We start from the raw sequence: 57671 nt of genomic DNA, 5'->3' as shown, positions 1-57671 counted from the left end.
ATTTTCCGCAGCGGCAGCACGCCTGTCGGTCCGCCCGGACCGACATCTGCGATAGCTGTGTTTTAGGATGTCTTTATTAACAAACCTTCGTCAGGCCGGCACATGCGGCGGAAAACGGGCGCTGGCTTGTAGAGGGCACGGGCCGAAACATTTCTTAAAAAAGCCGCGGCGGTTCAGCCGCCTTGCCATTGCTTGATCGCGTCTATCGGCCAGACCAGCATCAGAACGTTCAATGTGAGATTGTCCCGGATGAGCAGGCCGGTCAGAATTTCAAAAAACAGGGCTATGGTTATGGTGAGCCAGACCGGCGCCCGGGCGGCGAAGAAAAAGCCGGCAACCATGGAAACCGTGTCCATGCTGGAATTCAGAATGCTGTCGCCCGCATAGCCGACGGCCATGGTGGTGGCGCGGTAGCGGTTGATGATGAGGGGCGAGTTCTCGAGAAGCTCCCAGGCCGCCTCGATCAAGACGGCGAGTGTCAGGCGCGGGGCGAGGCGCGCCCGTCTGAGAACAGCCCAGCCCAGCGCATAGAACAGGAAGCCGTGAATGATGTGAGACGGCGTGTACCAATCCGCGATGTGCTGCGAATTTCCGGCGCTGTTAACGGCGGGCTCGAAGAGTTTCACCGTGCCACAGGTGCAGATCCACACCCGGCCCATCATGGCTTCACCGGCAATCTGCGCCAGCAGCAACAGGGCAGCGATTGTCAGCCAGAATCGGGTACTATTGCGGGCCTCGGCGCTCATGGTCAGTGGAAGTCCGGGCCAGGTTTTGGCTGCTCGCCGACCTGATGCCTCATCACCAGCGGCATCTGCGCCAGCGTGAAGAGGATCGTGATGGGCATGGTGCCCCAGACCTTGAAATTCACCCAGACCGCATCGGAAAAATTGCGCCAGACCGCTTCGTTCAGAACGGCCAGAAACAGGAAGAACAGGCCCCAGCGCAGGGTGAGCTTGCGCCAGCCTTCGTCATCCAGATGGAAGGCGCTGTTAAACACATAGCCGAGCAGCGATTTGCCGAAGAGGAGCCCTCCCAGCAGCACAACGCCGAACAGCGTGTTGACGATGGTCGGCTTCATCTTGATGAAGGTATCGTCATGCAGCCAGAGCGAGAGCGAACCGAACACCAGCACCACGACGCCGGACACGAAGGGCATCAGTGGCAGGTGCTTGAAGACGATGCGGGAGATGATCAGCGCCACGACGGTGGCGATCATGAACAGGGCCGTGGCAATCAGGATCGGGCTGCCGATGCGCGCCAGCACTGGAAAGGTCTGCGCCAGCCATTCGCCGCGCAGATTGCCGAAGAAGAACACCAGGAGCGGGCCAAGCTCCAGCGCCAGTTTCAGCAAGGGATGGTGCTGTTCTGCGGTGTTCGGGGCAGGAGCCTGATGATGATCGTTCATGCCGTTCTTCTCTTTTTACGTCCTGGCAATAGGGTTCGCTTATACCAAGGGGCATTGAAAATGGCAGTTGGTATTGCCTTTTCGAATATCTCAAGCCACTGACGCAATTGAGATATTCGAAATCTTCTCAAGGCGAGGATGCGTTAGCATCTTCGAGCCTTGGTATTATGTGGTTTTACGAGCCTATCCCGGCAATGGCGCGGGCAAAATCTTCCGCCTCGAAGGGCTCGAGATCCTCCACCCCTTCGCCGACGCCGATGAAATAGACCGGCAATTTGTGCTTGGCGGCAATCGCCACCAGAATGCCGCCGCGCGCGGTGCCGTCGAGCTTGGTCATCACCAGCCCGTTCACACCTGCGACATTGCGGAAAATCTCCACCTGCTGCAGGGCGTTCTGGCCTGTCGTGGCATCCAGCGTCTGCAACACGGTATGCGGCGCATCGGGATCGAGCTTGCCGAGTACGCGGACGATCTTTTCCAGTTCGGCCATCAGCTCGGTCTTGTTCTGCAAACGGCCTGCGGTGTCGATGATCAGCACATCGGATTTTTCCGCCTTGGCCTTTTCGAATGCATCATAGGCAAGTCCCGCCGCATCGGCGCCCAGCTTGGTGCCGATAAAGGTGGAGCCGGTGCGGTCCGCCCAGATCTTCAACTGCTCGATGGCTGCGGCGCGGAAGGTATCGCCCGCCGCCAGCATGACCTTGAGGCCCGCGCCGGACAGTTTGGCGGCCAGCTTGCCGATGGTCGTGGTCTTGCCGGTGCCGTTGACGCCGACCACCAGAATGACATGCGGCTTGTGATTGAGATCGAGCGCCAGCGGCTTGGCGACAGGTGCCAGCACCTTGGTGATTTCCGCCGCCATGATGCGGGTGACATCCTCGCCCGTCACATCCTTGCCGTAGCGTTCGGAAGACAGGGCGCCCGTGACGCGCATGGCGGTTTCCACGCCGAGATCGGCCTGGATCAGCAGGTCTTCCAGCTCTTCCAGCGTCTCCTCGTCCAGCTTGCGCTTGGTGAAAAGCGCTGCAATCTGGCCGGAAAGCTGCGAGGAGGTCCGCAGCAGACCCGCCTTGAGGCGCTGGAACCAGCTGAGCTTCGGGGCGGGCGCGGCCTCTTCCTCCACCGGCGCGAATTGGGCGGACGTGGCGAAGCCCTTGGGCAGGGCAATCTCGCCGGAAAGCGGGGCCAGCGGGTTGGGTTCTGCGGGTTCGACGGTGGTGTCTTCCGCCGCCGCCTCTTCCTCTGCTTCCGCCTCCTCCCCTTCCGCTTCCTCGGCTTCTGCCTCCAAAAGCGCCAGCGGCACCATGCTCAGGTCTTCCGCCGTCAGCTCTTCGGCGCTTTCCTCTTGCTGCTCCAGATCATCGGCGGGGCCGCCTGCGGTGTCCATTTCCTCGGCTAAAACCGGGTCTTCAACGAGGGGCAGGTCTTCCACACGCTCATGCGGCTCGCTTTCGGCGGCAATTGCGGCCTGTTCTTCAGGCGTCAACGCGGTCTCAGCCGGTTGAGGATCCCCGGCGGGCTTGTCCTTGCCGAAGGTGAAGACTTTCTTGATGAAACCGAGCGCCATGCTTGTTCTTCTCTTGCTTCTATTTTGTCGCATGCACGTTATCGTTTAATTGAGACCAGTTAAACGCGACATGCTTTATACCAAGGCTCGAAGATGCGTCAGCCTCCTCGCCTTGAAGAGATTTCGAATATCTCAAATGCATCGGGGGCTTGAGATATTCGAAAAGGGAATACGATGAGTCATCTTCAATGACTCTTCGTATTAGACGGCCTGAACTGCCGGCTCAAAGGTCAGATGCCTGCCATTGTGACCGGCAATCTCCACCTCGACAAGCGTGCCAGGGGAAAGGCCGGGGGCGGCAACCAGCGTAAAGTCTTCCGTATGGGCCATTTCATTGCGCTCCACCAGCAGCTTTTGCCGTGTGCCGATCAGGCGGGCGAGATGGGCGGCATGAAGGCGTTCCGCCACGGCGCGAAGCTTGGCGGCACGGGCCTTGATGGTGGTGCGGTCCAGTTGCGGCATGCGGGCGGCGGGCGTGCCGGAGCGCGGGCTGTAAGGAAAGACATGCAGATGCGCAATGCCGATGGCCTCTGCCAGCCGGGCGGAATTCTCGGCCATCTCCTCGGTTTCCGTCGGAAAACCGGCGATCATGTCCGCGCCGAAGCTGATTTCGGGCCGCAGCCGCCGCACCTGTTCGGCAAAGGCCAGCGCATCGGCATGGGAATGGCGGCGTTTCATCCGCTTCAGGATCATGTCATCGCCATGCTGGAGCGACAGATGCAGATGCGGCATGAAGCGCGGCTCATCGCCGATCAGGTCGAAGAGGTGGTGATCCGCCTCGATGCTGTCGATGGAGGAAAGCCTGAGCCGCAGGATCTCCGGCACCTGTTTCAGCAGCGTCTTGGCCAGCAGCCCGAGGGTGGGCTGGCCGGGAAGATCGGCGCCGTAGCTGGTGGCGTCCACACCGGTCAGCACCACTTCGCGGTAGCCGTTTTCCGTGAGCCTGCGGGCCTGCTCCACCACCGCGCCCATGGGCACGGAACGGGAATTGCCACGCCCAAAGGGGATGATGCAGAAGGTGCAACGATGGTCGCAGCCGTTTTGCACCTGCAAAAAGCCGCGCACATGGCCATCGATATGGGAGACCATTTGCGGCGCGGTTTCCGTCACGCTCATGATGTCGTTGACGGCGATCTTCTCTTCCGCAGACACGCCGAAATCCGGCAGGGCGCGGTAATGTTCGGCCTTCAGCTTTTCCTCATTGCCCAGCACGGCATCCACTTCCGGCATGGTGGCAAAGCTTGCGGCATCGGTCTGGGCGGCGCAGCCGGTCACGATGATGCGGGCTTCAGGATTTTCCCGCCGGGCGCGGCGAATGGCCTGGCGCGCCTGCCGCACGGCTTCACCCGTCACGGCGCAGGTATTCACCAGAATGGCGCGTTCAAGCCCCGCCTTGGCGGCTTCGGCCTTCATCACTTCCGATTCATAGGTGTTGAGACGACAGCCGAAGGTGATGACGTCGATGGCGCTCACGGCAGGGCCGCTCCGCTTTCCGTTTCCGCGATCCGTTCCCATGCGCCGGTCATAGGATCGAGACGTCCGGCCCATTCCCACTCGGCGGGGCCGGTCATCACCACCTTGTTGTCGCGTTCGCGCCAGTCGATGGTCAGTGCGCCGCGATTGGGGCTGGAGGCGACCGTGATTTTAACCTTGCGGCCCGTGCGGCCGGTGCGTGCACCGGACACGGCAGCCGCGCAGGCGGCGGAGCCGCAGGCCAGCGTCAGCCCCGCGCCGCGTTCCCAGGTGCGGGTGGTCATGGCGCTGTCCGATGTCACATGCGCCAGCGTGATATTGGCCTTTTGCGGAAACATCGGATGGTTTTCCAGAAGCGGGCCGAAGCGTTCGAGGTCGAACGCCATCGGATCGCGGTCCACCCAGAAGACCGCATGCGGATTGCCCATGGACATGGCGGCGGGCGAATGCAGCACCGGCTGGTCGATCGGGCCGATCTGCAATTCGATGCGACTGGTATCGTGGAATTCTTCCGAAAGAGGAATGCGGTTCCACTCAAAGACCGGTTCACCCATATCGACGGAAATTGTGCCGTCGTCATGCTCCACGGCGTTCAGTATGCCGGCCAGCGTATGGAAGGTAAAAGCCTTGCGGCCCGTTTCGCTGGAAAGCGCCTGCACGACGCAGCGCGTGCCATTGCCGCAGGCCTGCGCCAGCGTGCCGTCGCAATTGATGATGTCGATATAGGCGTCTGTGGCCGAATGTTTCGGATCATGGATCGCCATGATCTGGTCGAAATGCGTGGCCGGATCGGCGGCCAGCGCAATGGCAGCCTCAGGCGTTACGCGGTCGGTGCGGCCACGCATGTCGACAACGAGGATCTTGTTGCCAAGCCCGTTCATCTTCGCGAAATCGACCATTGCACCCATGACGCTTACCTTATCCTTGTCATAGGCGGTATATGGCGGAACTTCGCGATAATTACCAGTGTGTCAGCGTGACTGCGTCATCAGGATCTTGACGGCGAAGATCGAAAACACGCCCGCGAAGGTCAGGTCGATGCCGCGCAGCACTTTCGGATTGGCCTGTAGCCAGGCCGAAAGCCTGTCTGCCGCCAGCACGATGGCCACCGTCACCGGCAGCGATACGACCATGAACCAGAAGCCGAGAAAAATCAGCTTGCCCGTGACATGCGGGTCGCCAGCGCTGACGAATTGGGGCAGGAAGGTCATGAAGAAGATGATGACCTTGGGATTGAGCAGATTGACCCAGATGCCGTTCAAAAACGCGGATTTGGCGCTGCCCTTTTCGCCGGTCTCAGCCTTGGCCACGAATTTCGAGCCCTTGCGCACCGCCTGAAAGGCAAGCCAGGCCAGATAGGCTGCCCCGCCACTCTTCAACACCATGAAGGCGGTGGGGGAGGCGACGATCAGCGCCGACACCCCGAAGGCCACCAGCAGCGTATGCACGGCAATGCCGAGATTGGTGCCAATGAGCACGGCAAGCCCGGCCAGACGCCCATCCCGCAAGGCGCGGCTGATGGACAGCGTCATATCCGGCCCCGGCGTTGCCGCCAGCAGAAAGGAGGCCGCGGAAAAGGCGAGAAGAGTGGCAAGGCTTGGCAGGAATTCCATCAGGCTCACGCGGGTTTGGCAGGAGAAGGTTGTTCATCCTGTAGGACCAAGGCTCGAAGATGCTGACGCATCCTCGCCTTGAAGGGATTTCGAATATCTCAAATGCGTCGGACGCTTGCGATATTCGAAAAGGGAACAGCAAGAGTCATTTTCAATGACCCTTGCTATAAGACCCGCGCGAGATCGGATCAAGCGGTTACTCCCGGCGCAACTGGGTTTCGCTGACGAAATCGATTCGGGTCTGGGGCGGGAAACCAAAGACTTTCTCGAAATCCTCGGCTCCGAGAACCTCGGCGGCCATTTCCAGCAGGAACTGATTCCGGGCATTGATGAAGGCAGCCGTCGGCGTGCCGCTGCCAGGCAATTCCTGCGCGACGAAGGCCAGAACAGACTCGCGCAGTTCCATCAGTTTTTCGTGTTTTTCCGGCTGGTCCGCGAGGACGAGCCTGGAATGTTCGGCAAAGTCGTCAGGCAGGTCGGGCATGGCTTCATCCTCCGCAAGGGGCAAGGCACCGCAAGCCTTGATCTTCGCTTTCCAGGCTGTGGTCCGCGTACCATAGGTGCCGTAAATAAAGGTGCTCGCCGCATAGCCGCCAGCGCCCTTGACGGTCAGTGGCGCTTTATCTGCTGTCTTGGTCGCATAGAGCACCTGATTGGCGATCTGATGGCAGACGCCGTTGACGCCATAGACCTGGATCGTGCCATTGGGCGGAGTATTGGTCAGCGAGCCCAGCTCGTTCACCTTTACAAGGCATTGTGCGATGGCGAGATCGCCATCCGCTGTCGCCAGAAGGCCGGTCGGGTGATCGTCGGTCGAACCGGTAGCGTGAAAATCACCCCAGCAATACCAGTAGTTCTGCCCGGCCGCGATCACGCTGTCGATGGTCGGCAGGGTCTGGCTGCGGTTATCATAGGTGGTAATCCAGGTATGATCCAGCGGATTGCCGTTGAAGAAGGCGGGATTGACCCAGGCATAGAAAGTGGTCATGAAAATCTCCTTTTGAGTGTGTTTAATAGATACACAATCAAAAGGAGATTCGGAAATGCCCATCTTTGGGATGAACCTGCCGGTTCAGCCCTTCAGATGCGCCCGGAAGGCATCGGCATGGTCGGGATGCCAGCGCGACAGCGGCGGACGGTTTTCGATGATGTCGCCCGCGGCCCAGGCAATGCGCTTTTCATCCGTGGCGCGATCCACGTCATTGTCGGGGCAGAGAATGTAGAAATCGCCGCGTTCGAGGCTTTCCAGCATGAAATCGACCGTCTGTTCCGGCGTCCAGGCGCCTTCCGGCTTTTCCGTGCGGCCATTGGCGGTCAGCCCCGTATAGACGAAGCCCGGAATCAGCAGATGGGCCGAGACATTGCAGTCCGCCGTGTTGCGCAATTCATGCTGGAGCGCCTCGGTGAAGACCTTCACACCGGCCTTGGCGACATTATAGGCCGGATCGCCGGGCGGGGTGGTGATGCCCTGCTTGGAGCCGGTATTGATGATGATGGCCGCCTCCTTGTGGGCAATCATGTCCGGCCCGAACACGCGGGTGCCATGGATGACGCCGAGCAGGTTGACGGCAAGCACATTGTCCCAGTTGACCTGCGGGCCGAAAATGCTGCTGCCCGGCTGAATGCCGGCATTGTTCATCAAAAGATGGACGCGACCGAAGCGCTGCATGACGGTGCGCTCCAGCGCCTGGATCTCGTCCAGCTTGCTGACATCGGTCTCGATGGCGACGATGTCGCTGTCCGGACTTTCGGAAAGGGCGGCGACCGTGCGGGCGGCTTCTGCGAGTTTGTCGCCGCCAAGATCGGCCAGAACCACACACATGCCGCGCTGTGCGAAGGCTTTCGCCGCAGCCAGGCCAATGCCGGAGGCGGCGCCGGTGATGACGGCAACCTTGCCCTTGGCGATCACGGAATGAAAGTCAGCCATGTCGTCTTCCTTCTGCTGTTGCGCGGGCTTCACCCCGCTTTTCCCTGATCTTCAGGCTTTATAGCAAGTCTCGAAGATGCTCACGCATCCTCGCCTTGAAAGAATTTCGAATATCTCAATTGCATCAGTGGCTTGAGATATTCGAAAAAGGAATACGAAGTGTCATCTTCAATGACCCTTCGTATTGCGCCACGATCAGACGATATGGAGCGCAAACGTCCCATGTCAAATTGTAACAATGCGTGAAGGGTGCGACATCAGGATGACGCCCGGCTTCTTTGCCGTAAAAGTGCCCGCAACCCTTGCAAGGCAGGCCATATTGGCTAAAAGCGAAACGGGCTTTGCAGATATTGTCCGGACCGCCTGACGCGGCCTATACGGATCATTTCTGCACAGCCAACCACGAGACCCGGTCGAGCGGTCTCTCAAGAACACGGACATTGAAGCCATGGCACTTCCGAAAGACGTCAAGAAGGTCGTTCTCGCCTATTCCGGCGGCCTTGATACCTCCATCATCCTGAAATGGCTCCAGACCGAGCTTGGCGCGGAAGTCGTGACCTTCACCGCCGATCTCGGCCAGGGCGAAGAGCTGGAGCCGGCCCGCAAGAAGGCCGAGATGCTGGGCATCAAGGAAATCTTCATCGAAGACGTGCGTGAGGAATTCGTGCGCGATTTCGTCTTCCCGATGTTCCGCGCCAATGCCGTCTATGAAGGCGTCTACCTGCTCGGCACCTCCATTGCCCGTCCGCTGATTTCCAAGCACCTGATCGAGATCGCGAAGAAGACCGGCGCCGACGCCATTGCGCATGGCGCGACCGGCAAGGGCAATGACCAGGTTCGTTTCGAAATGTCGGCCTATGCGCTGAACCCCGACATCAAGATCATTGCACCGTGGCGCGACTGGTCGTTCAAGAGCCGTACCGACCTCCTGAACTTCGCCGAACAGCATCAGATCCCGGTGGCGAAGGACAAGAAGGGCGAAGCTCCCTTCTCCGTCGACGCCAACCTGCTGCACTCCTCTTCCGAAGGCAAGGTTCTGGAAGATCCCTCGCAGGAAGCGCCGGAATATGTGCATATGCGCACCATTTCCCCGGAAGCGGCCCCCGACAAGGCAACGGTCATCAAGATCGGCTTTGAAAAGGGTGACGCCGTTTCCATCAATGGCGTGCGCATGAGCCCGGCGACGCTTCTGGCCGCGCTCAACGATTATGGCCGCGACAACGGCATTGGCCGTCTCGACCTCGTCGAAAACCGTTTCGTCGGTATGAAGAGCCGCGGCGTTTACGAAACCCCCGGCGGCACCATCCTGCTTGCCGCGCACCGCGCCATCGAATCGATCACGCTGGACCGGGGTGCAGCCCACCTCAAGGATGAGCTGATGCCGCGCTATGCGGAACTCATCTATTACGGTTTCTGGTTCTCGCCGGAGCGTGAAATGCTGCAGGCCCTGATCGACAAGAGCCAGGAGCATGTGGAAGGCGAAGTGACGCTGAAGCTCTACAAGGGCAATGTCATGGTCATTGGCCGCGAATCGCCGAAGTCGCTCTATTCCGACACGCTGGTCACCTTCGAGGACGACCAGGGCGCTTACGACCAGAAGGATGCCGCAGGCTTCATCAAGCTGAATGCGCTGCGCCTGCGCACGCTGGCCAAGCGCAATCTCGGCAAGTAATTGATTTTAAATGAATAACCGCCGCCGGAAAACCGGCGGCGGTTTTTTAATCTGCTCTTGCCCAGGCGCGGCGGAAGCCGAAAAAGGCGGCGACCGCCATGATCTCCATGGCCGGAATGATGATGCCGAAGGCCGTCAGCGGATCATGCATCAGGGAGGCGGCGACACCGCCGAGAAAGCCGCAACCCATCTGCACGAAACCGAGCAGGGCCGAGGCCGAACCTGCGAGCCTCGGATGCGGGGTCAATCCTGCCGTGGTGATGTCCGGAATGATGAAGGCCATGCCGAAGGAGCAGATGCCGACCGGCAGCATGATGGAGATATAGGTGGGGGTGAGAAGATGGGTGGAGAGAAAGATCATCACGCCGCCGATCCCGGCCAGCACGAGGCCGAATTTCAGGGCATCGCCGGGCATCAGCCGTTTTGAGACCATGCGCAGCGCCACCGAACCGGCGAAATAGGAGCCCGTCTGCATCAGCATGCCGATGCCGAATTGAGCGGGCGTCAATCCTACGGTCTTGATCAGCACGAAGGGCAGCATGGTCGACTGGGCATAGAGTGCCCCGACATTGCCGCCCAGCACAAGCGCCGCGAAGAACACGCGCGGATCGCGGATTAGCGTCGCATAGGCGCCGATGAGCCGGGTGGGCCGGATCAGCGCCCGGTCGGGGAGGGTGGTTTCCCGCATCAGGGCCGCCACGACCAGAAAGCTCAGGATGCCGAAGCCGACCATCAGGAAAAACACCGACTGCCAGCCGAAGGCGACCAGCGCCAGCCCGCCGACGGTCGGCCCCATGGCGGGGCCGACGGCCAGCATGATGCCGATCATGTTGAGAATGCGGGCGGCTTCTCCCCCTGCGAACTGATCGCGCACGATGGCGCGGGAGACGGTTACGCCCACCGAGGCGCCAATGCCCTGGATGAGACGGCCTGCCAGCAGGAGTTCGACACTCGGCGCAAAGGCGGCAATCAGGCTGCCCAGCGTATAGATCAGCAAAAAGCCGAGCGTGGCGCTTCGCCTGCCGAAGGCATCTGAACACGGTCCGGATAGGAGCTGGGCACAGGCAAAACCGGCAAAATAGAGAGAAAGCGACAGCTTGATCGCCGCATCCGTGGTGGCGAAGGCGTGAACCAGCTCCGGCATGGCGGGCGTATAGATCGCCATGGAAAGCGGGCCGATCATGGTCAGCATGGCACCCAGCAGGGAGGTGCGTCCTTCGGTCATACGGGCAGGGGACATGGAAGCGCTGTCTTTATCGTGAATGTCTGGGCCTCTGGTTAAGCCAGACAAGGATCCAAGAAAACAGCAAAGTGATGAACCCTGTGCCTTTGGCCTTGAAAACCGGAGGGTGACAATTCCGGAAATCATCGCCTATATCTTCATCAGACACAGACAAGGAATGGTTGCCATGACATCCAGCAGAAACGCTTTCGCCATCGTCACCGAATGGACCGGGCCGCATGGCCTGCCGAATTTCACCGCGCTGGACGATGCCGATTTCCCGCCCGCGTTTGAGAGGGCGCTGGCCGAGCATGAGGCGGAGATCGAGGCAATCGCCCATAACCCCGACGCCCCGAGCTTCGACAACACCATCACCGCGCTGGAAATTGCCGGTGATGGATTGTCGCGCGTTTCCGCCCTGTTCTGGAACAAGGCTGGTGCCGATACCAATGAGACGATCCAGGCGCTGGAGCGCGAGATGGCGCCGAAAATGTCGCGCCATTACTCGAAGATCAGCATGAATCCGGCGCTCTTCGCCCGGGTCGATGCACTGTGGGAGACGCGCGACACGCTCGGCCTTTCGCTGGAACAGACCCGCGTCCTGGAACGCCATTGGAAGGGCTTCGTGAAGTCCGGTGCCAAGCTCGCTCAGGATCAGCAGCAGCGTCTGGCAGCGATCAACGAGCGGCTGGCGAGCCTCGGCGCCACTTTCGGCCAGAACGTGCTGGCGGATGAAAAGACCTGGGCGCTTTATCTTTCGACGGAAGACGAGCTTGCCGGGCTTCCCGGCTTTCTGCGCGATGCCATGCTGGCGGCTGCCGAAGCGCGGGGCGAAAAGGGCAAATACGCCGTGACGCTCTCCCGCTCGATCATCGAGCCTTTCCTGACCTTCTCCGAACGCCGCGACCTGCGCGAAACTGCCTTCAAGGCCTGGGTGGCGCGGGGTGAAAATGGCGGCGAGACCGACAACCGCGCTATCGTCAAGGAAACGCTGACGCTGCGTACGGAAAAGGCCAGGCTGCTCGGTTACCCCACCTATGCCGCTTATAAGCTGGATGACACCATGGCCAAGACCCCGGAGGCCGTGAACGGCTTGCTGATGCAGGTCTGGGACAAGGCTGTGGTACAGGCGCGGCGCGAGGAGGAGGATCTGGGCAGGTTGATCGCCGCCGAGGGCAAGAACCACGCGGTCGCGCCCTGGGACTGGCGTTTCTACGCGGAGAAAGTTCGCGCCGAGCGCTTCAGCTTCTCCGAAGCCGAGCTCAAGCCCTATCTGCAACTGGAAAAGATCATCGATGCCTGTTTTGCCGTGGCGGGCAAGCTGTTCGGTATTACGGCGGTGCCGCTCACGGATGTGAAGGGCTATCACCCGGATGTGCGCGTGTTCGAAATCCGCGAGGCCAACGGCGCACTGAAAGCGCTGTTCCTCGGCGATTATTTCGCCCGCGCCTCCAAGCGGTCCGGTGCGTGGATGAGTTCTTTCCAGTCGCAGCACAAGCTGCCCTTGAAGAACGGCGCGCATGGCGAATTGCCGATCATCTATAATGTCTGCAATTTCGCCAAGCCCGCCGAAGGCAAACCTGCGCTGTTGTCGCTGGATGACGCCCGCACTCTCTTCCATGAATTCGGCCATGCCCTGCACGGCATGTTGTCGGATGTGACCTATCCTTCGGTGTCCGGCACCGGTGTGTCCCGGGATTTCGTGGAACTGCCCTCGCAGCTTTACGAACATTGGCTGACGGTGCCGGAGATCCTTAAAACCTATGCCGTGCATGTGGAAACCGGCGAGCCCATGCCGCAGGCGCTGCTCGACAAGGTTCTGGCCGCCCAGACCTTCAATGCCGGGTTCAACACGGTGGAATTCACCTCCTCGGCGCTGGTGGATATGGCATTCCACACCCGCGACAGCGTGGAAGACCCGATGGCCGTGCAGGCCGAGGTGCTGGAGAAGATCGGCATGCCGTCTTCCATCGTCATGCGCCACGCCACCCCGCATTTCCAGCATGTGTTTTCCGGTGAAGGCTATTCGGCGGGCTATTACTCCTACATGTGGTCGGAAGTGCTGGACGCCGATGCCTTCGCCGCCTTCGAGGAAACCGGCAATGCTTTCGATGCGGCCACCGCGAAAAAGCTGAAGGACAATGTCTATGCCATCGGCGGTGCTGTGGACCCGGAAGAAACCTACAAGGCCTTCCGTGGACGCCTGCCAAGCCCGGAGGCGATGCTGAAGAAGCGCGGGCTGGCGGCCTGAGGACAAATCGACATTCAGGCTTGAGCGGGCTGCAAACGACAATTTTCTGCGCTTACCTAGGCTCATCTAGCTGAAGAAGTGCGGGCTGGCGGTCTGAGCCCATCATGAAATCTTGATAAAACTGTCATGGCGCGGTGACGCGCCTGACATCTGGCCTTGCTTCTCCTTGAGCGCGCCGGTTTGTGGCGCGTCCTGCCTTTCAAGGAGAACCTCATGTCTCTTTTCACGCGCCGTTCCTTCCTGCTGAGCACCGGGGCTGCCGGTCTGGCCGCAGGCTCGTCCCTGCCACTGCCCTTTTACGCCCGGGCTGCGGATCGTCCGGTCTTTACCCATGGCGTGCAGTCCGGTGATGTCGATACGTCGTCGGGGATGATCTGGACCCGTGTCGATCGTCCCGCGCGGATCATGATGGAATATTCCACCACCGAAAGCTTCGCCAATCCGGTTCGCCTCTCGGCGCTCAACGCATTGCCCGATAGCGACCTGACCGTGAAGCGGCTCTTGACCGATCTTCCGTCCGATCAGGATATTTTCTATCGTTTCACCGCAGCCGATCTGACGAACATCAATTCCGTTTCCGAGCCGATCACCGGCCGCTTTCGCACGGCGCCGTCTTCGCGCCGGACTGTCCGTTTTGCCTGGTCGGGCGATACCTGCGGCCAGGGCTGGGGCATCGATGAAACCGGCATGAAGACCTATGCCACCATTGCCCGTCATCAACCGGATTTCTTCCTGCATTCCGGCGACACCATCTATGCCGATAGCCCGATCACCGAAGAGGTGGACCTGAAGGACGGCACGAAGTGGAAAAATGTCATCATCGTCGATGAAAAGCGAAAAGTGGCCGAAACGCTGGACGAATACCGCGCCCAGTGGAAATACAACATGCTGGATACGCATGTACGGGAGCTTTCCGCGGCCTGTCCCACCTTCTACCAGTGGGACGATCATGAGGTGACGAACAACTGGTCCTCGGGCAAGAATCTGATGGCCGACAAGCGCTATACGGAAAAATCCATTGCGCTGCTTTCGGCCCGCGCCGGACGCGCCTTTCATGAAATGACCCCGATCCGCTACACGCCCGCCGAACCGGGCCGCGTTTACCGCAAGATCGCCTATGGCCCGCTGGTCGATGTGTTCTTCCTCGACATGCGCAGCTATCGCGGCTCCAATCATGACGGGATGGAAACGGTTGAGACGCCGGAATCGCGCATTCTCGGCGAGCAGCAGGTGGCCTGGCTGAAGCGGGAACTGACCAATTCCAGGGCGACCTGGAAGATCATCGCCGCAGACATGCCGCTCAGCCTCGTGGTCTGGGATGATTATATGAACCGCAAGGGCACCGAGGCCGTGGCCCAGAGCGACAATGGCGCCCCCCGGGGCCGCGAGCTGGAAATTGCCGAACTGCTGCGGCACATGAAGACCACCGGCATCCGCAACACCGTGTGGCTGACGGCGGATGTGCATTACACCGCCGCCCATTACTATAATCCCAACAAGGCAGCCTTCCAGGATTTCGAGCCCTTCTGGGAATTCGTCTCCGGCCCGCTGCATGCCGGCACCTATGGCCCGAACGATCTGGACATGACCTTCGGCCCGGAACTGAAGTTCATCAAGGCGCCAAGCGCCGAGCAGGGCCAGAACCTGCCGCCCTCTGCCGGCTTGCAGTTCTTCGGCCTCGTCGATGTCGATGGCCAGAGCGAACAGTTGACGGTGCGGCTGATGGATCGCGACGATAACGAGCTTTACAAGGTCACGCTCGATCCCGTGCGCGCGGCCTGATGTTCGTCTATGCGAAGGGCGCACAGCGGCATCGCTGCTTTGCCCCTTTCGCATTTGCAAAAAACAAGCTATGGAGCGCGCCAAAGAAACAGGCGTGCTCCTTTGTCGTATGATGGCTTGCGCGCCAGAACCTCAGAGATTTTGCTATGAACCTTCGCAACATCGCGATCATCGCGCACGTTGACCATGGAAAAACGACACTCGTCGATGAACTGCTGAAGCAATCCGGTGCGTTTCGCGACAACCAGCGCGTTGCCGAACGCGTGATGGACAGCAACGACATCGAAAAAGAGCGCGGCATCACCATTCTCGCCAAGGCGACCTCCATCGAGTGGAAGGATACCCGCATCAACATCGTCGACACGCCCGGCCACGCCGATTTCGGCGGTGAAGTCGAGCGTATCCTCTCCATGGTGGATGGCGCCATCGTTCTGGTCGATGCCGCCGAAGGCCCGATGCCGCAGACCAAGTTCGTGGTTGGCAAGGCGCTGAAGGTGGGTCTTCGCCCGATCGTTGCCATCAACAAGATCGACCGCCCGGATGCCCGCGCCGATGAAGTGGTCAATGAGGTCTTCGACCTCTTCGCCAATCTCGACGCCACCGACGAGCAGCTTGATTTCCCGATCCTTTACGGTTCCGGCCGCGCCGGCTGGATGAACCACAATCCGGAAGGCCCGACCGATCAGGGTCTGGCGCCGCTGCTCGACCTCGTCGTCAAGCATGTTCCGGCACCCTCCGTGGAAGAAGGCCCGTTCCGGATGATCGGCACGATCCTGGAAGCCAACAACTTCCTGGGCCGCATCATCACCGGCCGTATCGCCTCCGGCTCGATCAAGCCGAACCAGGCGGTGAAGGTGCTCGGCCAGGACGGCAACCTGATCGAACAGGGCCGTATTTCCAAGATCCTCGCCTTCCGGGGCATCGAGCGCCAGCCGATCGAAGAGGCGCAGGCCGGTGACATCGTGGCGATTGCCGGTCTGTCCAAGGGCACGGTTGCCGACACCTTCTGCGATCCGGCCGTGACCGAAGCGATGACCGCGCAGCCCATCGACCCGCCGACGGTCACCATGTCCTTCATCGTCAATGACAGCCCGCTGGCCGGCACCGAAGGCGACAAGGTGACGAGCCGCGTCATCCGCGACCGTCTGTTCAAGGAAGCCGAAGGCAATGTCGCCCTCAAGATCGAGGAAAGCGAAGACAAGGATTCCTTCTACGTTTCCGGTCGCGGCGAATTGCAGCTGGCGGTTCTGATCGAAAACATGCGCCGTGAAGGCTTCGAGCTGGCGGTGTCGCGTCCGCGCGTCGTGATGCACAAGGATGAAAGCGGCCAGCTTCTTGAGCCGATCGAGGAAGTCGTCATCGACGTCGATGAAGAACATTCCGGTGTCGTGGTGCAGAAGATGTCCGAGCGCAAGGCTGAGATGGTCGAACTGCGCCCCTCCGGCGGCAACCGCGTGCGCCTGCGTTTCTATGCGCCGACCCGTGGCCTCATCGGCTACCAGTCCGAACTGCTGACGGATACGCGCGGCACCGCCGTCATGAACCGCCTGTTCCACGAATACCAGCCCTACAAGGGTGAGATCGGTGGCCGTGTGAACGGCGTTCTTCTCTCCAACGAATCGGGTGAGGCCGTGGCCTATGCCCTCTTCAACCTCGAAGATCGCGGTCCGATGATCATCGAGCCGGGTGAGAAGGTCTATGAAGGCATGATCATCGGCATTCACTCCCGAGACAACGATCTGGACGTGAACGTGCTGAAGGGCAAGAAGCTCACCAACATCCGCGCCGCTGGCAAGGATGATGCCGTGAAGCTCACCCCTCCGGTGAAGTTCACGCTGGAGCGGGCGCTCTCCTGGATCCAGGACGACGAACTGGTGGAAGTGACGCCGAAGTCCATCCGCCTGCGCAAGCTCTATCTGGACCCGAACGACCGCAAGCGGTTCGAAAAGGCGCGGGCTGCCCAGGGCTGATCGGCTCACAAACCCTTTGATGGAAGGCGTCGCTCCGGCTGGAGCGGCGCCTTTTTCTTTCCGGGGTTTTATTGGTCCTGCTCTTGCCCGAATGCTTAAGAAAGAGTTAAGCTTCTGAGCAGTGGGGCTGAGAAAGCCGCGTCACCCGCCGCAGAAGGGCATATGCTGCGAGGGGGCGATCCGGTGGAGCAGAGTGGCGTTATGACGACGGTATCGATCGATGTCCGACCGGCTGATCCGGAAGATGCGCGGGCGCTCTCCGAAGCGCACAGAGCGGCCTGGACCCATGCCTATGCGGGTCTCATTCCCTACAAGGCGCTGACGCGCATGGTGGAGCGGCGCGGGGAGGCCTGGTGGCGCAAGGCGACCCACGGCCCGGCCACCGTGCTGCTGGCCGATGTCGGCGGGGTGGTGGCCGGTTACGCCACTGTCGGGCTCAATCGCGCCCGGGGCCTTCCGCAGGAAGGCGAGATCTACGAAATCTACATGCGGCCGGAATATCAGGGTGTGGGCTTGGGCTATGCGCTGTTCCATGAAAGCCGCAAATTGCTGAAGCGACTGGGCTGCAAGGGCCTCGTGGTCTGGTGTCTTGAAGACTGCACCAATTCCGTGAACTTCTTCCGCTCCAATGGCGGGCGTGACATGGTGGAAGGCATGGAGGATTTCGATGCCGTGCGCCTGAAGAAGCTCGGTTTCATCTGGCCCTGAGAGCGGCTGTCTCAAAACGATCCATATCTCGTTTGCGCCGCGCCGCTTTTCACCGGTGCCATCGGCCAATCTTGCGCCTTTGAATTAAAGCTTTGTTGCGTTGCGTGTCGAAACCCTTTACCAAACTCGGCATTTCAATCGTCCTAGGGGATAGACATGCGTATTGATGCGATCTCGATCGGCAAAAACCCGCCGGAAGATATCAATGTCATCGTGGAAGTGCCGGTCGGCGGCCAGCCGATCAAGTATGAGATGGACAAGGATGCAGGCACGCTGATCGTCGACCGCTTCCTGTACACGCCCATGACCTATCCGGGCAATTACGGCTTCGTGCCGCACACGCTGTGTGAAGATGGCGATCCGCTCGACGTTCTCATCTGCAACACCCGCCCGCTGGTGCCGGGCTGCGTCATCAATGTCCGCCCCATCGGCGTGATGCTGATGGAAGACGATGGCGGCAAGGATGAGAAGATCCTGGCAGTGCCGGTGCCGAAGCTGACGCGCCGCTACGACAAGATCAGCAATTACACCGATCTGCCGGAAATCACCCTGAAGCAGATCACCCACTTCTTCGAGCACTACAAGGATCTCGAGCCCGGCAAATGGGTGAAGATCGGCGGCTGGCAGGATGTGGACGTTGCCAAGCAGCTGATCCTCGAATCCATCGAGCGCGCCAAGAAGGCCTGATTTTCAGCCTTTTGATGTTCAAACGCACAATCCTCCGGGTCGCCGTCAATCCGGAGGATTTTTTGTCTTAAAGCCCGTTGCGGCTTATCAGCCTCATGCAACGCGCTTTACCTTCTTCTTTTAACGCATGTCGTTCTCGCAAAACCGCTGCACACTTTTGCGCGACATGCTCTAGCATGTCGCTGCTACTCAACGCGCATGGACGCTTGAAACCGCGATAGGCTTTGAGGTTTACCGCAGCAGAAGCGGGGCGATGCTCGTCCACATCAGCTGGCGGAGGAAGAAGATGATCAGCAGCAGCACGATGGGCGAAATGTCGATGCCGCCGAGATCCGGCAGAACGCGACGAATGGGGCGCAGCACCGGTTCCGTCACATTATAGAGGAACACGCCGATCTGGTTGACGAAGCGGTTGCTGGAATTGATGACGTTGAAGGCATAGAGCCAGGAGAAAATCGCGCTGGCAATCAGGATCCAGGTATAGAGGTTCAGCGCCAGATCGATCGTCTGCAACAGGGCAAGCATGTTTCTCTCCAATTTCCGAGTTGACAGACATGTAGACATTGGGGCCTAAACGGGCAAGGGCCGCATTATCTGCAATTCTGCGTCATGTTTAACGCGGCCTCTCCTGCTTGCCGCCGTGTCGGGTGTGAGCCCGGACTTCTGCTGCGTAAAGTGGAAACCGGCTTACTGGCCGGGAATGCATAATACGGAGAGTCATTGAAAATGACACTTCGTATTCCCTTTTCGAATATCTCAAGCCCCTGATGCATTTGAGATATTCGAAATCCTTTCAAGGCGAGGAGGCTGACGCATCTTCGAGCCTTGGTATAAAAAGAGAATTGGATGGGTTTCGATGTCTCCGTGACCTGTTGAAACGCATCAAGCCCTGTCATGACGAGTTGAACCTGATGTCTTTGCCCCAAACCGGTGACCGTTTCGCTGCCTTCCGTCACCCGGCTTATACGAAATTCTTTCTCGCCCGCTTTCTGGCTGCCTTTGCGACGCAAATCGTCAGTGTCTCGGTGGGCTGGCAGATGTATGAGGTGACAGGGAACGCGCTCTATCTCGGCCTCATCGGACTGGTGCAGTTCCTGCCGGCCCTGCTGCTGATCCTGGTCACGGGGACGGTGGTGGACCGCTACAATCGCCGCCGCATCGTTGCCATCTGCCTGGGTGTCAGCGTGCTCTGCGTCGGCGGGCTGCTGCTGCTGACCGTAGAAAACGCCTTTGCACCGGTGCCGGTGCTGGTGATCCTGACGGTCTTCGGTATCGAACGCGCCTTCATGGGGCCTGCGGTGCAATCGCTGGCGCCCAATCTGGTGCCGGAAAAGGATCTCGCCAATTCCTTTGCCTGGAATGCCTCCTCCTGGCAGGCCGCCTCCATTCTCGGGCCGGTGGCGGGTGGTCTGCTTTACGGGGTGGGGCCGATTGCCGCTTATTCGGTTGCACTTGCCTTCATGCTGGCGGGGGCAATTCTGGTGCTGCTGGTGCCGAAACCGGCGCAAAAATCCTCAAGCGAACCGAAGACCTGGACCTATCTGCTTGCCGGGTTCCGCTTCATCCGCCACGAGAAAATCGTGCTGGGCGCCATTTCGCTCGATCTGTTTGCCGTGCTCCTGGGTGGGGCCGTCGCGCTGATGCCGATCTATGCCTCCGATATTCTGGAAATGGGTCCTTTCGGCCTCGGGATCCTGCGCTCCGCCCCCGGCATCGGAGCCATTGCCATGGCCACCTTCCTCGCCACGTTTCCGATCCGCCACCGGGCAGGGATCACCATGTTTATCGGGGTAGCGGTGTTCGGTCTGGCGACGCTGGTCTTCGGCATTTCCAAGGTCTGGTGGATCTCCGCCATCGCGCTGGCTGTCATGGGCGCGGGTGACATGATCTCCGTCTATGTCCGGGAAACGCTTCTGGCGCTCTGGACGCCGGATGAGGTGCGCGGGCGGGTCAATGCCGTCAACTCCGTCTTTATCGGCGCGTCCAATGAGCTAGGTGAATTCCGTGCCGGGACCATGGCGCATGTTTTCGGCCCTGTTGCCGCCGTGGTGATCGGTGGGGTGGGTACGCTGGCGGTGTCGGTGATCTGGGCGCTCGCCTTCCCGAAATTGCGGCGCATTGATACCTTGGATTCGACCGATCAACCCACTGCCTGAAGCTCGTCTTCGAAGACGACATCGAGGAAGTTGGAAAGCCAGGCCCGCAGGTGCGCGTCGAACAGCATGCGCCCTTCCAGATGTGCCCGGCCTGCTTGCGCATTGGGCAGGGTGAAGCGGGATGCGCCATGCACGACCCAGCGCTGCATCATCGCCCGCGTCAGTTCCGCATGGAACTGCACGCCCCAGGCCTTTTCGCCATAGCGAATGGCCTGGTTAGGGTAGATATCGCCGGTGGCGAGCAGGGTTGCGCCGTTTGGCAGGTCAAACCCTTCCCGATGAAAATGATAGACCATTTTCGGCCACTTCATCAAAAGCCGACCGTGTTCCGTTGGTCGGATCGGATACCAGCCGATCTCCACCAGGTCCTGGCGATGCGGCGCAACCTTGCCGCCGAGATGGCGCACCAGCATCTGCGCGCCGAGGCAGATGCCGAGATAGGGCCGGTTTTCCTTGAGGGGGATGGAGATCCAGTCAATCTCGTCCTTGACGAAAGGGTCGGGATCATTGGCGCTCATCGGGCCGCCAAACACCACTGCGCCGCTGTGCTCAGCCAGCGTTCGCGGAAGCGCATCGCCTAATGCCGGACGGCGGATGTCGAGGGGAAAGCCCTTTTCCACCAGAAGCTGACCCACCCGCCCGGCGCTCGACCGCTCCTGATGCAGCACGATCAACACGGGCCGCAGGGGGATGGTGGCGGGTCTATGAAGCATCATCGTCTCCGGCGGCCCCCGCCCGCTTGGCGGCATCCTGGCGGGCCAGAACCCGATCCCGGTCGGAGACGCCGAGAAGATCGGCCACTCGCCAGAGGATGTGATCCTCCATCTCCGTGCGGGCGCCATCGGCATAGACGATGTCCCAGAGCGTATTGATCAGACGCAGCCGCTGCTCCTCGGTCAGCCGCCGTCTCAGTTCGGAGGTGAAGCGGTAATAGTCCACCGCCTCGCTTTCCACCTGCAAACCGGTTTCCAGCAGCGCATCCAGCTTGCGGTCATCGAGGTCGAGATGGGTCTTGAGGCTCGTCTTCAGCGTTTTGCGCTCCGCCTCCTGGATCAGCCCGTCGGCCTCCATCACCTGAAAGCAGAGCGCAACGATCAGCACCCGCGTGTCATCCGCCTCGAATTCCGGCTGAGGCGTCGTGGCGGTCAGGCTTTGAAAGAAGGCGTTCAGGCGGTCCAGCATGCGGGCTCCGTCAGAAGAGGTTGAGGCGGGTTTTTTCGGACGAGGGCTGATGGTCGGGTTTAACGCCCGGATCATCCGGAAGGCGGCCCTGGAAGGGTGTTGCAGGGGGGGCGAGCCTGCTCGCGGGGGCTTGGCTCTCCCGCTTTGGCGCGACGGCCACGGGTTCCGCCTTGGGCTCTTCGCCTTCTGCGGCAAGCGGTGGCAGATCGCTGAGCGCCGCCGCACCGCTGATTACGGTGCCTTCTTCCACCGGACCGGCAAGCTGGGCATAGGGAATTTTCCATTCGAAGGCGTCCAGCCTGCCGCTGATCGGCGAATAGGGCAGCCACTTGTCGGAGACCTGACCATCGGCCATCCAGGCCGGATCGCGCGGCGCCTTCAGCGCCTGGCCCATCCAGTAGCGAATGCGGCCCTGATCCCCCGTCTCGGCGTCCTCGATATCGGCGAGCAGCAGGAAAACCCGCTCGCTGGAGCGCATGCGGGCGGCGGCTTCCGCCTTGGCGCGAGCCTTTTCGAAATCATGGGCCTCCAGCGCCATTTCCGCGACGATCATCAGCGATTCGACATTGTTGGGCTTCAGGCTTTCCAGCCGTTCGGCCCGTTTCAGCCGGTCCATGGCGCCATCACCGCTACGGGCGCGGACATAGACGCGGGCAAGATCGGGATGAGGGGAGAGTTTCCAGACTCCTTCCAGCACGGAGGCTGCCTTCTTCAGATTGTCCTCGCGCATCAGCGCCTTGCCGGCCACCACGGCAGCGGGCACCAGATCCTTGGCAAGCTTCAGCGCATTCAGCGCATTGTCGCGGGCGGCGGCGGGGTCGCCATCCAGTTGCGCCTCGGCCTTGGCGGTCAACAGCACCGCTTTCAGCCTTTCGGCCTCGGTCCGGCTGATGACGCCTGCCACTTTCTGCTTGTCGAGAAGGTGGACGGCCTCATCCCAGTCGCCTGCCTGACAGCGATATTCCAGCGCCGCCTTGGCAGCCCAGGGCAGATAGGGGGCGTCTTCCGCTGCGCGTTCGGCATATTGGCGGGCGGCCTCATGAGCGCCCAGGCGGTTTGCCTCGAGATAAAGCCCGCGCAGGCCGAGTTCGCGCGTTTCCGGGTCGGATACCATCTGCTCGAACAGGCGGCGCGCATCGTCATGCTTGCCCTCGATCAGCGCGGCCTGGGCTTCCAATACGGCAATCAGGGGCTCCTGATCGGCGCGGATCAGGCCCTTTGCCCGCGAGGACATGCGACGCGCCAGCTGCGCATTGCCCGCACCGGCGGCGATCAGCCCGGTCGAAAGCGCCTGATAGCCACGGTCGCGCTTGCGGGCGCGGAAATAGCGGCGCACCGAATGCGGTGAGGTCCAGAGCGTGCGCACCAGCCACCAGCCGATCATCACGAAGGCCACCACCGCCACCAGGAAGGTCGCAGCCGCCGTCAGGCTCATTTCCACAAGCTGGCCTTGCCAGACGATCTGCAGTTCACCGGGCCGGTCTGCCAGCCAGGAGAAGCCGAAGCCGAGGGCAAGCACCAGAAGAAGATAGGCAATAATGCGAATCATGACGTGGCTCCCTTACCCTTTGCGGCCATTGACGGCGCGCGCCATGGCATCGGAAACCGCGTTTTCCACGGCGATGCGGTCGTCCAGCAGTTTCTTGAAATCGCCCGAGGCGCTGCGTCCGGCTTCCGGCAGGCTTTGCCATTCGGCAGCCGCCCCCTTCAGATCGCCGTTGCGAATCTTGTCCTCGATGCGGGCGACAATGGCATAGGGCGAATCACCCTCGACATTGCCGACGGGCCGCACCTTGACCACGGAGAGTGCGCTTGCCCACAGCCGCTCGCCAATATTGGCGCTTTCCGCCGGTTGATTGATGGCGGAAAGAATACGGTCCGCCGTGGTGCCGAAGCGCCGCAAAAGCTCGGTCCGCGAGGGCACGCCGGAGGCTGCGTAAGGTTCCAGCACGGAAAGTGCGGGCTCTTCCGGCACGATGCCCTTCAGCGTCGTCATTTCGGAGAGGAAGGGACCGCCACGATCCACCGCCGTCTTCAGCGCCGAGGCCGCGATGGCGCGCGCCACCTCGATATCGTCGCGCGGCCGGTTCAGCTTGGTTTCAATGGCGCTGACCCGGTCGGATAGCGCCGTCTGGCTCTCGGTCAGGCTTTGCAGGCGCCCCGTGACCTCCGAGCGCAGCGAAGACAGCGTCTGGTCCGCCGCAGCCGCCTTGGCGGCAAGGTCGTCGATTGCCTGCGGGTTGGCCGGGGCGGGGGCGGTCTCCAGCTTGGCGATCCGGGCTTCCAGAGCCGAGGTATCAGGGCCCTGTCCGGCACCCTTGGCGACCTCGGCCTTGAGCGCCTGCACCTGTGCAGCGAGGCTGCCGATTTCGGCATTGGCCTTGTTGGGGGAGGCGGCGGGAAGAATGCCCGCATATTGCAAGGCACCCGCGCCGATCAGCGCCACGAGCCCCCCGGCAATGCCCGCGGCAATCAGCGTGCTGGTGGCTGTCTGAGTACGGGGGGCCGGTTTTTCCTCGTAAGGCGGAACCTGCTGTCCGGCGGTATCTTCCGGCGGGGTATCGCCACGGCTTCCGAAGGCCGACATCGGCTCGGCGTCTTTTTCGCCTGCCGTTTGTTCGGCTTCCGGTTGTTTAGCGTCTTGGACGCTCTCCTCAAGCCCGGAGCCGGATGTCTCGGCATGGGGTGTTTCGCTCACGGGTGCTTCAGGTTCCAGCGGCTTGTCGTCGGGAGCGGCTTCCGGTGCGGTTTCAGGCACTGCTGCGCTCTCCGGCGCGCGGCCTTCAATACTGGCCTGGGCTTGCGTTTCCACGGTCGCGTCAGGTGTCGCAACGGGCTCAACGCTTTCGGCAGCCGGGCCGTCTTCGCGTGGCACTTCGGTCGCGGTGAGGTCTATGGTCACCGGATCGTCGTTCTTTTTGGAGCGGCGTGGGGGTTTTCCGGACACCATGGCAACCTCGTCTTTTGCTTTGCAACAGAGTGAAATTAATCAGCCACCCGAAGGAAGGAAAGGGGCTTTCCCGAAATTGCTTTCTTGCTTGACGTTTACAGCAGAGAAAGCAGGCTCGTCTCATTTGGTTCCCGGGCCACGAAAACCCGATCCTTGGCCAAGGATTGAAGGGCCTGCCCCACCTTGTCGCTGATGCAGAGAAAGCGGGTTTTTTCAAAGACGCTGCCATCCATCCGGTCGAGCGGCAAGTGCAGGAACCGCCGCGCCGTTTCCGCCGAATACAGCAGCACGGCATCGATGGGCCCACCTTCAAGCCGTTTGTGAAGCAGCGCAGGCGGATAGGCGATGTCTTCCATCCGGTAGATTTCCCGAAGCTCGAAAGGGATGCCGTGATCCTTCAGTCCTGCTTCCAGCGTCTCAGCCCGAGGCTGTCCCGCAAGATAAATGAGCTTGGCCGGCGGTAATGCCGCAAGATCGGCGGCCAGCGCTGCGCCATCGCCGGCAGAGGCCTGCACTTGCCGGAAGCCGAGTGACCGTGCGGCCTGTGCCGTCGCCTCTCCGACCGCGTAAACGGGAAGGGCCAGAAAGGGTGCGAGGGCCGCCCCCAGTTCCGCCAGGCATCGCAGGCTTTCGGCACTGGTGACGGCAAGCCGGTCCGGCTTTTGCCTGAGCGCCTCCAGCGCCGCCTCAGGATCATGGCGCGGTGCGGCAAGCGGTAAAAGCACGGCCTCATGCCCGTCCCGCGCCAGCCGCCGCAGGGTTTCCTGCGCCGCCGTCTCTGCCCGGGTCACCAGAACACGCATGCCTGCCTCCCTGCGGTGACGTCCACTTCTGTCCTCAGGTCCAGCCTTCGAAAAAGCCGGGTCCGGCCTTTTCCCGAAGCGTCTGGCCCGTGCTCCAGCCGAGGTCGAAAGCCTTTGCCACCAGGCCTTCGCCCTGCAAACTGTGCGAAACCTGCCCATCCGGTGTCAGGATCGTTGCCGCCAGCCGCAAGGTTTCCCCGTCCGACACGGCATAACCGGCAATGGGGGTGCGGCAGGAGCCGTCGAGGGCGGCCAGAAGCGCCCTTTCGCAGGAAACGGCGTCAAAAGTCGGGCGGTGGTTGATCGCGGCCAGCAGATCGTTGATCCGCTGATCGTCGATCCGCGATTCGATGCAGATCGCCCCCTGCGCCGGGGCGGGCGGGAAGCTTTCGAGATCGAGAAATTCGGTGACGACGGTCTCCTTGCCCAGCCTTTTCAGGCCTGCCACGGCAAGCAGGGTCGCATCCACCTGCCCCTCGGCCAGCTTGCGTAGCCGGGTTTCAACCGCGCCGCGATAGGTGATGACCTGAAGATCGGGGCGCAGCCGCCGGATCAGCGCCTGCCGTCTCAGCGAGGCCGAACCCACCACCGCGCCTTGCGGCAGGTCGAGAAGCTTTGCGGCGCTGCGGCCGATAAAGGCATCACGCATATCCTCGCGCGGCAGGTAGGCGGCGATGTGCAGTCCATCCGGCAGGGCGGTCGGCATGTCCTTGGAGGAATGCACCGCCAAATCCAGCCCGCCGGAGGTCAGTTGCTGTTCCAGTTCCAGGGTGAACAGGCCCTTGCCGCCGATCTCCGCCAGAGACCGGTCGGTGATACGGTCGCCGGTGGTGGACAGTACGACGATCTCGAACATCTCCTCCGGCAAGCCATGGGCATCCATCAGCCTCCTGCGGGTTTCGTGGGCCTGCGCCAGGGCCAGAGGGCTTCCCCGCGTACCGATGCGGAAAGGTTTCGTTTGCATCTGAAGACTTCCATTGTTACCGACGGCGTCGTATCCCTCGTGGACCGGCACCGCAATCACGCACTCTGACTGACCTTCTGGCATATGGCTTCCCAATTGAGAATACTAGGGATTGAAACAAGCTGCGACGAAACCGCCGCCTCCGTGGTTCTGCGCCACGCCGATGGCCGGGGCGAGATCGTCTCGGATGTGGTGCTGAGCCAATTGGAGGAGCACAGCCTCTATGGCGGCGTCGTGCCGGAAATTGCCGCGCGCGCCCATGTGGAAGCGCTCGATCTTCTGGTGGAAGAGGCTCTGGACAAGGCAAAGACGCGGCTCCTCGACATCGATGCCGTCGCCGCCACCGCCGGACCCGGTCTGATCGGCGGGCTGATCGTCGGGCTGATGACCGGCAAGGCGCTGGCCCGGGCGGCGGGCAAGCCTCTTTACGCCATCAACCATCTCGAAGGCCATGCCCTGACGGCGCGGCTGACGGATGGCGTCGAATTTCCCTATCTCATGCTGCTCGTGTCCGGTGGCCATACGCAATTGGTGCTGGTGCGCGGCGTAGGCGATTATGTCCGCTGGGGCACGACCATCGATGATGCGCTGGGCGAGGCTTTCGACAAGACGGCCAAGCTGCTCGGCCTTCCCTATCCCGGCGGTCCTGCGGTGGAGCGGGCGGCGGCGCATGGCGATGAAAAACGCTTTGCCTTCCCGCGTCCGCTGGTGGGCGAGGCGCGGCTCGATTTCTCCTTTTCCGGCCTGAAGACCGCCGTGCGTCAGGCAGCAGAGGCCGCAGCGCCGGTGACGGAAAAGGACATTGCCGATATCTGCGCGTCCTTCCAGCGTGCCATCGTCCGCACCATGGATGACCGCATCGGGCGCGGCCTCAAGCGGTTTCACGACGAGTTTCCCGGTCTCGGCCGGCAACCCGCGCTGGTGGTGGCAGGTGGCGTTGCCGCGAACAAGGCGCTCAGGGCAGCCCTTCTGGCGCTGTGCGAGCGTCATTCCTTCCGCTTCATTGCGCCGCCGCATCATTTGTGCACCGATAATGCGGCGATGATTGCCTGGGCGGGTCTGGAGCGCATGGCGCTTGGCCTGCCCGCCGATGATTTTTCCACCGCGCCCAGGTCGCGCTGGCCGCTCGATTCGAAGGCCGAAGCCTTGATCGGGTTTGGCAAGCGGGGAGCCAAGGCATGAGTATGGGCACGAACGAGGGCAAGCAGATTGCCATTATCGGAGCCGGAGCCTTCGGCACGGCGCTGGCGGCGGTGATCGCACTGGAGGGTCGCGCCGCTGTGACGCTGGTGGGCCGCGATCCGGCCCTGATGGCCGATCTTGCCAATGACCGCATGCATAATGCGGCACTGCCCGGCGTTTATCTGCCGGATAATCTTGCCTTTTCCTTCGAGCCCGAAGCCATTGCCGGGGCCGGTCTGGTGCTCTTTGCCATGCCTTCGCAGGCGCAGGCCGATGCCGCGGCAAGCTACGGTCCCTATCTCGCGGCGGATGCCACGGTGGTGACCTGCGCCAAGGGCATCGACCGGCAGTCCACCCGGCTGCTGACAGAGGTTCTGGAAGAGCGTTTGCCGCATCATCCGGTCGCGGTGCTGTCCGGGCCGGGTTTTGCCATGGATATTGCACGCGGCCTGCCCACCGCCATGGTGCTGGCGGCGGGTTCCGCCGAACGTGCTGAAGAGGCGGCGCTTTCACTGTCCACCCGAACCTTTCGCCTCTATGCCTCGGCAGACCGGACGGGCGTGCAGCTCGGCGGTGCGCTGAAGAACGTGCTGGCCATTGCCTGCGGCATGGTCGAAGGTCGGGGCCTGGGCGAATCGGCGCGCGCGGCGCTGATCTCGCGGGGGCTTGCGGAAATGTCGCGGCTGGCTGTTGCCATGGGCGGCAGTGCTGAAACCTTGCGCGGGCTTTCCGGCCTCGGCGATCTGGTGCTGACCGGCACGAGCCATCAGTCGCGCAATCTGCGCTACGGGCTGGCGCTGGCCCGAGGCGAGGGGCCGGGCCTTGACGGTTCCTCCCTGGTGGAGGGCGCCTTTGCCGCCGCCGTGGCCGCCCGGCTTGCCGAACATTACCGCATCGACATGCCGATCACGCAAGCCGTGGCCGCGATCATCGACGGTTCCCTGAATATCGACCGGGCGGTGGAAGACCTGATGACCCGCCCCCTCACGACGGAGTAGAAAGACATGCTGTTTGCCGTGATCTGCAATGACAAGCCCGGCCATCTCGATCTGCGCATGGCCACCCGTCCGCCGCATGTGGACTGGCTGAACGGCCTTAACGCTGCGGGCGTGCTGAAGATTGGCGGGCCTTTTCTGGATGGCGACGGCAAGCCGTGCGGCTCGATGCTGATCCTGAAGGCTGAAACGCTGGAGGCCGCCAAGGCCATCGCCGCCGAAGACCCCTATGCCAAGGCCGGCCTGTTCGCGACCGTCGAGATCCGGCCCTATAACTGGGTCTTCAACAATCCGGAAGGTTGAGGCAGCATGGCATTCTGGCTCTACAAATCGGAACCCTTCAAATTCTCCTGGGAGATGCTGAAGGCCAGGGGCGAGGCTGGCGAACAATGGGATGGAGTGCGCAACTATCTGGCGCGCAACAACATGCGCGCCATGCAGATCGGCGACAAGGGCTTCTTTTACCACTCCAACGAGGGGCTGGAAGTGGTCGGAATCACCGAGGTCTGCGCGCTTGCCCATCCTGACAGCACCACGGATGATCCGCGCTGGGAATGTGTGGATATCCGCGCCGTCTGCGACATGCCGAAGCCGGTGAGCCTCAAGGACGTGAAGGCCAATCCGAAGCTGGCGGCGATGTCGCTGGTCACCTCCATGCGGCTGTCCGTGCAGCCGGTGACGGAGGAGGAATATCTCGAGGTTTGCCGCATGGGCGGTCTCGACAATCCGCCCCGATGATCCGGAAAGAGATGTGAGCGGTGAAGATCGATCCCGAACGGTTCATTCTGGAAAACACCGCCCTCATCGCGCCGCCGCATGTGCCGGAAATTCCACTGCATCTGGCCAGTGAGGTGCATGATCTCTGGCAGAAGACCGAGGAGGATCTGGCGGAAATCGGCCTGCCGCCGCCCTTCTGGGCTTTTGCCTGGGCGGGCGGGCAGGGCCTGGCGCGCTATATTCTCGATCATCCCGAAACGGTGCGGGGCAAGCGCGTGGTGGATTTCGCCACCGGGTCCGGACTGGTGGCCATCGCCGCCGCCAAGGCGGGGGCGGCAAGCGTTCTGGCGCTTGATATCGATCCCTTCACCGGCGCGGCGGTGCATCTCAATGCCCTGGCAAACAGTGTGGTGGTGGGTTTCGAGGCCTCCGACCGGGTCGGAACCCCGCTTGCCGCCGACCTGCTGCTGGCAGGCGATGTTTTCTATGACCGCGATTTTGCCGCCCGGCTTCTGCCCTGGCTGACGGCGCTTGCCGCTGCGGGCGTGGATGTGCTGGTGGGCGATCCCGGACGCAGCTATTTTCCGCGAGACGGGTTCCTGCCTCTGGCGACCTATCAGGTGCCTGTGACCCGAGCCTTGGAGGATAGCGAGGTCAAAAAGACGACAGTGTGGCGTTTTGCCGCAGACGGCGCTTACCGCAGGATGCAGACCCCTGCCTGAAACCGGCAGGCCTGGCGGATGGTCCGATCATCCACGGCCACGATCTTCGCCTTGGGCGCAAGCCTTGCGATCTTCGTCCGCGTGGCGGGGCCGCTGGCCCAGGCGCCCTGCACGATGACGCCCTGCGGCCGCATGCTGCGCTGCGGCAGGTTTTCCGAGGCCGCCGGACCGCCGATGAGGAGGGCAGAGATGAGGACTATCAGGCATTTGCAATGGCTGAGAGGCATGTCGGCGCTCCCGAATCGCGTCCGTGTATCTTCATCAAGACATGGCGGTAATTGCCGTCGGGTTCAACCCGCAGTCTTTGCTGCTCTTGAGCAATCGTAAGCTTCTTTAAGAATTTCCTGTCAAAACCGCCCTTATTCCCCTTTGGTCGGACAGGGATTTTCCCAATCGATTAAATTGAACGAGCGATGTTAATTCGCCTTGTCCAGATAGATCGGGAGGATTAAAGGTCCGATGGACACTGACCTGCACTCTGTCAAGGAGTGCCCTATATCCGTGCTGTTCCCGCCCGGGAACGCATATGAACGCCGCGAGGTTTAGATGGCGAACGTGACAAAACAACGGCCTTTGTCGCCGCATCTGCAAATCTACAAGCCCATTCCGACGATGATGATGTCGATTGCGCACCGCATCACCGGTGGGGCACTCTATTTCGGAACGCTTCTGGTTGCTGTATGGCTGATTGCCGCATCCATGGGCGCCAACGCCTATGACGGTGTCTCCTGGTTCATGGGCACCTTCATCGGCAAGATCATCCTGTTCGGCTATAGCTGGGCGCTGATCCACCACATGCTTGGCGGTCTGCGCCACCTCATGTGGGACCTGGGCCATGGTTTCGAGAAAAGCTTCACGACCAAGCTCGCCAAGGCAACGCTTGCCGGTTCCGTCGCCCTGACCATTCTGGTCTGGATCATCGCATTCATCATTCGCTGAGGTTACACCTATGGATATGCGTACTCCGCTCGGCAAGGTGCGTGGCCTTGGATCGGCCAAGGACGGGACCGAGCATTTCTGGCGCCAGCGCGTCACGGCGGTCTCCAACATCCCGCTCATCCTGTTCTTCATCATCTTCATGCTGACCCATGCGGGCGCTCCCTATCCGGAGATCATCGCCGCGCTCTCCAATCCGCTGGTGGCGGTGGTGATGGGTCTGGTCGTGCTGTCGGCCCTGATCCATATGCGTCTGGGCATGCAGGTGATCATCGAGGATTACATCCATCAGGAGATCATCAAGATGGTCCTGCTGATGCTCAACACTTTCTTCGCGGTCGTGGTGGGTGCGCTCTGTCTTTTCGCCATCCTCAAGATCGCGTTCGTAGGATAATTCGAAATGGCAAGCACAGCTTCTCCCGCACAAAACGGCAAGGCATACACCTATGTCGATCACGCCTATGACGTCGTGGTCGTGGGCGCCGGCGGCGCTGGCCTTCGCGCCACGCTCGGCATGGCCGAGCAGGGCTTCAAGACCGCCTGCATCACCAAGGTTTTCCCGACGCGTTCCCACACGGTTGCAGCGCAGGGCGGTATCGCCGCTTCGCTCACCAACATGACGCCCGACTGTTGGCAATGGCACCTTTACGACACCGTAAAGGGCTCCGACTGGCTGGGCGACGTGGACGCCATGCAATATCTCGCCATGGAAGCGCCGAAGGCGGTCTATGAGCTGGAACATTACGGCGTGCCCTTCTCGCGCAACGAGGAAGGCAAGATCTATCAGCGCCCCTTCGGCGGCCACATGCAGAATTACGGCGAAGGCCCGCCCGTGCAGCGCACCTGCGCAGCCGCCGACCGTACCGGCCACGCCATTCTGCACACGCTCTATGGCCAGTCGCTGAAGAACAATGCCGAATTCTTCATCGAATATTTCGCCCTCGACCTGATCATGGCGGATGACGGTCGCTGCACCGGCGTCGTGGCCTGGAACCTCGATGACGGCACCATTCATCGCTTCTCCGCCAAGATGGTGGTGCTGGCGACGGGTGGCTATGGCCGCGCCTATTTCTCCGCCACCTCCGCCCACACCTGCACGGGTGACGGCGGCGGCATGATCGCACGCGCCGGCCTGCCGCTGCAGGATATGGAATTCGTGCAGTTCCACCCCACCGGCATTTACGGCGCGGGCTGCCTGATCACCGAAGGCGCACGCGGCGAAGGCGGTTATCTCGTCAATTCCGAGGGCGAGCGCTTCATGGAGCGCTACGCTCCCTCCGCCAAGGATCTTGCCTCGCGTGACGTCGTCTCGCGCTGCATGACCATGGAAATCCGTGAGGGCCGTGGCGTTGGCAAGAACAAGGACCACATCTTCCTGCATCTCGACCATCTCGATCCGGCGGTTCTGCATGAGCGCCTGCCGGGCATTTCCGAGAGCGCCAAGATCTTCGCAGGCGTCGATGTGACCCGCGAGCCGATCCCGGTCCTGCCGACGGTTCACTACAATATGGGCGGCATTCCGACCAACTACTGGGGTGAAGTGCTGAACGCCGATGGCCAGAACCCGGAACGCATCGCGCCCGGCCTGATGGCCGTGGGCGAAGCGGGCTGCGCCTCGGTGCATGGCGCCAACCGTCTCGGCTCCAACTCGCTGATCGACCTCGTGGTCTTCGGTCGCGCCGCCGCCATCCGCGCTGCGCAGATCATCAACCGCGAAGAGCCGATCCCCGCGCTCAACACCGCCGCCTGCGACAGGATCATGGACCGTTTCGACGGCCTGCGTCACGCCTCCGGCCAGACGCCGACCGCCGTGCTGCGCGACAAGATGCAGCGCGCCATGCAGGAAGACGCCGCCGTGTTCCGCACCCAGGAATCGCTGGAAAGCGGTTGCCAGCGCCTCACCGCAATCTGGAAGGACATGTCCGACATCAAGGTCACCGACCGGTCGATGATCTGGAATTCCGACCTCGTGGAAACGCTGGAACTCTACAATCTGATGCCGAACGCCATCACCACGGTCTTCGGCGCGGAAGCCCGCAAGGAAAGCCGCGGCGCTCACGCCCGTGAGGATTTCAAGGACGGTCCGCTCGGCGGCCGTGACGACGAGAACTGGCGCAAGCACACGCTTGCCTGGGTCAATGAGGCTGGCGATGTGAAGCTGGATTATCGTCCGGTTCACACCGAGCTGATCGCTGACGGCATCGATCCCAAGAAGATCGCGCCCAAGGCCCGCGTCTACTGATTTGAGGAGACTGACATGGTAGAACTTACTCTTCCTAAGAATTCTCAGGTCACCGAAGGCAAGGTCTGGCCGAAGCCCGCAGGTGCGAAAAACCTGCGGGAATACCGGATCTATCGCTGGAGCCCGGATGACGGCGACAATCCCCGTATCGACACCTATTATGTCGATCTGGACGATTGCGGCCCGATGGTGTTAGACGGTCTGCTCTACATCAAGAACAAGATCGATCCGACGCTGACCTTCCGCCGCTCCTGTCGCGAGGGGATTTGCGGCTCCTGCGCCATGAACATCGACGGCACCAACACGCTGGCCTGCACCAAGGGCATGGACGACGTCAACGGCACCGTGAAGATCTACCCGCTGCCGCATATGCCGGTGGTGAAGGATCTGGTGCCGGATCTGACCAACTTCTACGCCCAGCACCGTTCCATCGAGCCCTGGCTGAAGACGGTATCGCCGACGCCCGCCAAGGAATGGAAGCAGAGCCATGAAGACCGCCTGAAGCTGGATGGTCTTTACGAGTGCATTCTCTGCGCCTGCTGCTCCACCTCCTGCCCGAGCTACTGGTGGAATGGCGACCGTTACCTCGGTCCGGCCGTTCTGCTGCAGGCCTATCGCTGGCTGATCGACAGCCGCGACGAAGCCAAGGGTGAGCGTCTCGACAATCTGGAAGATCCCTTCCGCCTTTATCGCTGCCACACCATCATGAACTGCGCGCAGGCCTGTCCCAAGGGGTTGAACCCGGCCAAGGCTATCGCGGAGATCAAGAAGATGATGGTGGAACGCCGCGTTTGATGGACGGGAGCGGAAGATCGCTCTCCTCACGCCCTTTTGAGATCCCGCGCACGCCCTTCAAACCGGTGGTGGCGGGATTTTCAGTCTGCGGCACGTTTCTGCCGCAATTCAGGACTGACTTGATTTGCCAACGGCTTTGACGATAACGTCGCCGCGGTTTGACCGCGCCGACCACAAGCAACCAGGAGTTAAGAGGATGAATCTGAAATTCGCAGCGACGGGCCTTGCTGTCGTGCTTGCCTTGTCAGGATGTCAGCGTACTTCCAGCGATTATGGTTCATCATCCCTGCCGCCCTTGCAGGCGCAGCCGGTGTCGCCGGTGCAGGCAGGGCAGTTGCCGCCGCCGGGCGGTGCCGATTCGCAATTTCCCGCAGCGCCCACCAGCAACCAGCAGGCGGCCTTGACGCCGAATGCGCCGCCGCCGGGTGGCGCGATGGATTTCAGCAAGGAACAGTTGGTCGGCAACTGGAAGGTCGCCAATGGCGGCGCAAGCTGCGACATGTTCCTGACGCTGACCAATCTCGGCAGCGGCTCGCGGGGCGGTACGCGCGGCTGTGTCGGCCCGCTCACGGCCATGGGGTCCTGGGAAGTGGCCAACAAGCAGTTGATGCTCAAGGACCGCGACGGCAATGTGATTGCCACGCTTTACAAGGCAGCGGACAACCGCTTCAGCGGATCCGCCAGCAACGGCCAGCCCGTCAGCCTCAGCCGCTGATCCCGCTTCAGGCCATGGCGCAATGCCATGGCCTTTTCGATGCATCGGACGAGGCGCTCTGCCGGTCCATGCATCCTGGAGTTTGGCAGGGTTCAATATGAACCCGACAGACTCTGGCGGCCTGCACCATTCCCGGAGTTTTCCATGCAGCCCATTCCCGATTATGCCCGCAGTGTCAGCGAGGAGCTGAAAAGCCGTACCCTTGCGGGAACGCTGAAGGCGGATCCGGCGCAGATGGATGTGGCGCGGCATCTGGACCGGGTGCTGATCGACCTGAAGGCGCGCAAACCGGCCCGGAAATCCTCTGCCCTGGGCTGGATTTTCGCCAAGCGCCGTGCCATGCCAGAGGGCATTCGCGGTCTTTACGTGCATGGCAGTGTCGGGCGCGGCAAAACCATGCTGATGGATCTGTTTTTCGAGATGGCGCCGACGGAAAAGAAGCGCCGGGCGCATTTCCACGAATTCATGGCGGATGTGCACAATCGCATCCACGCCCACCGGCAGAAGCTGAAGAACGGTGAAACGAAACAGGCCGATCCTGTGCCGCCGGTGGCCGAGCAACTGGCCGAACAGGCCGAGCTTCTCTGCTTCGACGAGTTCACCGTCACCGATATCGCCGATGCGATGATCCTGTCACGGCTCTTCACCGAGCTTTTTGCGCGCGGCTGCACACTCATCGCCACTTCGAATGTCGAGCCGGACAATCTTTATCCGAACGGTCTCAATCGCGGGCTTTTCCTGCCCTTTGTTGGCCTGTTGAAGCAGCATGTCGAGGTCTTGTCGCTGGATTCTCCCACCGATTACCGGCTGGGCAAGGGCGATCATCTGCCTGTCTATCTCGCGCCACTCGGACCGGAAGCGGATCGGCAGATGGATCGTGCCTGGATGATGCTGGGCAAGGGACAGCCGGAAAAGCCGGTGGAGATTGCGATGAAAGGCCGCGTGATCGCCGTGCCCCGGGCGGTGGGCCGGATGGCGCGCTTCACCTTTGCCGAGCTTTGCGAGGCGCCGCTTGGGGCGGTGGATTTCCTGGCGATAGCCGAGCGTTTCGACCGCATCTTCATCGATCACATTCCGTTGTTGAACGCCGACCGCCGCAATGAGACCAAACGCTTCATCATTCTGATCGATGCGCTTTATGACCACCATATTCACCTGCATGCCTCCGCTGCGGCGGAACCGGAAGCGCTGCTGACGGTTCGCAAGGGGACGGAGGGGTTCGAGTTCGATCGCACCGTTTCACGCCTCTTCGAAATGCGCAGTCGCGATTATTTGAACGTTGAGGCGGGTCAAAAATCCGAAGTGTGAAGAAATGATGACCAGAATTCTTACCTTTACGTAAGAATTTTTAGGTCTAACCGATTGAAAAATATCAGCTGATAAATATCAGTTGCGATTTTTTGCGCCTCGGGCTATGCGGTTTTACGCAAAGGCCGGCCCGATGATCCTGAGCCCGCCTTGTTTTGGATCTGAAAAGGAAGCTCTTCAATGGCGCGCAAAAAGATCGCACTCATCGGTTCTGGAATGATCGGCGGCACGCTGGCGCATCTCGCTGGCCTCAAGGAACTGGGCGACGTTGTCCTGTTCGACATCGCCGACGGCGTTCCGCAGGGTAAAGGCCTCGATATCGCCCAGTCCTCTCCGGTCGAGGGTTTCAATGCCAAGCTGTCCGGCGCGAGCGATTACGCCGCCATCGAAGGCGCAGACGTCTGCATCGTCACCGCCGGTGTGCCGCGCAAGCCGGGCATGAGCCGCGATGACCTGCTCGGTATCAACCTCAAGGTGATGGAGCAGGTGGGTGCGGGCATCAAGAAATACGCCCCCAACGCCTTCGTGATCTGCATCACCAACCCGCTCGACGCCATGGTCTGGGCGCTGCAGAAGTTCTCCGGCCTTCCGGCCAACAAGGTCGTCGGCATGGCCGGTGTTCTCGACTCGGCCCGTTTCCGCCTGTTCATCGCTGAAGAATTCAACGTTTCCGTCCAGGACGTGACGGCTTTCGTTCTCGGCGGTCATGGCGATACCATGGTGCCGCTGCCGCGCTACTCCACCGTTGCCGGTATTCCGCTGACCGATCTCGTCAAGCTCGGCTGGACCAGCCAGGAGCGTCTGGACCAGATCATTCAGCGCACCCGTGATGGCGGTGCCGAAATCGTCGGCCTGCTGAAGACCGGTTCGGCCTATTATGCTCCGGCCGCCTCCGCCATCGAGATGGCCGAGTCCTACCTCAAGGACAAGAAGCGCGTTCTGCCCTGCGCCGCGCATCTCACTGGCCAGTACGGCGTCAAGGACATGTATGTCGGCGTTCCGGTGGTGATCGGTGAAGGTGGTGTCGAGCGCATCATCGAAATCGAACTGAACAAGGAAGAGCAGGCCGGTTTCGACAAGTCGGTCGGCGCTGTCGCCGGTCTGTGCGAAGCCTGCGCGACCATCGCGCCCGCTCTCAAGTAATGGCATGAACGCCACACGGATGCCGGAAAGGGCATCCGTGTGGCGCGTTTTCTCATTTCCGATCTAGAGCAATTCCAGGAAAAGTACCTAGCGGTTTTCCGTCCGGAAATGCGTAAAAAGAAAGAGTTAGAGCGATTCAGTGTTTCCGTGAAGCATTGAATCGCTCTAAGGCCCAACGATAGGACCAGACGATGAACATTCATGAATATCAGGCCAAGGCTCTCCTGAAGGGCTATGGCGCGCCGGTCGCCGAAGGTGTGGCGATCCTCTCCGCCGATGATGCCGCCGCCGCTGCCAAGCAGCTGCCCGGCCCGCTCTACGTGGTCAAGAGCCAGATCCATGCTGGCGGCCGCGGCAAGGGCAAGTTCAAGGAGCTCGGCCCGGATGCCAAGGGTGGCGTTCGTCTGGCGAAGTCGATCGACGAAGTCGTCGCGCACGCCAAGGACATGCTGGGCAACACGCTGGTGACCGCCCAGACGGGTGAAGCCGGCAAGCAGGTCAACCGTCTCTACATCGAAGATGGCGCCGACATTTCCCGCGAACTCTACTGCTCGCTGCTGGTCGACCGCTCGGTAGGCCGTGTGGCTTTCGTGGTCTCCACCGAAGGCGGTATGGACATCGAAGCCGTTGCCCATGACACGCCGGAAAAGATCCACACCATCGCCATCGACCCGGAAACCGGCGTGACGGCTGAGGATGTGGCGAAGATTTCCGCAGCGCTCGCTCTCGAGGGCGTAGCCGTGGAAGACGCCAAGTCGCTCTTCCCGGCGCTCTACAAGGCCTTCAACGAAAAGGACATGGCGCTTCTCGAGATCAACCCGCTGATCGTCATGACCAATGGCCATCTGCGTGTTCTCGACGCCAAGGTGTCCTTCGACGGCAACGCACTGTTCCGCCACGACGACGTGCGCGCCCTGCGTGACGAGACCGAAGAAGATTCCAAGGAAATCGAAGCCTCCAAGTGGGATCTGGCCTACGTCGCCCTCGACGGCAATATCGGCTGCATGGTCAACGGCGCCGGTCTCGCCATGGCGACGATGGACATCATCAAGCTTTACGGCAAGGAGCCGGCTAACTTCTGCGACGTCGGCGGTGGCGCCGGCAAGGAGAAGGTCGCGGCGGCCTTCAAGATCATCACCGCTGACCCGAAGGTCGAGGGCATCCTCGTCAACATCTTCGGCGGCATTATGAAGTGCGACGTGATCGCCGAAGGCGTGATCGCAGCCGTCAAGGAAGTCGGCCTCAAGGTTCCGCTCGTCGTGCGTCTCGAAGGCACCAATGTCGAACTTGGCAAGAAGCTCCTGAACGAATCCGGCCTCGCCATCACGGCTGCCGACGATCTGGACGACGCTGCCAAGAAGATCGTCGCGGCGATCAACGGCTAATCTGAGGGACCTAACTGATGTCTATTCTTGTAAACAAGAACACCAAGGTCCTCGTGCAGGGCCTGACCGGCAAGACCGGTACTTTCCACACCGAACAGGCGCTGGCTTACTACGGCACGCAGATGGTCGGCGGTATTCACCCGAAGAAGGGTGGCGAAACCTGGACCGGCTCGAAGGGCGAAAGCCTGCCGATCTTCGCTTCCGTTGCCGAAGCCAAGGACAAGACCGGCGCGGATGCGACCGTGATCTACGTTCCGCCGGCAGGCGCTGCGGACGCCATTATCGAGGCGATCGAGGCGGAAATCCCCTTCATCACCTGCATCACCGAAGGTATTCCGGTGATGGACATGGTGCGCGTCAAGGCCAAGCTCGAAAAGTCCAAGTCCCGTCTGCTCGGCCCGAACTGCCCGGGCATCCTGACGCCGGAAGAATGCAAGATCGGCATCATGCCGGGCTCGATCTTCCGCAAGGGTTCGGTTGGGATCGTGTCGCGCTCCGGCACGCTGACCTATGAAGCCGTGTTCCAGACCTCCAATGAAGGTCTCGGCCAGACGACGGCTGTCGGTATCGGTGGGGACCCGGTCAAGGGCACGGAATTCATCGACGTCCTGGAAATGTTCCTCGCCGACGAAGCCACCCAGTCGATCATCATGATCGGTGAAATCGGTGGCTCGGCGGAAGAAGACGCCGCCCAGTTCCTGATCGATGAAGCCAAGAAGGGCCGCAAGAAGCCGATGGCTGGCTTTATTGCTGGCCGCACCGCGCCGAAGGGCCGCACCATGGGCCATGCCGGTGCCGTGGTTTCCGGTGGCAAAGGCGATGCTGAATCCAAGATTGCCGCCATGGAAGCGGCTGGCATCAAGGTTTCGCCGTCCCCGGCGCGTCTGGGCAAAACGCTGGTTGAAGTCCTGAAGGGCTGAACCACTTATGAGAAGAGCGGGCGGGCGTCTTTAAAGACGAACCCGCCCGGTCGGACCTCGAGCAATGTCGTTCAACTCGCGGCGTTCGAGATGATATTCGGGAGCGATGGCTCCACCCTCCAGCGAAGCGCAAGCCTCGGCTGGCATATGCGTAAAGCCGAAAATTCGGTGTGACCACAAGTCGGGAGGCGGGCTTTGGAGCCCGCAGAAAACCATGGCAAGGCAAGAAGCCAACGAGCAGTTTCAGATCACGTCGTTCCTGGACGGATCGAACGCGATCTATATCGAGCAGCTTTATGCGCGCTACGAAGAAGATCCCAATTCGGTTTCCGCGGAATGGCAGGCTTTCTTCAAGGCGCTGGGCGACAGTCCCGCCGATGTGAAGAAGGCTGCCAGCGGCGCTTCCTGGAAGAAGAAGAACTGGCCGATCACGCCGAACGGCGAACTGGTCTCCGCGCTGGACGGAAACTGGGGCCAGGTGGAAAAGGTTATCGAAAAGAAGGTGAAGGACAAGGCGGAAGCCTCCGCTGCCGCCACCGGCAAGCCGGTGTCCGAGGCGGAAGTGCTGCAGGCCACCCGCGACAGCGTCCGTGCCATCATGATGATCCGCGCCTATCGCATGCGCGGCCATCTGCATGCGAAGCTGGACCCGCTGGGCCTTGCCGCGCCGGTTGACGATTATAACGAGCTTTCGCCGAGCAATTACGGCTTCACCGAAGCTGATTACGGCCGCAAGATCTTCATCGATAACGTGCTGGGTCTGGAATATGCCACGATCCCGCAGATGATCGATATTCTCGAGCGCACCTATTGCACGACGCTGGGCGTCGAATTCATGCATATCTCCAACCCGGAGGAAAAGCAGTGGATTCAGGAGCGCATCGAAGGGCCGGACAAGGGCGTCGAGTTCACTGCGGAAGGCAAGAAGGCGATCCTTTCCAAGCTGATCGAGGCAGAAGGCTTCGAGCAGTTTATCGATGTGAAGTACAAGGGCACCAAGCGTTTCGGTCTCGATGGCGGAGAATCGCTCATCCCGGCGCTGGAGCAGATCATCAAGCGCGGCGGTCAGGAAGGCCTTGAGGAAGTCGTGCTTGGCATGGCGCATCGTGGCCGTCTGAACGTGCTGACCAATGTGATGCACAAGCCGCATCGCGCCGTGTTCCACGAATTCAAGGGCGGCTCCTTCAAGCCTGATGAAGTCGAAGGTTCCGGCGACGTGAAGTATCACCTCGGCGCCTCCTCCGACCGTGAATTCGACAACAACAAGGTGCACCTGTCGTTGACGGCCAACCCGTCGCACCTGGAAATCGTCAATCCGGTGGTCATGGGCAAGGCCCGCGCCAAGCAGGACCAGCTTGCCAAGGTCTGGGACGGCGACGTGATCCCGCTCAAGGAGCGTGCCAAGGTTCTGCCGCTCCTGATCCATGGTGATGCGGCTTTTGCCGGTCAGGGTGTTGTGGCCGAAATCCTCGGCCTGTCGGGTCTGCGCGGTCACCGCGTGGCCGGCACCATGCACTTCATCATCAACAACCAGATCGGTTTCACCACCAATCCGGCCTTCTCGCGCTCTTCGCCCTATCCGTCGGATGTGGCCAAGATGATCGAAGCGCCGATCTTCCACGTCAATGGCGACGATCCGGAAGCCGTGGTCTATGCCGCCAAGGTGGCCACCGAATTCCGCATGAAGTTCCACAAGCCGGTCGTGGTGGACATGTTCTGCTATCGCCGCTTCGGCCACAATGAAGGCGATGAGCCGAGCTTCACGCAGCCGAAGATGTACAAGGAAATCCGCGCTCACAAGACCGTCGTGCAGCTTTATGCCGACCGTCTGATCGCGGAAGGCCTGATCACCGAAGGCGATCTGGAAAAGATGCGGGCCGACTGGCGCGCCCATCTGGAGCAGGAATTCGAAGCCGGCCAGAGCTACAAGCCGAACAAGGCCGACTGGCTGGACGGCGCCTGGTCCGGGCTGCGTGCCGCGGACAATGCCGACGAGCAGCGCCGCGGCAAGACCGCCGTGCCGATGAAGAGCCTCAAGGAAATCGGGCGGAAGCTCTCCACCATTCCGGAAGGTTTCAAGGCGCACCGCACCATCCAGCGCTTCATGGAAAACCGCGCCCAGATGATCGAGACGGGCGAGGGGATCGACTGGGCCATGGCCGAAGCATTGGCCTTCGGTTCGCTGGTTCTGGACGGTCACAAGATCCGCCTGTCCGGTCAGGATTGCGAGCGCGGCACCTTCTCGCAGCGCCATTCGGTTCTCTACGATCAGGAAACCGAGGAGCGTTATATTCCGCTCGCCAATCTCGCGCCGAACCAGGCTCGTTACGAAGTCATCAACTCGATGCTGTCGGAAGAGGCCGTGCTCGGTTTCGAATATGGCTATTCGCTGGCTCGTCCGAATGCGCTGACGCTGTGGGAAGCCCAGTTCGGTGACTTCGCCAACGGTGCGCAGGTGGTGTTCGACCAGTTCATCTCGTCCGGTGAACGCAAGTGGCTGCGCATGTCCGGTCTCGTCTGCCTTCTGCCGCATGGCTATGAAGGTCAGGGTCCGGAACACTCTTCTGCCCGTCTGGAGCGCTGGCTGCAGATGTGCGCCGAAGACAATATGCAGGTTGCCAACTGCACGACGCCGGCCAACTACTTCCACATTCTGCGCCGCCAGATGAAGCGTGACTTCCGCAAGCCGCTGATCCTGATGACGCCGAAGTCGCTGCTGCGCCACAAGCGCGCCCAGTCGACGCTGGCGGAACTGGCGGGCGAAAGCTCGTTCCACCGCCTGCTGTGGGACGATGCGGAGATGATCAAGGACGGCCCGATCAAGCTGCAGAAGGATGCCAAGATCCGCCGCGTCGTGATGTGCACGGGCAAGGTCTATTACGACCTGCTGGAAGAGCGTGAAAAGCGCGGGATCGATGACATCTACCTGCTGCGCATCGAACAGCTCTACCCGTTCCCGGCCAAGGCGCTGATCAATGAATTGTCCCGTTTCCGCAATGCGGAAATGGTCTGGTGCCAGGAAGAGCCCAAGAACATGGGCGCCTGGTCCTTCATCGATCCCTATCTGGAATGGGTTCTGGCGCATATCGATGCCAAGTATCAGCGCGTGCGCTATACGGGCCGTCCGGCCGCTGCCTCTCCGGCAACCGGCCTGATGTCCAAGCACATCGCGCAGCTTGAAGCCTTCCTGGAAGACGCGCTGGGCGGCTGATGCCGCCCGCCACTCTCTTCGCCCGAAACGCCCATAGATCAATGGAATCCTAATTATGGCCACTGAAATCCGCGTTCCCACCCTGGGAGAATCCGTCAGCGAAGCCACGGTCGGCACCTGGTTCAAGAAGGTTGGCGATGTCGTGAAGGCTGACGAGCCGCTCGTCGAACTGGAAACCGACAAGGTAACGGTTGAAGTTCCGGCCCCGGCATCCGGCGTGCTGACCGAAATCGTTGCCCAGAACGGCGAGACCGTCGGCCTTGGCGCGCTGCTCGGCCAGATCGCCGAGGGTGCTTCCGCTGGCGCGGCTGCTCCTGCCGCCGCTGCCCCCGCACCGGCCGCTGCCGCTCCGGCTCCGGCCGCTGCTCCTGCGGCTCCGGCTGCCGCGATGCCGGCTGCGCCTGCCGCTGCCAAGCTTGCTGCCGATAACAATATCAACACCGCCGATGTCGATGGTTCCGGCAAGCGTGGTCAGGTGTTGAAGGGTGACGTTCTCGCCGCCATCGCCAAGGGCACGACCGCTGCCGCACCGGCTCCGGCTGCAGCGCCGCGTCCGGTCTCCTCGGCTGACGATCAGGTCCGCGAAGAGCGCGTCAAGATGACCCGCCTGCGCCAGACCATCGCCAAGCGCCTGAAGGATGCCCAGAACACCGCCGCCATGCTGACCACCTATAACGAGGTGGACATGAAGGCTGTGATGGACCTGCGCGCCAAGTACAAGGACATCTTCGAAAAGAAGCATGGCGTGAAGATGGGCTTCATGGGCTTCTTCACCAAGGCCGTGACCCACGCTCTGAAGGAACTTCCGGCCATCAACGCCGAGATCGACGGCACGGACATCATCTACAAGAACTACTGCCACATCGGCATGGCCGTTGGCACCGACAAGGGTCTGGTGGTTCCGGTTATCCGTGATGCCGACCAGCTGTCGATTGCCGGTGTCGAAAAGGAACTGGGCCGTCTGGCTAAGGCTGCCCGCGATAACACGCTCTCCATGGCGGACATGCAGGGCGGCACCTTCACCATCACCAATGGCGGTGTCTACGGTTCGCTGATGTCCTCGCCGATCCTGAACGCGCCGCAGTCCGGTATCCTCGGCATGCACAAGATCCAGGAGCGTCCGGTCGTGGTCGGTGGGCAGATCGTCATTCGTCCGATGATGTATCTGGCGCTTTCCTATGACCACCGCATCGTCGACGGCAAGGAAGCCGTCACCTTCCTGGTGCGCGTCAAGGAAAGCCTGGAAGATCCGGAACGTCTGGTTCTCGATCTCTAGAGCATTTCCAGGAAAAGTGGGAACCGGTTTTCCGTCCGGAAATGCGTAGAAACAAAAAGTTAGAGCGTTTCAATGTTTCCGTGAAAGAATGAAACGCTCTAAGACATCTGCATTTGATCCGGCGGAGGCAAAATCTCCGCCGGTTGTCATCGGGGAGCGCATCGGCACTTTGTTCCAAGGTGGAATGCGCAGAAGGAGAGCCTGAGCATGGAGCCGACCTTTCTTGCCGCATCGCCCTTCCTGCCGGTCATTGGCTGGAGCGTGGCGCTTTTGATCGTGCATATCCTCTTGCAGGGCATGACCGCGACGAAGGAACTGGGGTCCACTTGGAATGCCGGTCCTCGGGACGGAAACCGCAAGCCGGAAGGCAAGCTGGCAGGCCGCGCTGAACGTGCTTCCGCCAATTTCCGCGAAACCTACCCTGGCTTCATTGCTCTGGCTTTCGGGCTGATCATGGCGGGTGATCCGCACGGTCTGGGTCTGATCGGGGCGTGGCTGTGGTTCATTGCCCGTATCATATATATTCCACTCTATCTCGCCGGTATTCCCTATATCCGCTCGCTGGTCTGGGTTGGCTCGATGATCGGGCTGGCGCTGATGTTCGTCGTGATGATTGTCTGAGCGGTTTTCCGTCAAGAATAGGTAAAACAAAGAAATCTGGGGTCCCTCTGGTTTGACGTGAACCAGATGGACCCTAGCCCAGGAGCGGTGATGCATCCCTATCTGTTCGAACTGGCCTCCCTGATGGCCATTTTTTCCTTCGCGATCGTGTCGCCGGGGGCGGATCTTGCCATGGTGATGCGCCAGTCGATCCTGCATGGCAGGCGGTCTGCCATCATCACCAGTTTCGGCATCGGCACATCGCTGATGTTCCATGTGACCTACACCATTCTTGGCCTTGGGCTGATCATTTCCCAGTCGATCTACCTGTTCAATATCGTCAAGTGGTGCGGTGTCGCCTATCTTGTTTATATCGGCATCAAGTCGCTGAGAGCTGGCAAGACGGATATGACGGTTGAGCAGAACAAGGTGGCCGGGGAGAGCCGTCGCCAGTCTGTGGCAAAAGCTTTCGGGCTGGGCTTCGCCGCCAATGCGCTCAATCCGAAACCGGTTTTCTTCTTCCTGTCGATCTTCTCGACGGTGGTCAGCCTGCACACGCCGATGATGGTGAAGTTCGGTTACGGGCTGGTCATGGCAAGCTGTCTGATTGCCTGGTTCGTGGGTGTCAGCATTTTCATGACGACGCCGAAGATGCGCATGGCTTTTTCCCGCGCCAGCCAATGGATCGATCGGGTGAGCGGGGCGGTCTTCATCGTGCTGGGGCTGAAGCTGGCAACGGAAAAAGCAGGCTGATTTTTTTCAACCTGAGCGCTTGACGCTCATAGACTTACGCCGGACTGCGGTCTGGCCGCTGAATCAAGACAAAGGAACGACTGAAATGGCTTATGATCTCGTGGTAATCGGCTCCGGCCCCGGTGGTTATGTCTGCGCCATCAAGGCAGCGCAGCTGGGCATGAAGGTGGCCGTGGTCGAAAAGCGGGCCACCTATGGCGGCACCTGCCTCAATGTCGGCTGCATTCCCTCCAAGGCGCTGCTGCATGCATCGGAAATGTTTGCCCATGCTGCGCATGGCATGGCCGATCTCGGCGTCGAAGTGCCCGCGCCGAAGCTGAACCTCGCCAAGATGATGGCCCATAAGGACAGCGTCGTGAAGGCCAATGTCGAGGGCGTTTCCTTCCTGTTCAAGAAGAACAAGATCGATGGCATCCAGGGCACCGGCAAGATCGTGGCCGCCGGCAAGGTCGCCGTCACCAATGAAAAGGGCGAAGAGCAGGTTCTGGAAACAAAGAACATCGTCATCGCCACCGGTTCGGAAGTGGCCGGCATTCCGGGCGTCGCCGTCGAGATCGATGAGAAGGTCATCGTTTCCTCCACCGGCGGCATCGCGCTGGACAAGGTGCCGGGCAAGATGATCGTCGTCGGTGGCGGCGTGATCGGCCTGGAACTGGGTTCGGTCTGGTCGCGCCTGGGCGCGAAGGTCACGGTGGTCGAATATCTCGATACCATTCTCGGCGGCATGGACGGCGAAGTGTCCAAGCAGTTCCAGCGCATGCTGGCCAAGCAGGGCATGGAATTCAACCTCGGCGCCAAGGTGACGGCGGTTGTGAAGTCTGGCAACGGCGCCAAGGTTACCTTCGAACCGGTCAAGGGCGGTGAAGCGCAGACGCTGGAAGCCGATGTCGTGCTGGTGGCCACGGGCCGCAAGCCCTATACGGCGGGCCTCGGCCTGGAAGAGGCCGGTGTGGCGCTCGACAATCGTGGCCGCGTCGAAATCGACGGTCATTTCCGCACCAATGTTGCGGGCATTTATGCCATCGGCGATGTCGTCAAGGGTCCGATGCTGGCGCACAAGGCTGAGGATGAGGGTGTTGCTCTTGCCGAAATCCTGGCCGGTCAGCATGGCCATGTGAATTACGATGTCATTCCGGGTGTTGTTTATACCCAGCCGGAAGTGGCCTCCGTCGGCAAGACGGAAGAGGAGCTAAAGGCTGCTGGCGTTTCTTACAAGGCTGGCAAGTTCCCCTTCACCGCCAATGGCCGCGCGCGTGCCATGCAGGTGACGGATGGGTTCGTCAAGGTGCTGGCCGACAAGGAGACGGACCGCGTGCTCGGCGTGCATATCGTCGGCTTTGGTGCAGGCGAAATGATCCATGAAGCCGCTGTATTGATGGAATTCGGCGGTTCCTCCGAGGATCTGGGCCGTACCTGCCATGCGCATCCCACCATGTCGGAAGCCGTGAAGGAGGCAGCGCTGGCGACCTTCTTCAAGCCGATCCATATGTAAGTCCTGCAGTTCCGTTCAAACCGGACTGTAAAAGGCAACTATTATATTTCGGTAATATTGAAAGCCGCATCTTGTATTACAGGATGCGGCTTTTATCATGGTCGCGAAGAATTTTTTTTCTTGATAAAGCATTGTCCCGAGAAAAGTGGAGTCCGGTTTTCCGTCTGGAAACACGGAAACACGGAAAGACTAAAGGCAGAAACAATGGTTGCGACACCGGTTACCGGCTATTCCCTGGCCCAGCGCGTGCTTCACTGGCTGATGGCGCTGATGATTTTTTTCAACCTGATTTTTTCGGATGGTATGGAGCACTGGAACAGGCTGGTGCGCCGGGGCGAGCCTGTGACGCCGGATGACATCGCATCCGCCAATATCCATGCCTATGTCGGCATTGCCATTCTGGCGCTCTGTCTGATGCGGCTTGCGCTCCGCCTTGTGCAGGGCGCGCCGCAGCCGCCTGAAAATGAGCCAGCCTTGCTCAAGCTGGCCGCCAGGGTCACCCATGGCGCTTTCTATCTGTTGTTTCTTGCCGTGCCGCTGTCAGGGATCGCCAAATATTATTTCGGCAATGCCGTGCTCGGTGAATTGCACGGCGGACCGCTGAAGCTCCTGCTGTGGGCGCTGATTGTGCTGCATGTTGCGGGTGCGCTGGTCCATCAGTTCTACTGGAAGACCGACGTGCTGGCCCGCATGACGAAGGGCGTATAAACCTCGTTATCCCGGCGTAGACGCAACGGGGGTGATCGTGAAACCCTGCTGGCGCAGCAGTTCGATCAGCCCGTCCTTGCCCGGCAGATGCAGGGCTCCGACAGCCATGAAGACATTGCCATTATCGAGGATCGGCCCGCCGCGCTGCGCCATGACCTTGTTGCGGTCAACGATCATCCGTTGTTCGAACGGAGTTGCTTCCGTGCCATCCGGTGCAGCGGCCCGCAAGGTCGGCGTAATCATGCCAATCTGACCGTTCAGATAGAGATCAATCATGGTTTCCATGACGTCATTGATCTGGTCCTTGGCCTTGGCGACGCTCACCAGCGACTTCAAATGCACATCGATCGGGACAGCGTTCATGGCCTCGAACTGTTCGGCCAGGGTCTCGACCCCCAAAACTTCTTTGCCGGCCTTGGCGGCATCGACAGCCAGCTTCATATCCAGAAACAAGCCTCCCTGACCCTTGCGGCTCATCTCGCAACCGGGCAGAGCCAGCATGGCGGAAATCAGCCACGGCTTCATGCGGTTCAGGCCCTTTACCGAAAGGCCCTTCGGTTTCAGAGCCGCATCAATGGTTGCCACATCCTCGGCAGATAGCAGTCCGGTCAGGGTCGATCCATCGGTGAAGGTCGAAAATTCCGGCTTCGCCAGAATCGCAAACGCCGCCTTCTTCGGGTCGAGAATCTCATCGGATTCCAGCACCACCGTATCCGCCGCCTGGAAAGCCTCGCGTGCGGCAGGCGGCATGGCGGTGACGCGCGGGTCGGTCAGGTGCATCGTTCCCAGAAGCCAGGAGGGTTCCCGGCCCGGCTTTTCAAGTTTCCAGAAGATACTGTTGCCATTTGGCGTTTGCCGCGCCTCAGCCTGCACTCTGGCAAAGGCTTCGGGTTCGGTCTTTTCAAATTCCGGCAGGAGATTATGGGCGTGGCAGGTGCTGGCATCCTCTGACCGAGCGGGCTGTACCAGTGCCAGCGTGGAGAGGAGAAGCAGCAGAAGCATCAGCGGCAATGCGGCTGCGGCGCGGCATGCTTGTTTCAGCCAACGGTCCATCCTGTTCTCCCTTTTGAAATTGGTTCCGGATGCGGCAGATAGAGTTTTGACGCTATAGCGCCTTAGGCTTCAGGATCTCTTAACATCTGCAGATCTCTACAGCGCCGTGCGTTTTATCAAACGCACGGCGCTGTAACACTCTAAATCTGCTGCATAATTCCTTAAATCGATTCCGATTTAAGGAATTATGCAGTAAGCGCGACGCGTGCTGGCCTTATCCGGGGCATGGACAAATTTTTGGTGTCAGGCGCGGGCGCGGGGATGTGCCCTCTCATAGACATCCAGCAGCCGGGCGGAATCCACGCCCGTATAGACCTGGGTGGTGGACAGGCTGGCATGACCCAGAAGTTCCTGAATGCTGCGCAGGTCGCCGCCGCCGCTGAGAAGGTGGGTGGCGAAGGAGTGGCGCAGCGCATGCGGCGTGGCGCTGTCGGGAAGTCCGAGCGCCGAGCGCAATTTCTGCATCTGCCGCTGAATAATGGCCTGTTGCAGCTTGCCGCCGCGCGCGCCGCGAAAGAGCGGCTCGTTTTCCGGAAGATGATAGGGGCAGAGCTTGCGATAGTCGTTGACGGCTACGAGCACGGCGGGAAGAAGCGGCACCAGACGCATCTTGCCGCCCTTGCCGGTGATGCGAAGGGATGTGGCTTCCCCGGCAAAGGCTGCGGGCGTCAGGTCCAGAGCCTCGGAGATGCGCAGGCCGCAGCCGTAGAGCAGGGTCAGCACTGCGGCATCGCGCGCGGCCAGCCACGGCTCGTCCTGCAATTGCTCGCCGGCCTCCACCAGCCGGGTGGCGTCCTTCTCGGATAGCGGCTTGGGCAGGCTCTTCGGCTGCTTGGGCGCCCGCACGGCTTCCGCGCCCGCAGCATTGACCAGCCCCTGCCGCTGCAGGAATCGCAGGAAGGAACGCAGCCCCGCCAGATACCGCCCGAGCGAGCGCGAACCGGACCCCTCCTTGCGCCGCGCCGCCAGAAAGGCGCGGAGATCGGAAGGTTTCAGAGCGGCAATATCGTCCAGACTGACAGGGCCGCCGAAATGCCCGGTGAGAAAGGTGAGGAACTGGCGGCTGTCGCGTTCATAGGCCGTCAGCGTGTTCTCGGAAAAACGGCGTTCTGAGGCCAGCGTCTGCAGCCAGAGCTGCCGCTTGTCCAGCACCTCGGCTGCAGCCATCATCAGCAATTCCGCCACAAAGACATCCTTTTAAAGCGTTTCCAGGAAAAGTGGAAATCGGTTTTCCGTCCGGAAATGCGCAAATAAGACACGCTTGTCCCGCATGAAGGGACACAGATTGCGTCAGAGCCGTTATGGAATTGTTAACATACAGCGCCGTGCGCCATAAATGGCGCACAAAGGTTCGCTGTAACGCTTTAAATCTGCTGCATAATTTTCACCTTAAATCGATTAGGATTCAAGGAATTATGCAGTAGCGGCTTCGTTGTCATCTCGTGATCACACGGGCTTGCCAAGGTTGAAGACACAAGGAGATAGGCTCATGGCGCGGCGTCAATCCATGACGATGTTCGGACAGCTGGCGGAAACGCTGAGCCTCCTTTCGCACGGACAGCCGGGCCACATCGTGGATGTGCTGATTGCCGAGCGCGGCACGCGGCTGGTGCGTCATCCGCTCTGGCCGCTGATGCGTCCCTTTCTCTACAGCCTGCTGCGCTATGACCGGGCGATCGAATTTGCCAATGCCATTGAAAACCTGCCGGGCTTTCAGTCTTTCGACTATCTCAGCCGGTCGCTGAACCTTGATCTGAGGGTGCTCAATCCCGAGCGCATTCCCGAAAAAGGCGGTTTCCTGCTGATCAGCAATCATCCCACCGGCATTGCCGATGGGGTCGCGGTCTTCGATCTCCTGAAACAGCGCCGTCCGGATATGATGTTCTTTGCCAATCGCGACGCGGTCAGGGTCAATCCCCGTTTCGTGGAGATGGTGATTCCGGTGGAGTGGCGCGAGGAGCATAAATCCAAGCTCAAAACGCGGGAAACGCTGGAAATCACCCATCGCGCCATCGCCGAAGGCAAGGTCACGGTGCTGTTTCCCTCCGGACGCATTGCCTATTGGGCCGATGGGCGCCTCAATGAAAGGCCCTGGAAAACCTCGGCGATCGGGCTTGCCCGCAAATATGGCCTGCCGCTCCTGCCCATTCATATGCGGGCACGCAATTCCGGCCTGTTCTACTGGTTCGCCAACTGGTCTACCGAGCTTCGCGACATGACGGTCTTTTACGAACTTCTCAACAAGAAGGGTCAGCGTTTCGATATCACCGTCGGTCAGCCTATTCCGGTGGAGTATCTGGAGGGAGATCCGGCGGCGCTGACAAAAGCACTGGAGGACCATTGCGTGCACCGTCTGGCCGAGGATGGAGATGCTCTCTTCAGCCCTTGACTGTGAGCAAGGCGTTTTGCTCGTCTTGCGTTTCCCCCTTTAGTCGAGCCCGAGTTGATGAACGTCAAAATCCGTTCGAATTCATCGACTTAGCCTCTTGAATCCCTAAATTTGTAGGGGTTCTTTAATATTTTAAATTTCTAAATTTGCCTCATCTGACGCAGGAGCCCCTGCTGTTCAGCGCCGACTGGAGGCCTGATGGACCTCCGTGCATTCGAGGAGGTTATCCATGCAGTTCAAATCCATACAAATGAAGATCGCAGTGCTTTCGGGCCTTTGCGTTCTTGCGGCGACGACGGGGCTCGTTGCCTATGATATCGTCGCGTCCAATGACAAACAGGCTTTTGTCGGACAGTCCGTCTCCACGCTCACGGAGCAGAAGACCCGGGAAGGTCTGGCGACCCTTGCCTCTACCCAGGCCGGCATTATTCGCTCTTCGCTGGACGGGGCCTTCGATGCGGCCCGCAACCTCGCCCGCAGCTTCGAGGTTGCCGCAGGCGAGGGGATGGACGCTACCCCGCCCGGTGAGCGGCGTGCGCAGTTCAATGCCATGCTTCTCAACGTGCTCAAGGACAATCCGCGGTTTAATGGCACCTACAGCGCTTGGGAGCCCAATGCGCTGGATGGTCGCGATGAGGAATTCAAGAACCGTCGCGATGCCGGCTCTGATGCCACCGGACGCTTTCTGCCCTACTGGACGCGCGATACCGCCGGCAAGATCGCTATCCAGCCGCTTGTCGAATATGACAGCGCTGAACTGCATCCGAACGGCGTCATGAAAGGGGGCTGGTATATCGGCCCACAGAAGGGCGGCGGCGAAAGCATTCTCGATCCGTTGCCTTATATCGTTCAGGGGAAGAATGTGTATCTGGCCACCATGTCGGTGCCAATCATGGTGTCTGGCAGGTTCCGCGGTGTGGCCGGAGCAGATTTCGATCTGTCTTTCGTACAGAAACTGGCGGAAGACGTGCGCGGTTCGATCTTTGGCGGCAAGGCGGGAGTCAAGATCGTCAGCTACAAGGGTCTGGTGGTGGCAGATAGCGACCATCCCGAAACCATTGGTCAGCCCTTTGACAGGCTCAATAGTCAATTGAGCACCTATCTGGCGACGATCCAGGCCGGCAGGGCCGATGTCCAGACGTCCGGTGATGCCTTTACCGCTTTCTCGCCCATCACCATCGGGCGCACCAAAACGCCTTGGTCGGTGCTGATCACCGTGCCGCGGGCCGTGGCGCTGGCCGAGGCCATTACGCTCGATCAGGCGCTGACAGCGCGCGCTACCCGGGATATTGCCATGCAGTTTGCCGTGGCGTTGGTGATTGCCGTTTGTGCCATTGCCGCCATGTGGATGGTGGCACGCAGTATTGCCGGCCCCATTCGCGCCATGACCGCCAGCATGCGCCAGCTTGCTGCTGGTCGTACCGATCTTGTCGTGCCCGGGATTGGCCGCAGCGATGAAATCGGCGCCATGGCCGATGCGGTCGGTGTGTTCCGCGATAATGCCATTGCCAATCGCCGCCTGCAGGATGAAGCTGAAAGTGCCCGCCGCAGCAGCGAAAGTGAAAGAGAACGCAACGCCGAAATGGAAAGGCAGCGCGCCGAGGCCATGGCAGAAGCAACCTCCGGCCTGGCCAAGGGTCTCAAGCATCTTGCCGATGCCGACCTCACCTTTCGCCTGCACCAGCCCTTCGCGGCTGAATTCGAGGCTTTGCGCAACGATTTCAATAGTGCTGTCCAGCAACTGGCCGATACGATGAGCGCCGTCGCACAGGCATCGCTTTCCATGGATGGCGGGTCGCGCGAAATCAGCCGCAGTGCGGACGATCTTTCGAAGCGTACTGAACAGCAGGCCGCGTCGCTGGAGGAAACCGCCGCTGCGCTGGATGAGATTACCGCCAATGTCGGCAATTCGTCACGGCGGGCGGAAGAAGCCAGGGCCGTGGCCGTAGAGGCCAATTACAGCGCTACTCAGTCGGGCGTGGTGGTGGCCGATGCAGTGGATGCCATGCAACGTATCGAACAATCGTCGCAGCAAATCTCCAACATTATCGGCGTCATCGACGAAATTGCCTTCCAGACCAATCTTCTGGCCCTCAATGCCGGTGTGGAAGCCGCACGCGCCGGTGAGGCGGGCAAGGGCTTTGCCGTGGTGGCGCAGGAGGTGCGTGAACTTGCCCAGCGGTCGGCGCAGGCGGCCAGGGAAATCAAGGATCTCATCCGCAATTCCACAGTCGAAGTGGAGAATGGCGTGCGACTGGTGCGCGATACGGGCGAGGCGCTGAAAACCATCGTTGGCTACATCGTCACGGTCAACCAGCACATGGATGCCATCGCGACCTCTGCCCGAGAGCAGGCCACCGGCCTGTCCGAGGTGAACACCGCCGTCAACCAGATGGACCAGGTGACGCAGAAAAATGCTGCCATGGTGGAGGAAACCAATGCCGCAGGCGCTACACTGGCCGCCGAGGCCTCGCGCCTCATCGAACTGGTCGGCCGCTTCCAGTTGCAAGGCGGCGCTTCGGCCATGGAAAGTTCCGCACTGCGCCGGGTCGGATGACTGCTCGCCACAGTCAAACAGGCTCGGAATCACTGAGGCAGACCTGTCATTCCTGGGTTTTGCCGGGTAAGGCGGTTCCATTTTTTCCTGCCCCCCTCTGAGATCGCTTCAGACGCCTGCCCTCGCCGGGGCAGGCGTTTCCCATTTATTTTTTGATTTTCTTTCCGGTTTCAAAAGGGCAAGTTCCCGCGTGATGAAACAGGATTCGCACGATCTCTTCTCTCCCGCATCCCCGGCCCGTTCCGTGCCGGTGCTGGTGCCCATGCCTGCCGCCACGCCCTACAGCTATAGCCTGCCGGACGGCATGGTGGCGCCGCCGGGTTCGGTGGTGCAGGTGCCGCTGGGGCCGCGCAAGGTGGTCGGCGTTGTCTGGGATGGCGGAGAAAATGCCGTCGATGCCCGCAAGCTGAGGCCGGTGGAGAAAATCTTCGATTGTCCGCCGCTTGATCCCTCCATGCGGCGGTTTATCGATTGGGTGGCGTCCTACACACTCTCGCCGCCCGGTCTGGTGGCGCGGATGGCGTTGCGCGCGCCTGCGGCTTTTGACCCCGAGCCGATGGTGGAGGGCTTGCGCTTTTGCGGTCATGAACCCGACAAGCTGACGCCCGCCCGCCGCAAGGTGCTGGAGATGGCCGCCGATGGCCTGTCCTGGACCAAGAGCGGTCTTGCGCATGCCGCTGGCGTTTCCACCTCGGTCATCGATGGCATGGTGAAGCAGGGTGTATTCGAGCAGGTCTTCCTGCCGCCGCCGCCGCTGGTGGCCCCGCCTGATCCCGATTATGCGCCGCACCGGCTGGCGGGCCGCCAGATGGATGCGGCGGAGATCGCGGTGGATGCGGTGAAGGCGCGGGATTTTTCCGTGGCGCTGATCGATGGCGTCACCGGCTCCGGCAAGACGGAAGTCTATTTCGAAGCCATCGCCGAGTGCCTGCGGCAGGGACGGCAGGCCTTGATCCTGCTGCCGGAAATCGCCCTAACCACCGCCTTTCTCGACCGGTTTCACGAGCGCTTCGGGGCAAAGCCGGCGGAATGGCATTCCGATCTTGCCACCCGCACCCGGGAAAAAGTCTGGCGGCAGGCCGCCACAGGCGAGATCCGCGTGGTCGCCGGTGCGCGTTCCGCGCTTTTCCTGCCCTTTGAAAATCTCGGCCTGATCATCGTCGATGAAGAGCATGATCCCGCCTTCAAACAGGAGGACCGGGTCTTCTACAATGCCCGCGACATGGCGGTGGTGCGCGGACGGCTTGCCAAGGTTCCCGTCGTTCTGGTCTCGGCGACGCCTTCCGTCGAAAGCCAGGTCAACAGCCAGCAGGGGCGCTATACCCGCATCCACCTGCCCACCCGCTTTGCCGATGCGGCCATGCCGGATCTGCATCTCATCGACATGCGCCGCCATCCGCCGGAACGCGGAGGCTTTCTCTCGCCGGTTCTGCTGAGAGCCGTGGGCAAGACCATCGAGCGGCAGCAGCAGGCGCTGCTGTTTCTCAACCGGCGCGGCTATGCGCCGCTGACGCTGTGCCGGGTCTGCGGGCACCGGTTTCAATGTCCGCAATGTTCGAGCTGGCTGGTGGAGCATCGCTTCCGGGGCCAGATCCAGTGCCATCAATGCGGCTATGCCGAGCCCACCCCGCAAGCCTGCCCGGAATGCGGCACGCTTGATCATCTCGTGGCCTGCGGGCCGGGGGTGGAGCGTATTGCCGAGGAGGTGGAGCGGCATTTTCCCGATGCGCGCACGCTGGTGCTGTCCTCCGATCTCGGGGGAGTCAAGCGTTTAAGGCTGGAACTGGAGGCTGTTGCCAGGGGCGAAGCGGATATCGTCATCGGCACGCAGCTGGTGGCCAAGGGCCATAATTTCCCGCTGATGACGCTTGTGGGCATTGTCGATGCCGATGTCGGTCTTGCCAATGGCGATCCGCGCGCAGCCGAGCGCACCTTTCAACTGCTGAGCCAGGTCACGGGCCGCGCGGGCCGCACCGGCCTGAAAAGCCACGGCCTGCTCCAGACCTATCAGCCGCAGCATCCCGTCATGCAGGCCATCGTCTCCGGCGATGCCGACGCTTTTTATGAGCGGGAGATCGTCGAGCGGGAAAAAGCCATCCTCCCTCCCTTCGGTCGCCTCGTCTCGATCATCGTCTCCGCCGATAGCCGTGCCGAAGCGGAGACCCACGCCCGGCAATTGCGCCAGGCGGCGCCGCAGGCCAGCGGCATTTCCATTCTGGGGCCTGCGGAGGCGCCGCTGGCGATGATCCGGGGACGCCATCGTTTTCGCCTGCTGGTGCATGGCCGCCGTGGCAGCGACATGCAGGGTTTCGTGCGCGCCATGCTCGACAACGGCCCCAAGGAGCGCCGCTCCATCCAGGTGCAGGTGGATGTCGATCCGCAGAGCTTTCTGTAAGGCTTGCGGGGCATTCTCTGGATTGACCGGATCATGGTGTCTCCCGTGGGGCTCGTCTTTTCGTGCCATTGCGGTCGTTGTCGCAGTAAATTTTCTTCACACCCTTGGCGAACATGCTTTACAGCGCCGTGCGCCATATATGGCGCACAAAGGTTCGCTGTAACGCTTTAAATCTGCTGCATAATTTTATCCTTAAATCGATTCCGATTTAAGGAATTATGCAGTAGAACCCTGCCGGAAAAGGGTGGAGCTGATTCCGTTTTGTGGTCACCGGCTCGCAGCGCAGAAAAGGAGAGGTCTGTGGAGTTTTATTTTCCAACGGAATTCGGCGAGCAGATGGCCTTCACCGGTGCTGCGCTCACGGCCTTTATCGGTCTGGTCGTCATGTTTGCTCCGGGCCTCATTTTGCGTTTTCTCGGTCTTGTGCCGCTGGAGGGCCGCAATGAAGGCTTCGGCGCGCTGCGCGGGGGCGGCGGCGTGCTGCTCGGGCTTGGCCTTTCGGCACTGCTCCTTGCCCAGCCCATGGTCTATCTTGCGCTGGGTGCGGCACTCGGTCTCGGCTGCTTCGGGCGAATCCTCTCCATTCTCTCCGATCACGGCGCAAGCTGGCGCAATGTTCTTCTTCTGGTTGTTTTTTTGCTGCTTGCTGCTCTTCCGCTTGCCTATGTTTTCGGTCTTGCCTGAACAAAAACTCCAAAAGCTGGGCGTCTGACTCAAGGATTTTCCCGACTTAACCGATAAAATTGCCCTTCCCCCATTGCCCTTGCGGCTTAATCCGTTATTACCCGTGTTGCGAGTCCGGGTCTCCTATGCTAGACGGACCGCGAATTTGGATAACGCAGGCCTTCGGTCCTTGTGTTTCCGGGGGAATTTTAAACGATATCAATCTGGTGTCGCGTCTCGTCGCGAGGAGGCCAGCTTGAATCCAAATCAGGGAAATTTGGGCCCGTGGCAGACACATCCCAGCTGACTTCCGGTGTAGCGGAGCGTTATGCTTCCTCGCTTTTCGAATTGGCGCTCGAAGCTGGCGCCATCGATACCGTCGCTGCCGATCTGAAGCGCTTCCAGGCAATGATCGATGAAAGCGCGGATCTGAAGCGGCTGGTGTTGAGCCCCGTCTTCACCGCCGACCAGCAGCTGGCCGCCATTTCGGCGCTTTCGGCCAAGGCCGGCATTGCCGGGCTGACCGGCAATTTCCTGCGCGTCGTGACCGCAAACCGCCGTCTGTTTGCCATCAGCGGCATGATTTCCGCCTACACCCTGCTGGTCGCTCGCCATCGCGGCGAAGTGACGGCTGACGTGGCTTCGGCCCACGCTCTGTCCGAAGAGCAGCAGAACGAACTGAAAGAGGCGCTGAAGAGCGTGACCGGCAAGACCGTCCTCCTGAACGTGACGGTCGATCCGTCGCTTCTGGGTGGCCTGATCGTCAAGGTCGGCTCGCGTCAGATCGACACGTCTCTCCGCACCAAACTTTCTACCCTTAAGCTTGCACTGAAAGAGGTTGGCTGATGGATATCCGCGCCGCGGAAATTTCCGCAATTCTTAAAGATCAAATCAAGAACTTCGGTCAGGAAGCTGAAGTTTCCGAAGTCGGCCAGGTGCTTTCCGTCGGCGACGGTATCGCCCGCGTTTACGGTCTGGATAATGTCCAGGCCGGTGAAATGGTCGAATTCCCGGGCGGCATTCGCGGCATGGCGCTGAACCTCGAAGCCGACAATGTCGGCGTGGTTATCTTCGGCTCCGACCGCGACATCAAGGAAGGCGACACCGTCAAGCGGACCGGCGCCATTGTTGACGTGCCGGTCGGTCCGGAACTGCTGGGCCGCGTCGTCGACGCCCTCGGCA

At 60.8% G+C, this 57671-nt stretch carries 52 protein-coding genes (1 of these 52 cut by a window edge); 33 read left to right on the top strand and 19 right to left on the bottom strand.

Features of this window, described 5'->3' with window-relative positions; genetic code table 11:
• Nucleotides 1-173: 173 nt before the first annotated feature.
• The 8 genes from QO005_RS14930 to QO005_RS14895 all read right to left on the bottom strand — a co-directional run bounded on the left by QO005_RS14930 (nt 174) and on the right by QO005_RS14895 (nt 7985).
• Nucleotides 174-746, bottom strand: coding sequence for a DUF2585 domain-containing protein (locus QO005_RS14930; RefSeq protein ID WP_307158842.1), 573 nt, complete (start codon nt 744-746; stop codon nt 174-176).
• A gap of 2 nt (nt 747-748) precedes the next feature.
• Complete coding sequence (locus QO005_RS14925; RefSeq protein WP_307158841.1) at nt 749-1405, bottom strand: septation protein A; 657 nt, start codon at nt 1403-1405, stop codon at nt 749-751.
• Nucleotides 1406-1580: 175 nt separating this feature from the next.
• Nucleotides 1581-2972: a signal recognition particle-docking protein FtsY gene (gene ftsY / locus QO005_RS14920; RefSeq protein ID WP_307158840.1), complete on the bottom strand. Its 1392-nt coding sequence runs from the start codon at nt 2970-2972 to the stop codon at nt 1581-1583.
• A 201-nt stretch (nt 2973-3173) separates the two neighbouring features.
• Nucleotides 3174-4445: a tRNA (N(6)-L-threonylcarbamoyladenosine(37)-C(2))-methylthiotransferase MtaB gene (mtaB, locus tag QO005_RS14915; protein WP_307158839.1), complete on the bottom strand. Its 1272-nt coding sequence runs from the start codon at nt 4443-4445 to the stop codon at nt 3174-3176.
• On the bottom strand, nt 4442-5353 hold the full coding sequence (gene dapF, locus QO005_RS14910; RefSeq protein WP_307158838.1) for a diaminopimelate epimerase: 912 nt from the start codon (nt 5351-5353) through the stop codon (nt 4442-4444). The genes mtaB and dapF overlap by 4 nt, the downstream gene beginning before the upstream one ends.
• Nucleotides 5354-5416: 63 nt before the next feature.
• Nucleotides 5417-6058 carry a LysE family translocator gene (locus QO005_RS14905; RefSeq protein ID WP_307158837.1) on the bottom strand — a complete coding sequence of 214 codons (642 nt, stop codon included), beginning with the start codon at nt 6056-6058 and terminating at the stop codon, nt 5417-5419.
• Between the two features lie 196 nt (nt 6059-6254).
• Nucleotides 6255-7046 (bottom strand): hypothetical protein, encoded by a 792-nt coding sequence (locus QO005_RS14900; RefSeq protein WP_307158836.1) that lies wholly within the window; start codon nt 7044-7046, stop codon nt 6255-6257.
• Between the two features lie 84 nt (nt 7047-7130).
• Nucleotides 7131-7985: an SDR family NAD(P)-dependent oxidoreductase gene (locus tag QO005_RS14895; RefSeq protein WP_307158835.1), complete on the bottom strand. Its 855-nt coding sequence runs from the start codon at nt 7983-7985 to the stop codon at nt 7131-7133.
• Nucleotides 7986-8433: 448 nt separating this feature from the next.
• Between QO005_RS14895 and QO005_RS14890 the strand changes: the two genes are divergently transcribed.
• Entirely contained in the window at nt 8434-9657 is a 1224-nt protein-coding gene (locus QO005_RS14890; RefSeq protein WP_307158834.1) for an argininosuccinate synthase, read from the top strand.
• A gap of 46 nt (nt 9658-9703) precedes the next feature.
• On the opposite strand, the gene QO005_RS14885 is transcribed toward QO005_RS14890, so the two are convergent.
• Nucleotides 9704-10897, bottom strand: a complete 1194-nt coding sequence (locus QO005_RS14885; RefSeq protein ID WP_307158833.1) for a multidrug effflux MFS transporter — start codon at nt 10895-10897, stop codon at nt 9704-9706.
• A 169-nt stretch (nt 10898-11066) separates the two neighbouring features.
• Here QO005_RS14885 and QO005_RS14880 point away from each other — a divergent pair, with 169 nt between their 5' ends.
• The 5 genes from QO005_RS14880 (at nt 11067) to ppa (ending at nt 18277) form a co-directional block, all read left to right on the top strand.
• Nucleotides 11067-13130 carry a M3 family metallopeptidase gene (locus tag QO005_RS14880; RefSeq protein WP_307158832.1) on the top strand — a complete coding sequence of 688 codons (2064 nt, stop codon included), beginning with the start codon at nt 11067-11069 and terminating at the stop codon, nt 13128-13130.
• A 213-nt stretch (nt 13131-13343) separates the two neighbouring features.
• On the top strand, nt 13344-14912 hold the full coding sequence (locus tag QO005_RS14875) for an alkaline phosphatase D family protein (protein WP_307158831.1): 1569 nt from the start codon (nt 13344-13346) through the stop codon (nt 14910-14912).
• A 146-nt stretch (nt 14913-15058) separates the two neighbouring features.
• Nucleotides 15059-16882 carry a translational GTPase TypA gene (gene typA, locus QO005_RS14870; RefSeq protein ID WP_307158830.1) on the top strand — a complete coding sequence of 608 codons (1824 nt, stop codon included), beginning with the start codon at nt 15059-15061 and terminating at the stop codon, nt 16880-16882.
• A gap of 201 nt (nt 16883-17083) precedes the next feature.
• On the top strand, nt 17084-17590 hold the full coding sequence (locus QO005_RS14865) for a GNAT family N-acetyltransferase (RefSeq protein ID WP_307158829.1): 507 nt from the start codon (nt 17084-17086) through the stop codon (nt 17588-17590).
• Nucleotides 17591-17746: 156 nt separating this feature from the next.
• The gene (gene ppa, locus QO005_RS14860) at nt 17747-18277 is read left to right on the top strand and encodes an inorganic diphosphatase (protein WP_307158828.1); all 531 of its coding nucleotides are present in this window, start codon (nt 17747-17749) and stop codon (nt 18275-18277) included.
• Between the two features lie 231 nt (nt 18278-18508).
• On the opposite strand, the gene QO005_RS14855 is transcribed toward ppa, so the two are convergent.
• On the bottom strand, nt 18509-18802 hold the full coding sequence (locus QO005_RS14855) for a YggT family protein (RefSeq protein WP_307158827.1): 294 nt from the start codon (nt 18800-18802) through the stop codon (nt 18509-18511).
• A gap of 386 nt (nt 18803-19188) precedes the next feature.
• Here QO005_RS14855 and QO005_RS14850 point away from each other — a divergent pair, with 386 nt between their 5' ends.
• Nucleotides 19189-20433 (top strand): MFS transporter, encoded by a 1245-nt coding sequence (locus QO005_RS14850; protein WP_307158826.1) that lies wholly within the window; start codon nt 19189-19191, stop codon nt 20431-20433.
• Here QO005_RS14850 and QO005_RS14845 read toward each other — a convergent pair.
• The 6 genes from QO005_RS14845 to hemC all read right to left on the bottom strand — a co-directional run bounded on the left by QO005_RS14845 (nt 20418) and on the right by hemC (nt 26332).
• The gene (locus QO005_RS14845) at nt 20418-21146 is read right to left on the bottom strand and encodes a glutamine amidotransferase (RefSeq protein WP_370878084.1); all 729 of its coding nucleotides are present in this window, start codon (nt 21144-21146) and stop codon (nt 20418-20420) included. The two genes, QO005_RS14850 and QO005_RS14845, sit on opposite strands and share 16 nt — an antisense overlap.
• Entirely contained in the window at nt 21136-21615 is a 480-nt protein-coding gene (locus QO005_RS14840) for a tellurite resistance TerB family protein (RefSeq protein WP_307158824.1), read from the bottom strand. Before QO005_RS14840 ends, QO005_RS14845 begins: the two co-directional genes overlap by 11 nt.
• A 10-nt stretch (nt 21616-21625) precedes the next feature.
• A complete protein-coding gene (locus QO005_RS14835; protein WP_307158823.1) occupies nt 21626-23164 on the bottom strand; it encodes a heme biosynthesis protein HemY in 1539 nt (512 codons plus the stop codon).
• Nucleotides 23165-23176: 12 nt separating this feature from the next.
• Nucleotides 23177-24565, bottom strand: a complete 1389-nt coding sequence (locus tag QO005_RS14830; protein ID WP_307158822.1) for a mitofilin family membrane protein — start codon at nt 24563-24565, stop codon at nt 23177-23179.
• Between the two features lie 95 nt (nt 24566-24660).
• Nucleotides 24661-25368 carry a uroporphyrinogen-III synthase gene (locus QO005_RS14825; protein ID WP_307158821.1) on the bottom strand — a complete coding sequence of 236 codons (708 nt, stop codon included), beginning with the start codon at nt 25366-25368 and terminating at the stop codon, nt 24661-24663.
• Between the two features lie 34 nt (nt 25369-25402).
• On the bottom strand, nt 25403-26332 hold the full coding sequence (gene hemC / locus QO005_RS14820) for a hydroxymethylbilane synthase (protein ID WP_307158820.1): 930 nt from the start codon (nt 26330-26332) through the stop codon (nt 25403-25405).
• An 84-nt stretch (nt 26333-26416) separates the two neighbouring features.
• On the opposite strand from hemC, the gene tsaD reads away from it, so the two are divergent.
• The 5 genes from tsaD to QO005_RS14795 are packed head-to-tail and all read left to right on the top strand — an operon-like array spanning nt 26417 to nt 29948.
• Nucleotides 26417-27514 (top strand): tRNA (adenosine(37)-N6)-threonylcarbamoyltransferase complex transferase subunit TsaD, encoded by a 1098-nt coding sequence (gene tsaD, locus QO005_RS14815; RefSeq protein WP_307158819.1) that lies wholly within the window; start codon nt 26417-26419, stop codon nt 27512-27514.
• A 2-nt stretch (nt 27515-27516) separates the two neighbouring features.
• Nucleotides 27517-28512: an NAD(P)H-dependent glycerol-3-phosphate dehydrogenase gene (locus QO005_RS14810; RefSeq protein ID WP_307158891.1), complete on the top strand. Its 996-nt coding sequence runs from the start codon at nt 27517-27519 to the stop codon at nt 28510-28512.
• A gap of 6 nt (nt 28513-28518) precedes the next feature.
• The gene (locus QO005_RS14805; protein ID WP_307158818.1) at nt 28519-28812 is read left to right on the top strand and encodes a YciI-like protein; all 294 of its coding nucleotides are present in this window, start codon (nt 28519-28521) and stop codon (nt 28810-28812) included.
• A 6-nt stretch (nt 28813-28818) separates the two neighbouring features.
• Nucleotides 28819-29247 (top strand): EVE domain-containing protein, encoded by a 429-nt coding sequence (locus tag QO005_RS14800; protein WP_307158817.1) that lies wholly within the window; start codon nt 28819-28821, stop codon nt 29245-29247.
• Between the two features lie 20 nt (nt 29248-29267).
• A complete protein-coding gene (locus QO005_RS14795; RefSeq protein WP_307158816.1) occupies nt 29268-29948 on the top strand; it encodes a class I SAM-dependent methyltransferase in 681 nt (226 codons plus the stop codon).
• Here the strand turns inward: QO005_RS14795 and QO005_RS14790 are convergent.
• Nucleotides 29921-30175, bottom strand: coding sequence for a hypothetical protein (locus QO005_RS14790; RefSeq protein WP_307158815.1), 255 nt, complete (start codon nt 30173-30175; stop codon nt 29921-29923). The genes QO005_RS14795 and QO005_RS14790 overlap by 28 nt on opposite strands.
• A 319-nt stretch (nt 30176-30494) precedes the next feature.
• Here QO005_RS14790 and sdhC point away from each other — a divergent pair, with 319 nt between their 5' ends.
• The 15 genes from sdhC to QO005_RS14715 all read left to right on the top strand — a co-directional run bounded on the left by sdhC (nt 30495) and on the right by QO005_RS14715 (nt 47432).
• The gene (gene sdhC / locus QO005_RS14785) at nt 30495-30887 is read left to right on the top strand and encodes a succinate dehydrogenase, cytochrome b556 subunit (RefSeq protein ID WP_307158814.1); all 393 of its coding nucleotides are present in this window, start codon (nt 30495-30497) and stop codon (nt 30885-30887) included.
• 10 nt (nt 30888-30897) lie between these two features.
• Nucleotides 30898-31278 (top strand): succinate dehydrogenase, hydrophobic membrane anchor protein, encoded by a 381-nt coding sequence (sdhD, locus tag QO005_RS14780; protein ID WP_307158813.1) that lies wholly within the window; start codon nt 30898-30900, stop codon nt 31276-31278.
• Nucleotides 31279-31284: 6 nt separating this feature from the next.
• The gene (sdhA, locus tag QO005_RS14775) at nt 31285-33126 is read left to right on the top strand and encodes a succinate dehydrogenase flavoprotein subunit (RefSeq protein WP_307158812.1); all 1842 of its coding nucleotides are present in this window, start codon (nt 31285-31287) and stop codon (nt 33124-33126) included.
• 15 nt (nt 33127-33141) lie between these two features.
• Complete coding sequence (locus tag QO005_RS14770; protein ID WP_307158811.1) at nt 33142-33921, top strand: succinate dehydrogenase iron-sulfur subunit; 780 nt, start codon at nt 33142-33144, stop codon at nt 33919-33921.
• 196 nt (nt 33922-34117) lie between these two features.
• Nucleotides 34118-34636, top strand: coding sequence for a protease inhibitor Inh/omp19 family protein (locus QO005_RS14765; RefSeq protein ID WP_307158810.1), 519 nt, complete (start codon nt 34118-34120; stop codon nt 34634-34636).
• 144 nt (nt 34637-34780) lie between these two features.
• Nucleotides 34781-35944: a cell division protein ZapE gene (gene zapE / locus QO005_RS14760; RefSeq protein WP_307158809.1), complete on the top strand. Its 1164-nt coding sequence runs from the start codon at nt 34781-34783 to the stop codon at nt 35942-35944.
• A 180-nt stretch (nt 35945-36124) separates the two neighbouring features.
• Nucleotides 36125-37087, top strand: a complete 963-nt coding sequence (mdh, locus tag QO005_RS14755; protein WP_307158808.1) for a malate dehydrogenase — start codon at nt 36125-36127, stop codon at nt 37085-37087.
• Nucleotides 37088-37278: 191 nt separating this feature from the next.
• Entirely contained in the window at nt 37279-38472 is a 1194-nt protein-coding gene (gene sucC, locus QO005_RS14750) for an ADP-forming succinate--CoA ligase subunit beta (RefSeq protein ID WP_307158807.1), read from the top strand.
• A 17-nt stretch (nt 38473-38489) separates the two neighbouring features.
• Nucleotides 38490-39392, top strand: a complete 903-nt coding sequence (gene sucD, locus QO005_RS14745; RefSeq protein WP_307158806.1) for a succinate--CoA ligase subunit alpha — start codon at nt 38490-38492, stop codon at nt 39390-39392.
• A gap of 214 nt (nt 39393-39606) precedes the next feature.
• Nucleotides 39607-42603, top strand: coding sequence for a 2-oxoglutarate dehydrogenase E1 component (locus QO005_RS14740; protein ID WP_307158805.1), 2997 nt, complete (start codon nt 39607-39609; stop codon nt 42601-42603).
• 55 nt (nt 42604-42658) lie between these two features.
• Nucleotides 42659-43879 (top strand): 2-oxoglutarate dehydrogenase complex dihydrolipoyllysine-residue succinyltransferase, encoded by a 1221-nt coding sequence (gene odhB / locus QO005_RS14735; RefSeq protein ID WP_307158804.1) that lies wholly within the window; start codon nt 42659-42661, stop codon nt 43877-43879.
• Nucleotides 43880-44086: 207 nt separating this feature from the next.
• Nucleotides 44087-44500, top strand: a complete 414-nt coding sequence (locus QO005_RS14730; RefSeq protein WP_307158803.1) for an MAPEG family protein — start codon at nt 44087-44089, stop codon at nt 44498-44500.
• A 90-nt stretch (nt 44501-44590) separates the two neighbouring features.
• Nucleotides 44591-45232 (top strand): LysE family translocator, encoded by a 642-nt coding sequence (locus tag QO005_RS14725; RefSeq protein ID WP_307158802.1) that lies wholly within the window; start codon nt 44591-44593, stop codon nt 45230-45232.
• Nucleotides 45233-45317: 85 nt separating this feature from the next.
• On the top strand, nt 45318-46724 hold the full coding sequence (gene lpdA / locus QO005_RS14720; RefSeq protein ID WP_307158801.1) for a dihydrolipoyl dehydrogenase: 1407 nt from the start codon (nt 45318-45320) through the stop codon (nt 46722-46724).
• A gap of 204 nt (nt 46725-46928) precedes the next feature.
• Entirely contained in the window at nt 46929-47432 is a 504-nt protein-coding gene (locus QO005_RS14715) for a cytochrome b (protein ID WP_307158800.1), read from the top strand.
• A 6-nt stretch (nt 47433-47438) separates the two neighbouring features.
• Here QO005_RS14715 and QO005_RS14710 read toward each other — a convergent pair whose 3' ends face one another.
• Complete coding sequence (locus tag QO005_RS14710; protein ID WP_307158799.1) at nt 47439-48485, bottom strand: TraB/GumN family protein; 1047 nt, start codon at nt 48483-48485, stop codon at nt 47439-47441.
• A gap of 243 nt (nt 48486-48728) precedes the next feature.
• Nucleotides 48729-49670 (bottom strand): tyrosine recombinase XerC, encoded by a 942-nt coding sequence (locus tag QO005_RS14705; protein ID WP_307158798.1) that lies wholly within the window; start codon nt 49668-49670, stop codon nt 48729-48731.
• Between the two features lie 304 nt (nt 49671-49974).
• Between QO005_RS14705 and QO005_RS14700 the strand changes: the two genes are divergently transcribed.
• The 6 genes from QO005_RS14700 to atpA form a co-directional block, all read left to right on the top strand.
• Entirely contained in the window at nt 49975-50874 is a 900-nt protein-coding gene (locus QO005_RS14700; RefSeq protein ID WP_307158797.1) for a GNAT family N-acetyltransferase, read from the top strand.
• A 229-nt stretch (nt 50875-51103) separates the two neighbouring features.
• The gene (locus QO005_RS14695) at nt 51104-53431 is read left to right on the top strand and encodes a methyl-accepting chemotaxis protein (RefSeq protein ID WP_307158796.1); all 2328 of its coding nucleotides are present in this window, start codon (nt 51104-51106) and stop codon (nt 53429-53431) included.
• Between the two features lie 193 nt (nt 53432-53624).
• Nucleotides 53625-55826: a primosomal protein N' gene (locus QO005_RS14690; RefSeq protein WP_307158890.1), complete on the top strand. Its 2202-nt coding sequence runs from the start codon at nt 53625-53627 to the stop codon at nt 55824-55826.
• A 300-nt stretch (nt 55827-56126) separates the two neighbouring features.
• Nucleotides 56127-56510 (top strand): AGROH133_08824 family phage infection protein, encoded by a 384-nt coding sequence (locus QO005_RS14685; RefSeq protein ID WP_307158795.1) that lies wholly within the window; start codon nt 56127-56129, stop codon nt 56508-56510.
• Nucleotides 56511-56774: 264 nt separating this feature from the next.
• On the top strand, nt 56775-57335 hold the full coding sequence (locus QO005_RS14680; RefSeq protein WP_307158794.1) for a F0F1 ATP synthase subunit delta: 561 nt from the start codon (nt 56775-56777) through the stop codon (nt 57333-57335).
• A protein-coding gene (atpA, locus tag QO005_RS14675; protein WP_307158793.1) for a F0F1 ATP synthase subunit alpha crosses the window boundary here: on the top strand, nt 57335-57671 show its beginning. 1193 nt of this gene lie beyond the right edge of the window; the window shows 337 of its 1530 coding nt (coding positions 1-337); its start codon is at nt 57335-57337; its stop codon lies beyond the right edge, outside the window. The genes QO005_RS14680 and atpA overlap by 1 nt, the downstream gene beginning before the upstream one ends.

The organism is Allorhizobium paknamense (assembly GCF_030815125.1).
GTDB lineage: Bacteria > Pseudomonadota > Alphaproteobacteria > Rhizobiales > Rhizobiaceae > Allorhizobium > Allorhizobium paknamense.
Note: the sequence above shows the minus strand (reverse complement) of the source record. Positions and strands in the feature narration are given on the sequence as shown.

Bases quoted from the DNA above. Each gene is read 5' to 3' on its own strand.
- QO005_RS14930 (WP_307158842.1), bottom strand. From the start codon at position 746: ATGAGCGCCGAGGCCCGCAATAGTACCCGATTCTGGCTGACAATCGCT.
- QO005_RS14925 (WP_307158841.1), bottom strand. From the start codon at position 1,405: ATGAACGATCATCATCAGGCTCCTGCCCCGAACACCGCAGAACAGCAC.
- ftsY (WP_307158840.1), bottom strand. From the start codon at position 2,972: ATGGCGCTCGGTTTCATCAAGAAAGTCTTCACCTTCGGCAAGGACAAG.
- dapF (WP_307158838.1), bottom strand. From the start codon at position 5,353: ATGGGTGCAATGGTCGATTTCGCGAAGATGAACGGGCTTGGCAACAAG.
- QO005_RS14905 (WP_307158837.1), bottom strand. From the start codon at position 6,058: ATGGAATTCCTGCCAAGCCTTGCCACTCTTCTCGCCTTTTCCGCGGCC.
- QO005_RS14900 (WP_307158836.1), bottom strand. From the start codon at position 7,046: ATGACCACTTTCTATGCCTGGGTCAATCCCGCCTTCTTCAACGGCAAT.
- QO005_RS14895 (WP_307158835.1), bottom strand. From the start codon at position 7,985: ATGGCTGACTTTCATTCCGTGATCGCCAAGGGCAAGGTTGCCGTCATC.
- QO005_RS14890 (WP_307158834.1), top strand. From the start codon at position 8,434: ATGGCACTTCCGAAAGACGTCAAGAAGGTCGTTCTCGCCTATTCCGGC.
- QO005_RS14885 (WP_307158833.1), bottom strand. From the start codon at position 10,897: ATGTCCCCTGCCCGTATGACCGAAGGACGCACCTCCCTGCTGGGTGCC.
- QO005_RS14880 (WP_307158832.1), top strand. From the start codon at position 11,067: ATGACATCCAGCAGAAACGCTTTCGCCATCGTCACCGAATGGACCGGG.
- QO005_RS14875 (WP_307158831.1), top strand. From the start codon at position 13,344: ATGTCTCTTTTCACGCGCCGTTCCTTCCTGCTGAGCACCGGGGCTGCC.
- typA (WP_307158830.1), top strand. From the start codon at position 15,059: ATGAACCTTCGCAACATCGCGATCATCGCGCACGTTGACCATGGAAAA.
- QO005_RS14865 (WP_307158829.1), top strand. From the start codon at position 17,084: ATGACGACGGTATCGATCGATGTCCGACCGGCTGATCCGGAAGATGCG.
- ppa (WP_307158828.1), top strand. From the start codon at position 17,747: ATGCGTATTGATGCGATCTCGATCGGCAAAAACCCGCCGGAAGATATC.
- QO005_RS14855 (WP_307158827.1), bottom strand. From the start codon at position 18,802: ATGCTTGCCCTGTTGCAGACGATCGATCTGGCGCTGAACCTCTATACC.
- QO005_RS14850 (WP_307158826.1), top strand. From the start codon at position 19,189: ATGTCTTTGCCCCAAACCGGTGACCGTTTCGCTGCCTTCCGTCACCCG.
- QO005_RS14845 (WP_370878084.1), bottom strand. From the start codon at position 21,146: ATGCTTCATAGACCCGCCACCATCCCCCTGCGGCCCGTGTTGATCGTG.
- QO005_RS14840 (WP_307158824.1), bottom strand. From the start codon at position 21,615: ATGCTGGACCGCCTGAACGCCTTCTTTCAAAGCCTGACCGCCACGACG.
- QO005_RS14835 (WP_307158823.1), bottom strand. From the start codon at position 23,164: ATGATTCGCATTATTGCCTATCTTCTTCTGGTGCTTGCCCTCGGCTTC.
- QO005_RS14830 (WP_307158822.1), bottom strand. From the start codon at position 24,565: ATGGTGTCCGGAAAACCCCCACGCCGCTCCAAAAAGAACGACGATCCG.
- QO005_RS14825 (WP_307158821.1), bottom strand. From the start codon at position 25,368: ATGCGTGTTCTGGTGACCCGGGCAGAGACGGCGGCGCAGGAAACCCTG.
- hemC (WP_307158820.1), bottom strand. From the start codon at position 26,332: ATGCAAACGAAACCTTTCCGCATCGGTACGCGGGGAAGCCCTCTGGCC.
- tsaD (WP_307158819.1), top strand. From the start codon at position 26,417: ATGGCTTCCCAATTGAGAATACTAGGGATTGAAACAAGCTGCGACGAA.
- QO005_RS14810 (WP_307158891.1), top strand. From the start codon at position 27,517: ATGGGCACGAACGAGGGCAAGCAGATTGCCATTATCGGAGCCGGAGCC.
- QO005_RS14805 (WP_307158818.1), top strand. From the start codon at position 28,519: ATGCTGTTTGCCGTGATCTGCAATGACAAGCCCGGCCATCTCGATCTG.
- QO005_RS14800 (WP_307158817.1), top strand. From the start codon at position 28,819: ATGGCATTCTGGCTCTACAAATCGGAACCCTTCAAATTCTCCTGGGAG.
- QO005_RS14790 (WP_307158815.1), bottom strand. From the start codon at position 30,175: ATGCCTCTCAGCCATTGCAAATGCCTGATAGTCCTCATCTCTGCCCTC.
- sdhC (WP_307158814.1), top strand. From the start codon at position 30,495: ATGGCGAACGTGACAAAACAACGGCCTTTGTCGCCGCATCTGCAAATC.
- sdhD (WP_307158813.1), top strand. From the start codon at position 30,898: ATGGATATGCGTACTCCGCTCGGCAAGGTGCGTGGCCTTGGATCGGCC.
- sdhA (WP_307158812.1), top strand. From the start codon at position 31,285: ATGGCAAGCACAGCTTCTCCCGCACAAAACGGCAAGGCATACACCTAT.
- QO005_RS14770 (WP_307158811.1), top strand. From the start codon at position 33,142: ATGGTAGAACTTACTCTTCCTAAGAATTCTCAGGTCACCGAAGGCAAG.
- QO005_RS14765 (WP_307158810.1), top strand. From the start codon at position 34,118: ATGAATCTGAAATTCGCAGCGACGGGCCTTGCTGTCGTGCTTGCCTTG.
- zapE (WP_307158809.1), top strand. From the start codon at position 34,781: ATGCAGCCCATTCCCGATTATGCCCGCAGTGTCAGCGAGGAGCTGAAA.
- mdh (WP_307158808.1), top strand. From the start codon at position 36,125: ATGGCGCGCAAAAAGATCGCACTCATCGGTTCTGGAATGATCGGCGGC.
- sucC (WP_307158807.1), top strand. From the start codon at position 37,279: ATGAACATTCATGAATATCAGGCCAAGGCTCTCCTGAAGGGCTATGGC.
- sucD (WP_307158806.1), top strand. From the start codon at position 38,490: ATGTCTATTCTTGTAAACAAGAACACCAAGGTCCTCGTGCAGGGCCTG.
- QO005_RS14740 (WP_307158805.1), top strand. From the start codon at position 39,607: ATGGCAAGGCAAGAAGCCAACGAGCAGTTTCAGATCACGTCGTTCCTG.
- odhB (WP_307158804.1), top strand. From the start codon at position 42,659: ATGGCCACTGAAATCCGCGTTCCCACCCTGGGAGAATCCGTCAGCGAA.
- QO005_RS14730 (WP_307158803.1), top strand. From the start codon at position 44,087: ATGGAGCCGACCTTTCTTGCCGCATCGCCCTTCCTGCCGGTCATTGGC.
- QO005_RS14725 (WP_307158802.1), top strand. From the start codon at position 44,591: ATGCATCCCTATCTGTTCGAACTGGCCTCCCTGATGGCCATTTTTTCC.
- lpdA (WP_307158801.1), top strand. From the start codon at position 45,318: ATGGCTTATGATCTCGTGGTAATCGGCTCCGGCCCCGGTGGTTATGTC.
- QO005_RS14715 (WP_307158800.1), top strand. From the start codon at position 46,929: ATGGTTGCGACACCGGTTACCGGCTATTCCCTGGCCCAGCGCGTGCTT.
- QO005_RS14710 (WP_307158799.1), bottom strand. From the start codon at position 48,485: ATGGACCGTTGGCTGAAACAAGCATGCCGCGCCGCAGCCGCATTGCCG.
- QO005_RS14700 (WP_307158797.1), top strand. From the start codon at position 49,975: ATGGCGCGGCGTCAATCCATGACGATGTTCGGACAGCTGGCGGAAACG.
- QO005_RS14695 (WP_307158796.1), top strand. From the start codon at position 51,104: ATGCAGTTCAAATCCATACAAATGAAGATCGCAGTGCTTTCGGGCCTT.
- QO005_RS14690 (WP_307158890.1), top strand. From the start codon at position 53,625: ATGAAACAGGATTCGCACGATCTCTTCTCTCCCGCATCCCCGGCCCGT.